Source organism: Cupriavidus sp. 10L45 (genome assembly GCF_056395225.1).
Genome location: NZ_JBFTJC010000013.1, coordinates 1 through 56133 on the forward strand (window position 1 = coordinate 1; position 56133 = coordinate 56133).

52 protein-coding genes and 1 pseudogene (1 of these 53 only partly in view) are annotated in these 56133 nt (G+C 68.1%); 34 read left to right on the top strand and 19 right to left on the bottom strand.

The annotated features are described in order from the left end of the window. Positions 1-199 (top strand): annotated as a pseudogene (locus AC1DFU_RS21645) (hydrolase); the annotation flags it as partial. Here the strand turns inward: AC1DFU_RS21645 and AC1DFU_RS21650 are convergent. Both AC1DFU_RS21650 and AC1DFU_RS21655 read right to left on the bottom strand, forming a co-directional pair. Beyond that, positions 186-998, bottom strand: coding sequence for an IclR family transcriptional regulator (locus AC1DFU_RS21650; protein ID WP_441591633.1), 813 nt, complete (start codon positions 996-998; stop codon positions 186-188). The pseudogene AC1DFU_RS21645 and the gene AC1DFU_RS21650 overlap by 14 nt on opposite strands. Beyond that, complete coding sequence (locus AC1DFU_RS21655; RefSeq protein WP_092291746.1) at positions 995-1810, bottom strand: IclR family transcriptional regulator; 816 nt, start codon at positions 1808-1810, stop codon at positions 995-997. The genes AC1DFU_RS21650 and AC1DFU_RS21655 overlap by 4 nt, the downstream gene beginning before the upstream one ends. 128 nt (positions 1811-1938) lie before the next feature. Between AC1DFU_RS21655 and AC1DFU_RS21660 the strand changes: the two genes are divergently transcribed. From AC1DFU_RS21660 to AC1DFU_RS21685, 6 genes are all read left to right on the top strand, one after another. Continuing rightward, positions 1939-2868 (top strand): LysR family transcriptional regulator, encoded by a 930-nt coding sequence (locus AC1DFU_RS21660; protein ID WP_092291747.1) that lies wholly within the window; start codon positions 1939-1941, stop codon positions 2866-2868. 130 nt (positions 2869-2998) lie between these two features. Then, on the top strand, positions 2999-3958 hold the full coding sequence (locus AC1DFU_RS21665; protein ID WP_092291749.1) for an MBL fold metallo-hydrolase: 960 nt from the start codon (positions 2999-3001) through the stop codon (positions 3956-3958). A gap of 3 nt (positions 3959-3961) precedes the next feature. After that, the gene (locus tag AC1DFU_RS21670; RefSeq protein WP_441591636.1) at positions 3962-5719 is read left to right on the top strand and encodes an FAD-dependent oxidoreductase; all 1758 of its coding nucleotides are present in this window, start codon (positions 3962-3964) and stop codon (positions 5717-5719) included. 35 nt (positions 5720-5754) lie between these two features. Next, positions 5755-5946: a DUF2783 domain-containing protein gene (locus tag AC1DFU_RS21675; RefSeq protein WP_092291752.1), complete on the top strand. Its 192-nt coding sequence runs from the start codon at positions 5755-5757 to the stop codon at positions 5944-5946. 81 nt (positions 5947-6027) lie between these two features. Next, on the top strand, positions 6028-6411 hold the full coding sequence (locus tag AC1DFU_RS21680; RefSeq protein WP_092445234.1) for a hypothetical protein: 384 nt from the start codon (positions 6028-6030) through the stop codon (positions 6409-6411). 229 nt (positions 6412-6640) lie between these two features. Further along, a complete protein-coding gene (locus tag AC1DFU_RS21685; protein WP_092291756.1) occupies positions 6641-7561 on the top strand; it encodes a glutamate/aspartate ABC transporter substrate-binding protein in 921 nt (306 codons plus the stop codon). Positions 7562-7579: 18 nt separating this feature from the next. Here AC1DFU_RS21685 and AC1DFU_RS21690 read toward each other — a convergent pair whose 3' ends face one another. Next, positions 7580-8479 (bottom strand): MurR/RpiR family transcriptional regulator, encoded by a 900-nt coding sequence (locus AC1DFU_RS21690; protein WP_092291757.1) that lies wholly within the window; start codon positions 8477-8479, stop codon positions 7580-7582. 182 nt (positions 8480-8661) lie between these two features. Here AC1DFU_RS21690 and AC1DFU_RS21695 point away from each other — a divergent pair, with 182 nt between their 5' ends. The 3 genes from AC1DFU_RS21695 to AC1DFU_RS21705 are packed head-to-tail and all read left to right on the top strand — an operon-like array spanning position 8662 to position 12107. Further along, positions 8662-9987, top strand: a complete 1326-nt coding sequence (locus tag AC1DFU_RS21695) for an aspartate aminotransferase family protein (RefSeq protein ID WP_092291759.1) — start codon at positions 8662-8664, stop codon at positions 9985-9987. Positions 9988-10002: 15 nt separating this feature from the next. Further along, a complete protein-coding gene (locus tag AC1DFU_RS21700; RefSeq protein WP_218158018.1) occupies positions 10003-10851 on the top strand; it encodes a beta-keto acid cleavage family enzyme in 849 nt (282 codons plus the stop codon). Between the two features lie 59 nt (positions 10852-10910). Further along, positions 10911-12107: a pyridoxal phosphate-dependent aminotransferase gene (locus AC1DFU_RS21705; RefSeq protein WP_441591641.1), complete on the top strand. Its 1197-nt coding sequence runs from the start codon at positions 10911-10913 to the stop codon at positions 12105-12107. Between the two features lie 132 nt (positions 12108-12239). Here AC1DFU_RS21705 and AC1DFU_RS21710 read toward each other — a convergent pair whose 3' ends face one another. From AC1DFU_RS21710 to AC1DFU_RS21730, 5 genes are read right to left on the bottom strand one after another with little or no spacing between them, the layout of a single operon-like run. Then, on the bottom strand, positions 12240-13664 hold the full coding sequence (locus tag AC1DFU_RS21710) for an efflux transporter outer membrane subunit (RefSeq protein WP_441591643.1): 1425 nt from the start codon (positions 13662-13664) through the stop codon (positions 12240-12242). Between the two features lie 9 nt (positions 13665-13673). Further along, entirely contained in the window at positions 13674-14816 is a 1143-nt protein-coding gene (locus tag AC1DFU_RS21715; RefSeq protein ID WP_441591645.1) for an ABC transporter permease, read from the bottom strand. Beyond that, a complete protein-coding gene (locus AC1DFU_RS21720) occupies positions 14813-15799 on the bottom strand; it encodes an ABC transporter ATP-binding protein (RefSeq protein WP_441591647.1) in 987 nt (328 codons plus the stop codon). The genes AC1DFU_RS21715 and AC1DFU_RS21720 overlap by 4 nt, the downstream gene beginning before the upstream one ends. Beyond that, positions 15796-16767, bottom strand: a complete 972-nt coding sequence (locus AC1DFU_RS21725; protein ID WP_441591648.1) for an HlyD family secretion protein — start codon at positions 16765-16767, stop codon at positions 15796-15798. The genes AC1DFU_RS21720 and AC1DFU_RS21725 overlap by 4 nt, the downstream gene beginning before the upstream one ends. A gap of 16 nt (positions 16768-16783) precedes the next feature. Beyond that, the gene (locus tag AC1DFU_RS21730) at positions 16784-17488 is read right to left on the bottom strand and encodes a TetR/AcrR family transcriptional regulator (RefSeq protein WP_441591650.1); all 705 of its coding nucleotides are present in this window, start codon (positions 17486-17488) and stop codon (positions 16784-16786) included. A 200-nt stretch (positions 17489-17688) separates the two neighbouring features. On the opposite strand from AC1DFU_RS21730, the gene AC1DFU_RS21735 reads away from it, so the two are divergent. After that, the gene (locus AC1DFU_RS21735) at positions 17689-19032 is read left to right on the top strand and encodes a carbohydrate porin (RefSeq protein WP_441591652.1); all 1344 of its coding nucleotides are present in this window, start codon (positions 17689-17691) and stop codon (positions 19030-19032) included. Positions 19033-19045: 13 nt separating this feature from the next. On the opposite strand, the gene queF is transcribed toward AC1DFU_RS21735, so the two are convergent. Both queF and ilvA read right to left on the bottom strand, forming a co-directional pair. Next, the gene (gene queF, locus AC1DFU_RS21740) at positions 19046-19879 is read right to left on the bottom strand and encodes an NADPH-dependent 7-cyano-7-deazaguanine reductase QueF (protein WP_441591654.1); all 834 of its coding nucleotides are present in this window, start codon (positions 19877-19879) and stop codon (positions 19046-19048) included. A 10-nt stretch (positions 19880-19889) separates the two neighbouring features. Next, entirely contained in the window at positions 19890-21479 is a 1590-nt protein-coding gene (gene ilvA / locus AC1DFU_RS21745) for a threonine ammonia-lyase, biosynthetic (protein WP_092291775.1), read from the bottom strand. 251 nt (positions 21480-21730) lie between these two features. On the opposite strand from ilvA, the gene otsB reads away from it, so the two are divergent. From otsB to AC1DFU_RS21760, 3 genes are all read left to right on the top strand, one after another. Then, complete coding sequence (gene otsB, locus AC1DFU_RS21750; RefSeq protein ID WP_092291777.1) at positions 21731-22543, top strand: trehalose-phosphatase; 813 nt, start codon at positions 21731-21733, stop codon at positions 22541-22543. 128 nt (positions 22544-22671) lie between these two features. Continuing rightward, positions 22672-24429, top strand: coding sequence for a glycoside hydrolase family 15 protein (locus AC1DFU_RS21755; protein WP_092292137.1), 1758 nt, complete (start codon positions 22672-22674; stop codon positions 24427-24429). Positions 24430-24460: 31 nt separating this feature from the next. Beyond that, a complete protein-coding gene (locus AC1DFU_RS21760; RefSeq protein WP_092291779.1) occupies positions 24461-25855 on the top strand; it encodes an alpha,alpha-trehalose-phosphate synthase (UDP-forming) in 1395 nt (464 codons plus the stop codon). Between the two features lie 119 nt (positions 25856-25974). On the opposite strand, the gene AC1DFU_RS21765 is transcribed toward AC1DFU_RS21760, so the two are convergent. The 5 genes from AC1DFU_RS21765 to AC1DFU_RS21785 are packed head-to-tail and all read right to left on the bottom strand — an operon-like array spanning position 25975 to position 30301. Beyond that, positions 25975-26592, bottom strand: a complete 618-nt coding sequence (locus tag AC1DFU_RS21765; protein WP_092291781.1) for a nucleotidyltransferase family protein — start codon at positions 26590-26592, stop codon at positions 25975-25977. After that, complete coding sequence (locus tag AC1DFU_RS21770) at positions 26589-27644, bottom strand: XdhC family protein (RefSeq protein WP_441591657.1); 1056 nt, start codon at positions 27642-27644, stop codon at positions 26589-26591. Before AC1DFU_RS21770 ends, AC1DFU_RS21765 begins: the two co-directional genes overlap by 4 nt. Continuing rightward, positions 27617-28180 carry an SRPBCC family protein gene (locus AC1DFU_RS21775; RefSeq protein ID WP_441591658.1) on the bottom strand — a complete coding sequence of 188 codons (564 nt, stop codon included), beginning with the start codon at positions 28178-28180 and terminating at the stop codon, positions 27617-27619. Before AC1DFU_RS21775 ends, AC1DFU_RS21770 begins: the two co-directional genes overlap by 28 nt. Beyond that, positions 28171-29400 (bottom strand): vWA domain-containing protein, encoded by a 1230-nt coding sequence (locus tag AC1DFU_RS21780; protein WP_441591660.1) that lies wholly within the window; start codon positions 29398-29400, stop codon positions 28171-28173. The genes AC1DFU_RS21775 and AC1DFU_RS21780 overlap by 10 nt, the downstream gene beginning before the upstream one ends. Before the next feature lie 4 nt (positions 29401-29404). Continuing rightward, positions 29405-30301, bottom strand: a complete 897-nt coding sequence (locus AC1DFU_RS21785) for an AAA family ATPase (protein WP_092291789.1) — start codon at positions 30299-30301, stop codon at positions 29405-29407. 105 nt (positions 30302-30406) lie between these two features. Between AC1DFU_RS21785 and AC1DFU_RS21790 the strand changes: the two genes are divergently transcribed. Both AC1DFU_RS21790 and AC1DFU_RS21795 read left to right on the top strand, forming a co-directional pair. Next, positions 30407-30841, top strand: coding sequence for a T6SS amidase immunity protein Tai4 family protein (locus tag AC1DFU_RS21790; protein ID WP_218158019.1), 435 nt, complete (start codon positions 30407-30409; stop codon positions 30839-30841). Further along, on the top strand, positions 30838-31341 hold the full coding sequence (locus AC1DFU_RS21795) for a type VI secretion system amidase effector protein Tae4 (RefSeq protein ID WP_255370712.1): 504 nt from the start codon (positions 30838-30840) through the stop codon (positions 31339-31341). Before AC1DFU_RS21790 ends, AC1DFU_RS21795 begins: the two co-directional genes overlap by 4 nt. Positions 31342-31400: 59 nt before the next feature. Here the strand turns inward: AC1DFU_RS21795 and AC1DFU_RS21800 are convergent, their stop codons facing one another. The 3 genes from AC1DFU_RS21800 to AC1DFU_RS21810 are packed head-to-tail and all read right to left on the bottom strand — an operon-like array spanning position 31401 to position 35101. Continuing rightward, complete coding sequence (locus AC1DFU_RS21800) at positions 31401-32201, bottom strand: FAD binding domain-containing protein (protein ID WP_441591663.1); 801 nt, start codon at positions 32199-32201, stop codon at positions 31401-31403. 17 nt (positions 32202-32218) lie between these two features. Further along, on the bottom strand, positions 32219-34597 hold the full coding sequence (locus AC1DFU_RS21805) for a xanthine dehydrogenase family protein molybdopterin-binding subunit (RefSeq protein WP_441591664.1): 2379 nt from the start codon (positions 34595-34597) through the stop codon (positions 32219-32221). A 9-nt stretch (positions 34598-34606) separates the two neighbouring features. Continuing rightward, a complete protein-coding gene (locus AC1DFU_RS21810) occupies positions 34607-35101 on the bottom strand; it encodes a (2Fe-2S)-binding protein (protein ID WP_441591666.1) in 495 nt (164 codons plus the stop codon). Positions 35102-35395: 294 nt separating this feature from the next. On the opposite strand from AC1DFU_RS21810, the gene AC1DFU_RS21815 reads away from it, so the two are divergent. The 17 genes from AC1DFU_RS21815 to AC1DFU_RS21895 all read left to right on the top strand — a co-directional run bounded on the left by AC1DFU_RS21815 (position 35396) and on the right by AC1DFU_RS21895 (position 55185). Next, the gene (locus AC1DFU_RS21815; RefSeq protein WP_092291800.1) at positions 35396-35974 is read left to right on the top strand and encodes a YqaA family protein; all 579 of its coding nucleotides are present in this window, start codon (positions 35396-35398) and stop codon (positions 35972-35974) included. Positions 35975-36091: 117 nt separating this feature from the next. Continuing rightward, on the top strand, positions 36092-40072 hold the full coding sequence (locus tag AC1DFU_RS21820) for a DUF3683 domain-containing protein (protein ID WP_092291802.1): 3981 nt from the start codon (positions 36092-36094) through the stop codon (positions 40070-40072). Between the two features lie 27 nt (positions 40073-40099). Continuing rightward, the gene (locus AC1DFU_RS21825; protein ID WP_092291804.1) at positions 40100-40534 is read left to right on the top strand and encodes an HIT family protein; all 435 of its coding nucleotides are present in this window, start codon (positions 40100-40102) and stop codon (positions 40532-40534) included. Between the two features lie 142 nt (positions 40535-40676). Then, positions 40677-42611 carry an ABC transporter ATP-binding protein/permease gene (locus AC1DFU_RS21830; RefSeq protein ID WP_092291806.1) on the top strand — a complete coding sequence of 645 codons (1935 nt, stop codon included), beginning with the start codon at positions 40677-40679 and terminating at the stop codon, positions 42609-42611. Positions 42612-42618: 7 nt separating this feature from the next. After that, on the top strand, positions 42619-43035 hold the full coding sequence (locus AC1DFU_RS21835) for a gamma-butyrobetaine hydroxylase family protein (protein ID WP_092291808.1): 417 nt from the start codon (positions 42619-42621) through the stop codon (positions 43033-43035). A 37-nt stretch (positions 43036-43072) separates the two neighbouring features. After that, positions 43073-43804 (top strand): bifunctional demethylmenaquinone methyltransferase/2-methoxy-6-polyprenyl-1,4-benzoquinol methylase UbiE, encoded by a 732-nt coding sequence (ubiE, locus tag AC1DFU_RS21840; RefSeq protein ID WP_092291810.1) that lies wholly within the window; start codon positions 43073-43075, stop codon positions 43802-43804. 50 nt (positions 43805-43854) lie between these two features. Beyond that, positions 43855-44865, top strand: a complete 1011-nt coding sequence (locus AC1DFU_RS21845; protein ID WP_441591671.1) for a Tim44 domain-containing protein — start codon at positions 43855-43857, stop codon at positions 44863-44865. 108 nt (positions 44866-44973) lie between these two features. Continuing rightward, positions 44974-45639 carry a ubiquinone biosynthesis accessory factor UbiJ gene (locus AC1DFU_RS21850; protein WP_441591673.1) on the top strand — a complete coding sequence of 222 codons (666 nt, stop codon included), beginning with the start codon at positions 44974-44976 and terminating at the stop codon, positions 45637-45639. A gap of 82 nt (positions 45640-45721) precedes the next feature. After that, a complete protein-coding gene (gene ubiB / locus AC1DFU_RS21855) occupies positions 45722-47299 on the top strand; it encodes a ubiquinone biosynthesis regulatory protein kinase UbiB (RefSeq protein WP_477159876.1) in 1578 nt (525 codons plus the stop codon). 16 nt (positions 47300-47315) lie between these two features. Then, positions 47316-47930: a methyltransferase domain-containing protein gene (locus tag AC1DFU_RS21860; RefSeq protein WP_092291819.1), complete on the top strand. Its 615-nt coding sequence runs from the start codon at positions 47316-47318 to the stop codon at positions 47928-47930. A 182-nt stretch (positions 47931-48112) separates the two neighbouring features. Further along, positions 48113-49549, top strand: a complete 1437-nt coding sequence (locus tag AC1DFU_RS21865; RefSeq protein ID WP_092291821.1) for a high affinity choline transporter 1 — start codon at positions 48113-48115, stop codon at positions 49547-49549. A gap of 243 nt (positions 49550-49792) precedes the next feature. Continuing rightward, positions 49793-50149, top strand: coding sequence for an FmdB family zinc ribbon protein (locus AC1DFU_RS21870; protein ID WP_441591677.1), 357 nt, complete (start codon positions 49793-49795; stop codon positions 50147-50149). A 17-nt stretch (positions 50150-50166) separates the two neighbouring features. Continuing rightward, the gene (locus AC1DFU_RS21875) at positions 50167-50883 is read left to right on the top strand and encodes a DUF502 domain-containing protein (protein WP_441591678.1); all 717 of its coding nucleotides are present in this window, start codon (positions 50167-50169) and stop codon (positions 50881-50883) included. A gap of 48 nt (positions 50884-50931) precedes the next feature. After that, positions 50932-52740, top strand: a complete 1809-nt coding sequence (gene aspS / locus AC1DFU_RS21880) for an aspartate--tRNA ligase (protein ID WP_441591680.1) — start codon at positions 50932-50934, stop codon at positions 52738-52740. Between the two features lie 251 nt (positions 52741-52991). Beyond that, positions 52992-53909 carry a hypothetical protein gene (locus AC1DFU_RS21885; protein WP_092291827.1) on the top strand — a complete coding sequence of 306 codons (918 nt, stop codon included), beginning with the start codon at positions 52992-52994 and terminating at the stop codon, positions 53907-53909. A gap of 47 nt (positions 53910-53956) precedes the next feature. Further along, positions 53957-54430 carry a dihydroneopterin triphosphate diphosphatase gene (gene nudB, locus AC1DFU_RS21890; RefSeq protein WP_092291829.1) on the top strand — a complete coding sequence of 158 codons (474 nt, stop codon included), beginning with the start codon at positions 53957-53959 and terminating at the stop codon, positions 54428-54430. Further along, positions 54427-55185, top strand: a complete 759-nt coding sequence (locus AC1DFU_RS21895) for an endonuclease/exonuclease/phosphatase family protein (RefSeq protein WP_177219860.1) — start codon at positions 54427-54429, stop codon at positions 55183-55185. Before nudB ends, AC1DFU_RS21895 begins: the two co-directional genes overlap by 4 nt. Before the next feature lie 10 nt (positions 55186-55195). Here AC1DFU_RS21895 and mobB read toward each other — a convergent pair whose 3' ends face one another. Beyond that, positions 55196-55705 (bottom strand): molybdopterin-guanine dinucleotide biosynthesis protein B, encoded by a 510-nt coding sequence (gene mobB / locus AC1DFU_RS21900; RefSeq protein WP_441591683.1) that lies wholly within the window; start codon positions 55703-55705, stop codon positions 55196-55198. Positions 55706-55798: 93 nt separating this feature from the next. On the opposite strand from mobB, the gene clsB reads away from it, so the two are divergent. Further along, a protein-coding gene (gene clsB / locus AC1DFU_RS21905) for a cardiolipin synthase ClsB (protein ID WP_441591685.1) crosses the window boundary here: on the top strand, positions 55799-56133 show its 5' portion. The gene runs 994 nt beyond the window's last position; 335 of the gene's 1329 nt are visible here — the first part of the coding sequence; it begins with the start codon at positions 55799-55801; its stop codon lies off the right edge, out of view.

A 56133-nucleotide genomic window follows, 5' to 3' on the forward strand; every position in this document is an offset into this window, starting at 1 on the left:
CCAGGTGCTGCTGGAGTGGCAGCGTGACTGGAAGAACAAGGAAACGTACGACGCCGTGACCGGCCTGGCCAAGCAACACTCGGGCGCCTACGGCATGGGCATCGACTACGCCTACACGATGGTCCACAAGGCCGCGCAGCGCACGCAGACGCCGCACGCGTCGATCGCCCCGGTGCATGCGCCGGTCATCGAGCGCTGATCGTCGGACCTGCCACAGGCGCGCCGAACCGCCAGGACAGCCGCTGCGCGGCCTGGCGGACCAGCGCGGCGGTGCCGCTGTCCGTGGCGCTGTCGAAGCTGCCGCTGCTGCCCATGACCGCGATGACGATGGCCAGCACTCCGGTATGGTCGAACACCGGCGCGGCCAGCGTGTCGATGCCGGGCACCGGCTTGCTGACGGCGTTGTCGATCCCTGTCGCTCTCACCGCCTTCAGCCGGTTGGCATAGCCCGCCGGCGTCCCGCCCGGGGTGCCGGCCATGCGGATGGCGTCCTGCGCCAGCGCGCCGGCCAGTACATCGGCCGGCAGATGGGCGGCGAAGGTCCGCCCGATCGCCGTGTTGACCATCGACAACACCGTGCCAACCCGCAGGCTCACATGCTGGGGTCGCGCCGCTTCCTCCAGCCGGATCACGGTGGGCCCCAGCGGGCCAAGCACCGCCATCGCCACAGACAACCCGGTGGCATGGGCCAGGGCGATGATCTCCGGCTCGGCCTCCCGGGTGGGCGACAGCCGCTGCAGCGCCATCAGCCCCAAATCCAGGCTCAACGCCCCGGCCACGAAATCCCCCGATGCATTGCGCGACAGCAGCCCGATCTTCTGCAGGCTGACCAGATGCGGAAACGCCTTGGCCGGCACCATGCCGGCCGCGCGCGCCAGTTCGCCCAGCGGCAGGGGCCGTCCGGCCGCGACCAGTGCCATCAGCAGCTGCCCCGTGTTGTCGAGCGACTGGATGCCGCGTTGCGGCTTGGCGCCGCCGGGGAGCGTGTCGTCGTTCATGCGGGCGCCTTGTCGATGTTGGCGGCGATGGCGGAGGCGATGTCCTCCGCGGCGTCGCGCAGGGCGGCGGCCACCGGGCCGGTCCAGTCCACGTCGATGCCACCCGTGGAGCCGATCACCGTTAGCACCAGCCGTAGCGCGCCATCGCCATCCCGCAACGGCACGGCGAGGCTGCTCACGGCGGGGCTGGGCGAGTCGATGCTGCGCTCCATGCCGCGCGCGCGGATGTCCTCTAGCTGATGCAGGAAGCCGGGCAGGTCGGCGCCCTGCGGATGCTGCCGCGCCCAGATGTCCTGCCAGTGCCCGGGCGGCTGGAACGCGCAGTAGGTGCGGCCGGTGGCGGTGGCGGCGAGCGCCATGACCGTGCCGACGTGCAGGTTCACATGCAGCGGCGTGCCGGCGTGGGCGTAATGGACGATGGTCGGCCCCTGTGGCGTAGGCAGGCTGATCGCCACGCTGAAGCCGATGCGGGCGGCCAGCGCCTGCACGCGCGGCACGGCGGCGCGATAGGCCGGATCGTGGTCGAGGTGAAGCATGCCGAGCCGCAGCGCCAGCGGGCCGGGCTCGTAGTAACCGTCGATATGGTCGCGCTTGATCAGCCCGAGCCGCGTCAGGCTGACCAGATAGGTGTGCGCCTGCGCAGGCGCCAGTTGGGCGGCGGCGGCGAGGTCGGCCAGCGACATCGGCCGGCGCGCGTCGGCCAGCGCGCGCAGCACGCGGCCGCCCACCTCCACGCTCTGGATGCCGCGCTGCGTGCGCTCGGTGCTGTCGGCGCTATCGGTACTGTCGATGCTGTCGATGGGTGGGGCCATGCGGCGTCTGCCCGGGGTCCATGCTGGGGAAGCCCAGATAGTAATGGAATCCCTCCGGGAAACCATCCGCAGATCATGCCGCCCGGCGTACCATGCCTGCTTCATTGACAACCAGAGGTTGGCAACGCATGGACAAGGCCAGGGTGTTGACGCTGTTCCTGGGCGTGGTGCGCGCCAAGAGCTTCGCGCGGGCGGCCGTGGAGGCCGAGGTCACGCCGCAGGCGGTCAGCAAGGCAGTGCGCACGCTCGAGGAATACCTCGGCGTGCGGCTGTTCCATCGCACCACGCGCAAGCTGAGCCTGACCACCGAGGGCGCCCGGCTGTTCGAGCTGGCCGAGCCGGGCATGCGCCAGCTTGACGAGGCGCTCGAGCAGGTGCGCAGCAGCCGCAGCGAGGATGACGGCATGGTCCGCGTGACCGCGCCGCACTCGGTGGGCGCCCGCGTGCTGGTGCCGCTGATCCGGGCCTTCCGGGAGGAATACCCGGGCATCACCTTCGATGTGGTGCTCACTGACCTGTTCACCGATCTGGTCGAGGCGAAGATCGACATCGGCTTCCGCGCCGGCACCAGCCCCGGCCAGAACCTCGTCGCCCGCAAGCTGTGCGACCTGCCGCTGCTGATCTGCGCCGCCCCCGAATACCTGGCTCGCCATGGCACGCCGGACTCGCTCGACGCCCTGCGCAGCCACGCCTGCACCGGCTTCCGCCGGGCGGTCACGGGCCGGCTGCTGCCGTGGGAGCTGATGGTCGATGGCGATCTCGTCTACCTGGAGGTGCCGGCCGTGGCCACCTTCAGCGATGTGGAGACCGAGATCGAGGCGGTGCGCGCCGGCATCGGCATCGGGCAGCTACAGGCCTACATGGTGCAGGACGATCTGGCGGCCGGTCGGCTGGTGTCGATCCTGCCCGCCTACCGCAGCAACAACGTCGGCCTCTATATGTATTACCCGCACCGCACCCACGTGCCCGCGCGGGTGCGCCGGTTCATCGACTTCGTGATGGCGGCCAGCCAGGAGACGCTGCCGGCGCTGGCCGGGGAGGGGGGTAACGGCGGGTAGGGAGTTTCCCGGACGCCGCCACAGCGGCATGCGGTCTGGCGGGTGATTTAGCAAATGACAATTCGATTTGCCATTGACTAAGATTGGTCGGCTTCCTAAGCTTGGCCTATCCCCCCGCATCGAGACCGACATGGCAAAAGCATTCGCATCCCAGGCCGACCTGGAAGCCAAGCAGATCACCTTCACCCAGTTGTCCGAGAACGCCTACGCCTACACGGCCGAGGGCGACCCCAACTCGGGCGTGATCATCGGTGACGACGGCGTGCTGATCGTCGACACCACCGCCACCCCGGCGATGGCGCAGGACCTGATCGCCCGCATCCGCCAGATCACCGACAAGCCGATCAAGTACGTGGTGCTCTCGCACTACCACGCGGTGCGCGTGCTGGGCGCGTCGGCGTACTTCGCCGAAGGGGCGCAGCAGGTCATCGCCAGCCGGGGCACCTACGAGATGATCGTGGAGCGCGGCGAGGCCGACATGAAGTCCGAGATCGAGCGCTTTCCGCGCCTGTTCGCCGGCGTGGAGACCGTGCCGGGCCTGACCTGGCCGACGCTGGTCTTCGACAAGGAAATCACCCTGTTCCTCGGCAAGCTGGAGGTACGCATTGCCCATCTGGGCGCCGGCCACACCAAAGGCGACACCGTGGTCTGGCTGCCGCAGCAGAAGGTGCTGTTCTCGGGCGATCTGGTCGAGTACGACGCGGCCTGTTACTGCGGCGACGCCCAGCTCGCCCAATGGCCGGCCACGCTCGACGCGCTGGCCGCGCTGCAGCCGCAGAAGCTGGTGCCGGGCCGCGGCCCCGCGCTGACCACGCCCGCCGATGTGGCCAAGGGCATCGCCTACACCAAGGACTTCGTCACCACGCTTCTGCAGGCCGGCAAGGAGGCCGTGGCGGACCGTATGGACCTGAAGGCCGCCATGGCGCACACGCGCAAGTCCATGGACCCGAAGTTCGGCCAGGTGTTCATCTACGAGCACTGCCTGCCGTTCGATGTGTCGCGCGCGTTCGACGAAGCCGCCGGCATCACCCATCCGCGCATCTGGACCGCCCAGCGCGACCAGGAGATGTGGGCTGCGCTGCAGGACTGAGCCATGGCCACGGACGCCATCGACCCGGATTACCAGCGCCAGCAGTACGCCTACGCGCCGTGCGCGGAGCAGCGTCCGGGCCATGCCGCCGGCGCGCCGCACCCCGTGGTGGTAGTCGGGGCCGGCCCGGTCGGGCTGGCCACCGCCATCGACCTCGCCCGGCATGGCGTGCCGGTGGTGCTGATCGACGAGGACTGCACGCTCTCCACCGGCTCCCGCGCCATCTGCTTCGCCAAGCGCACGCTGGATATCTTCGACCGCCTCGGCTGCGCCGGGCGCATGGTCGAGAAGGGCGTGCGCTGGCACCTCGGCAAGGTCTTCCTGCGCGACAGCCTGGTCTACGCGTTCGACCTCCTGCCCGAGTCCGGCCACCAGCGCCCGGCCTTCATCAACCTCCAGCAGTATTACGTCGAGGGCTATCTGCTCGATCTGGCGCGCGCGCTGCCCCTGATCGACATCCGCTGGAAAAGCCGCGCGGTGAACCTGGAGTCGCGCGATGACCACGTGGCGCTGACCGTGGAGACGCCCGACGGCGGCTACACGCTGTGCGGCCGCTACGTAGTGGCCGCCGACGGCTCGCGCAGCGGCCTGCGCAAGCTGATGGGGCTGGAGAGCCACGGCCATACCTTCCGGGACCGCTTCCTGATTGCCGATGTGAAGATGGAGGCCGCGTTTCCGCCCGAGCGCTGGTTCTGGTTCGATCCGCCGTTTCATCCGAACCAGTCGGTGCTGCTGCACCGGCAACCGGACAACGTCTGGCGCATCGACTTCCAGCTCGGCTGGGATGCCGACCCGGTGTTGGAGAAAACACCCGAACGGGTGATCCCGCGCGTGCGGGCGCTGCTCGGCCCGGATGCGAAGTTCGAGCTGGAGTGGGTCAGCGTCTACACCTTCTCCTGCGTGCGGATGGACCACTTCCGCCATGGCCGGGTGCTGTTCGCGGGCGATGCGGCGCATGGCGTCTCGCCGTTCGGCGCGCGCGGCGCCAACAGCGGCGTGCAGGATGCCGAGAACCTCGCCTGGAAACTCGCCTATGTGCTGGCGGGCCGCGCGCCGGACAGCCTGCTGGACTCCTACGCCAGCGAGCGCGAGTTCGCCGCCGACGAGAACATCCGCCATTCCACGCGTTCGACTGATTTCATCACCCCCAAGAGCGCCGTCAGCCGCACCTTCCGCGACGCTGTACTCACGCTGGCGCGGGACCATGGGTTTGCCCGGCAACTGGTGAACAGCGGGCGGCTCTCGGTGCCGGCGGTACTGCACGCATCGCCGCTCAATACGGCCGATGGCGACGGCGAGGCCTTCGCCGGGGCGATGGTGCCGGGCGCGGCCTGTGCCGATGCGCCGGTATGCAGCATGAGCGGTGAACCGTGGCTGCTGCCCCGGCTGGGCGACCAGTTCGTGGCGCTGATCTTCGGCGCCCCGGCCGGGCTCGATGCCGCGACCCGCCGCGCGCTGCAAGCCTTGCAGCAGGGCGCGGCGCCGCTGCGGCTGGTCTTCGTGACCGATGCAGCCATCGCCGCCTCCGCCGATCCGTGGCCCGGCGCCACCGTGGTCCGCGACGTGGAAGGGCTGGCCGCCCGCCGCTACGACGCCCGCGCGGGTACCTGCTACCTGATCCGCCCGGACCAGCACGTCTGCGCGCGCTGGCGGACGGTGGATGCGGCGCGCGTCGGCGCTGCGCTGGACCGGGCCATCGGTCAGGCGGGGCAGGGCCGGCCAGCGGTGGCCCCGGCTCCCAAGCCGATGGCGATGGCGTGACTTGCCGCCCGTCGCGACAATCAGGAGACCCGCCGATGCCCCTCAACACCGCGCCGAACCTCGCGCGCCCCGACGATTTCTACGAGGCGCTGATCGACATGCATCGCGACCTCGACGACGCCGCCAGCCAGGCCGCCAACGCCCGGCTGATCCTGCTACTGGCCAACCATATCGGCGATCACCAGACGCTGCTCGAAGCCCTCGCGCTGGCCCGCGAGGCGCCGTAGGGCACCCCCGGTCGCCCTTGGGGCCGTCCGGACGCGTTAGGCGTTACCATGGCAGCACCGACCACAGGGAAGGAGTTCGTCATGCCGAGCCGTTGCCTTGCCGCAGTGAAGTGCCATGCCGTCGTTCTCCTCGCGCTGGGTGCCTGCCTCCCGGCCTATGCCCAGAATCCGCCCCAGCCCGGCGGCACGGCCGCCATCGACAACGTGATTGGCGATGCCGTGAAGGAAGGCGAGTCGCCCTACCGCCCCATGCCGCGCCCGCCCGGCGCCGCCGCGCCCACCCAGCAGACCATCGACGACGCCGAATGCCAGCAACTGATGGCGCAGATGAACGAGACACCCAAGCGCAGCTACAAGTCAGGCGCGCCGGTGGAGAACAGCCAGGGCAACGACGTGCTGTCCGTCGAGCGCGACCGCAGCCGCCGGCAGTTGCAGAAGACGTTCAAGGAGAAGTGCGGGGCGTAGAACTGCTGCGCCGCAGCATTCCCCGGCCATCCCAACGCCGTGCCACCAACGCCCCGACCCGGGGCGTTTTTCTTTCCGGCTGCCCCCCTTGTGGCTCCCTTCTCGCTCCTTTGTTGCACCATCCCCGGGAATAACACATTTGTTTCATGGTAATCCATGATGGAACACTTGTTGCTCAATGCCTAGCATTGCAACACCTGACGCATCCATTCAAACAGGAGTGTTTTCCATGCCCAAGTCGATTTCCGTCCGCCCGGTGCTGCGCCTGATCGCTGCCGCCGCCGTCCTGGCCACCGCAGCCCCGGCCTTCGCGGTCGACGTGGCCGCCAGCCCGACGCTCACCAAGATCAAGTCGTCCGGCACGATCTCGATCGGGCACCGGACCTCGTCGATCCCGTTCTCGTACTACGACGCCAGCCAGAAGGTGATCGGCTTCTCGCAGGACATCTGCGACCGGGTGATCGATAGCGTGAAGAAGGAAGTGGGCGCGGCCAGCCTGCAGGTGCGCATGGTGCCGGTGACCTCGCAGAACCGGATCTCGCTGGTACAGAACGGCACGGTGGACCTGGAGTGCGGCGTCACCACGAACCTCAAGTCCCGCCAGCAGCAGGTGGCGTTCTCGACCACGTTCTTCGTGGCCGGCACGCGGCTGCTGGTGAAGAAGGGCAGCCCGATCCATGACTTTGGCGATTTGTCGGGCAAGGCCGTGGTGACCAATGCCGGCACGACTTCGGAGCGGATCCTGCGCAAGCTCAACGACGAGAAGCAGGCCAATATCACCATCCAGAGCGCCAAGGACTACGGCGAGTCCTTCCTGATCCTGCAGTCGGGCCGGGTGGCCGCGTTCATGATGGATGACGTGCTGCTGTCGGGCGCCCGCACGCTGGCGCAGAACCCCGGCGACTGGACCGTGGTCGGCACGCCGCAGTCGTTCGAGGCCTACGCGTTCATGCTGCGCAAGGACGATCCCGGCTTCAAGCAGGTGGTGGACGGCGCCATCAGCGGCCTGATCAAGAGCGGCGAGATCAACACGCTGTACGCCAAATGGTTCGCCAAGCCGGTGCCGCCCAAGAACATCAGCTTCGACCTGCCGCTCAGCGAGCCGATGAAGAAGGCCTACGCCAGCCCCAACGACGAGGCGTTCGAATAAGTCCGAAAGACGGCCGGCTTAGCCGCGCTGGGCGGGCAGGTAGGCGCCGGTGCGGTGGAGCTGGCCCTCGGTCTGCTCCAGCGCGCGAATCGCACCCTTGCCCTTGCGGGCCAGCAGTTGCTCGACCAAGGCCTCGACCATCGCCACGCCAGCCGTGATCGACGGGAAGAAAGACGGGCTGTCGATGGCGAACAGCAGCGTGCAGTCCGCCTCCAGCGCGATGGGCGCCACCGTGCTGTCGGTCAGCGCCACGACCTTGCAACCGGCCTCCCGCGCGGCCGAGGCCACGCGCAGGCTCTCCTGCGAGTACGGCGCGAAGGCGGTGACCAGCACCACGTCCTTGGCGGTCAGCGCGCGCAGCTCCATCTCCAGCGTGCCGGCGTCGCCGCGCACCAGATGCACCGAACTGCGGAACAGCCGGTAGATATAGTGGAACGTGAACGCGATCGGGAAGCACGAGCGGAAGCCGGCCACGTAGACATTGGGCGCCGCCGCGAGCAGGTCGGCGGCCTGCGGCAGCGTCTCGGCATTGTTGGCCAGCAGGGCGTCCAGGTTGTGATGCTGCACCTCGATCATCTCGGCCAGCATCCGGTTGGAGCCGCTCTCCTTCACCACCTTGCGCGCCCGCTTGGCGTAGGGCTGCGCGCCCTGGTCGCGCATCGCCTCCATGAACAGCTCGCGCAGGCCCTGCCAGCCTTCGAACCCGAGCGACTGCGACAGCCGCACAAGTGTCGCTGGCTGCACCCCGGCGTTGGCGGCCACCTTGCGCATCGAGTGGAGCGCGATGTCGTGCGGATGGTCGAGCAGGTAGCGCGCGCCGCTCTGGAACTGCGCGCTCAGCGTCGGGAAATCGGCGCGGAGCTGGGTCAGCAGGGCATCCAGCGAGAGGGGCGAGGCAGGGGTGGTGTCAGGAGACATGGGCGATGGCGGAACGCGGAATGCAACGATTGTTGCACAGGTCGGCGCCCCGTCCCCACGTCGATTGCTGGATCGAGTGTTTCTTTTTCATCGATCAATGAAACACATGTTGCAAAGAGGGTGCGCTTGTTCCTATACTCGCACCTGATCTCGGCGCCCCGCACAGGACAGCTTCTTCCATCATGACGCACGTATTCCATCGCAATCCCAAGCAAACCATGCCCGTGGCCGTTGGCGGCCAGGGGATCGAGCTGATCGACAGCACCGGCCGCCGTTACCTGGATGCCTCGGGCGGCGCGGCGGTGTCGTGCCTCGGTCACGGCCACCCGCGCGTGGTGGCGGCCATCAAGGCGCAGGTGGATACGCTTGCCTACGCCCACACCTCGTTCTTCACCACGGAAGTCTCCGAGACACTGGCGCGCACGCTGGCCGAGGCCGCGCCGGGGGATCTCGATCACGTCTACTTCGTCTCGGGCGGCTCGGAGGCCGTGGAAGCCGCGCTGAAGCTCGCGCGCCAGTATTTCGTCGAGACCGGCCAGCCGGCGCGCCGCCACTTCATCGCGCGCCGCCAGAGCTACCACGGCAACACGCTCGGCGCGCTGGCGATTGGCGGCAACGCGTGGCGGCGCGAGCCGTTCCTGCCGCTGCTGGTGCCTGCGCACCATGTGTCGCCGTGCTATGCGTACCGCGACCAGGCCGCTGGCGAGACGGACGCCCAGTATGCGCAACGGCTGGCGGACGAACTCGAAGCCAAGATCCTCGAACTGGGGCCGGAGAGCGTGGCCGCCTTCGTCGCCGAAACCGTGGTCGGCGCCACGGCCGGCGCGGTGCCGCCGGTGGGCGACTACCTGAAGCGCATCCGCGCCGTGTGCGACAAGTACGGCGTGCTGCTGATCCTCGACGAGGTGATGTCGGGCATGGGCCGCACCGGCCACCTGTTCGCCTGCGCGGAAGACGGCGTGGTGCCGGACATCGTCACCATCGCCAAGGGCCTCGGCGCCGGCTACCAGCCGATTGGCGCGATGATGTCCACGCGCCGCATCTACGAAGCCATCGTCGGCGGCAGCGGTTTCTTCCAGCACGGCCATACCTATATCGGCCACGCCACGGCCTGCGCGGCGGCGCTCGCCGTGCAGCAGACCATCGCCGAGGACAATCTGCTCGATAACGTGCTGGCGCGTGGCGAGCAGTTGCGCGCGCGGCTGCGCGAGGCGCTGGGCGATCATCCGAATCTGGGCGATGTGCGTGGGCGCGGGCTGTTCGTCGGCGTGGAGTTCGTGGCCGACCGCGCCACCCAGGCCACGCTCGACCCGGCCCGCAAGACCCACGCGGCGCTCAAGCGCACGTGCATGGCGCACGGCGTGCTGGTCTATCCGATGGGCGGCACCGTCGATGGCGTGCACGGTGACCATGTGCTGTTTGCACCGCCTTTCATCTGCACGGCCGCGGACATCGACAATATCGTGGACCGTTTCGCACAGGCCGTGCGCGTGGTCCTGCCCGCTTGAGATTGAGATACCCCCATGACTGAAGACATCCTGCGCCGTCCCTTCGCGCTGGCCGTGGCGCCCAACGGCGCCCGCAAGACCCACGCGGATCACGCGCGGCTGCCCATGACCCCGGACGAGCTGGCGCAATGCGCCCGCGAATGCGTGGAGGCCGGCGCCGCCATGATCCACCTGCACGTGCGTCGCGCCGATGGCACGCACAGCCTGGAGGTGGCCGACTACGCGCCGGCCATCGCGGCGGTGCGGCAGGCCGTGGGCGACGCGCTGGTCCTGCAACTGACCACCGAGGCCGTCGGCATCTACCAGCCGGCCCAGCAGATCGCCACCGTCCGGGCGCTGCGCCCCGAGGCGGCGTCCGTGGCCGTGCGCGAACTGGTGCCGGACCCCGCCGCGCTGCCGGTCGCCGCCGAGTTCTTCGGCTGGATGCACCGCGAGCACGTGGTGGCCCAGTACATCCTCTACGACGCCGCCGACGTGCACCGCTACGCCGCGCTGCGCGAAAGCGGGGCCATCCCGGCCGGGCGCCACTGGGTGCTGTTCGTGCTGGGCCGCTATTCGGCGGGACAGAAGTCGACGCCGGCGGACCTGCTGCCGTTCCTCGCCGCCTGGCGCGAGACCGGCCTGGAAGGCACCGGCGTGGAATGGGCCGTCTGCGCGTTCGGCAAGCAGGAAGCCGACTGCGCGGCCACCGCCGTGATGCTCGGCGGCCACGCGCGCATCGGCTTCGAAAACAACATGGCCCTGCCGGATGGCGCTACGGCGCCGGACAATGCGGCGCTGCTGCGCGCCGTGGCGTCGCCGCTGGGCGGGCTGGGCTATGGGGCGATGACGGCCGCGCAACTGCGCGAGCGGTTCGCAGACTGACGACTTTCGCCGTTTCCGCTACGCTGGCGGCTTCATCGTCCCTCACCCCCGGAGCACCGATGTCCCAGCCGCCTGTTTCCCCTGCCACTGCGCCGCTGGCGCGAGACACCGTGCGCAGCCTGCGCGCGTCGCGCATCCGCGAGGTGGCCAACGCGGGCATCGGCCTGCCCGATGTACTGCCGTTCTGGTTCGGCGAGTCGGATCAGGTCACGCCGGCATTTATCCGGGATGCCGCCAGCCAGGCGCTGGCGTCCGGCGCCACGTTCTACACCCACAACCTCGGCATTCCGCCGCTGCGCGCCGCGCTGGCCGGCTATGTGAGCCGCCTGCATGGCGACACGCCGGTCGGCAACGTGGCCGTGACCAGCGCCGGCGTCAACGCGCTGATGCTGGCCGCCCAACTCGTCACCGGCCCCGGCGACCGCGTGGTGGCCGTGACGCCGCTCTGGCCCAACCTCGTCGAGATCCCGCGCATCCTCGGCGCCACGGTGGAAACGGTGACGCTGGACTACGGCCCGCACGGCTGGGCGCTCGACCTGGACAAGCTGCTCGCCGCGCTGACGCCGGGCACGCGCGCGGTGATGATCAATTCGCCGAACAATCCCACCGGCTGGGTCATGCCGCGCGCCGCCCAGCAGGCCGTGTTCGACCACTGCCAGCGGCACGGCATCTGGATCATCGCCGACGAGGTCTACGAACGGCTCTACTACGGCCCGGAAGGGACCATCGCGCCGTCCTTCCTCGACATCGCCCCGCGCGAGGCTCGCGTGATTGCCGTCAATTCGTTCTCCAAGGCATGGCTGATGACCGGCTGGCGCCTCGGCTGGATGGTGCTGCCGGCGGCGCTGATGGACGACCTCGGCAAGCTGGTGGAATACAACACCTCCTGCGCGCCGTCGTTCGTGCAGGAAGCCGGCGTGGTGGCGGTGACCGAAGGCGAGGCGTTCACGCAGGATCTGGTGCAGCGCCTGCGCGGCGCCCGCGATCACCTCGTCGGTGCGCTGTCGGCGCTGCCCGGCGTGGATGCCCACGCGCCGGAAGGCGCGATGTACGTCTTCTTCAAGCTGGCCGGCACCACGGACAGCCTCGCGCTCTGCAAGCAACTGGTGCGGGAAGCCCACCTCGGGCTGGCCCCCGGCAGCGCGTTCGGGAATGAGGGCGAGGGCTTCGTGCGCTGGTGCTATGCGTGCGACGTGGAGCGGCTGGATGAGGGGGTTCGGCGGTTGAGGGGGTTTTTGGCGGCTGGACTTCGCTGAAGCGCTGGCCCTCTCCCCCGGCCCCTCTCCCAGAGGGAGAGGGGAGCTAACCGAGGGCCTATCAAAGGCTGTCTGGGGTCTCCCCTCGCCCGCTTGCGGGAGAGGGGCCGGGGGAGAGGGCAGGCGTGTCAGTCACTCCCATCCCCCGCCCAGCGCCTGCATCAGCGCCGCGGAGTCTGCCAGCCGGGCGGCGGTGGCCTGGGACAGGTCGAGGGCGGCCTGGCGGGATTGGCGCTCGGCGTCCAGCAGGGTGAACTGGCTGACGCCGCCGAGCCGGTATTGCTCCGTGACGATGGCCAGCGTGCCGCGCGTCTGGCGGGCATTGTCCTCGCGGGCCTGGAGCGTGGCGGCGCCGGCGTCGAGCGCGCGCAGGGTATCGGCCACGTTCTGCAGGCCTTGCAGCACCGCCTGCTGGTAGGCGCCGAGCGACTGCTCGTAGGCCGCCTCCTTGGCCCGCTTGCGGGCGCGCAGCTCGCCGCCATGGAACACGGGCTGGACCACGCCGGCCGCCAGGCTCCACACATTCATGCTGCTGAACAGGTCGCGCGCGCGCATCTCCTGCGTGCCGCCGCTGGCCGTCAGCGTGATCTGCGGATAGAGGTTGGCCGTGGCCACGCCGATATCGGCCGATGCCTGATGCAGCAGCGCCTCCGCCGCGCGGATGTCGGGGCGGCGGCGGGCCAGTTCGGCGGGCAGGCTGACTGGCAGCGTCTCGGGCAGGGTCAGGTCGGCGAGCCCGAATTCGGGCAACTGCGCGCTGGCCGGGGTCTGGCCGAGGTAGACGGCCAACTGGTGGCGCGTGACATCGATCTGCTGGGAGAGGCCCGGAATCAGCGCCTGCGTCTGCGCCAGTTCGGCCTGCTGGCGCTGTACGTCCACGCGCGCCACGCCGCCCACCTTGAGGCGCTCGGTCATGATGCCGAGCTGGCGGCGCTGCGCGTCGGCCATCGCCACGGTATCGGCCAGCTGGGCGCGCAGCCCGGCTTCGCGGATGGCGGCGGTCACCACATTGGCGGCCAGCGAGAGCCGCGCGGCCTCGAGTTCGTAGCGCTGGTAATCGACAGCTGCCTGCAGGCCTTCGAGTTCGCGCCGCTGTCCGCCGAAGAGATCGAGCGCGTAGGAGACCTGCACGCTCGCGTTGTAGAGCGTGAAAGGGCCGGGGCTGGGAAACTGGGTGATGCCGACCGAGGTCAGGTCCACCTGCTGGCGCGTGGCGTTGAGCGAGGCATCGACAGTGGGAAACCGCGTGGCGCCGGTGCGCGCGTTGAGGTTCTCCTGCGCCTCCCGCAGCCGCGCGCGGGCCTGCGTGAGCGTGGGGCTGGCTTCCAGCGCGGCGCGCACGGTGGCGTCGAGCTTGTCGCTGCCGAACAGGGTCCACCATTGCTGGGGCAGGTCCCCCGGCACGAAGGACTGGGACTTGCCCAGCGCCGGCACGGTCGCCACTGGCTGCGGCCCCGGCGTGTAGCGCGCGTCCGGCACGGCATCGGGGGACTTGAAATCGGGGCCGACCGTGCAGCCGGCCAGCGAGAGCAACAGGACAAGCGAGAAGACTCGCATGGCATCCCCTCAGTCGAGCGTGCGCTTGTAGAAGCGCACCGCGATGGTCATGACGATGGCCGTGAACAGCGCCACCGGCCAGACGTTCGGCCACAACTCCAGCCAGCCGCTGCCCTTGAGCAGGATGCTGCGGATCATCCGGTTGAAGTAGGTCATCGGCAGCACGTTGCCGATCCACTGCGCCCACGTCGGCATCCCGGCGAACGGGAACATGAAGCCGGACAGCAGGATGTTGGGCAGGAAGTAGAAGAACGTGAGCTGCACCGCCTGGAGCTGGTTCTTGGCCAGCGAGGACAGCGTGATGCCCACCGTCAGGTTGGCCGCGATGAACAGCAGCGCCGCCAGGTACACGCCCACCACCGAGCCGAGAAAGGGCACCTGGAACACATAACGCGCCGCCAGCAGGATGATGGTGGACTGGATCAGGCCGATGAAGATGTACGGCACGATCTTGCCCGAGATGACCTCCAGCGGCTGCACCGGCGTGGCGAGCAGGTTTTCCATCGTGCCGCGCTCGCGTTCGCGGGTCATCGCCAGGCCGGTCATCATCACCATCGTCATGGTCAGGATCACGCCCATCAGGCCCGGGACGATGTTGTACTGGGTGATGCCCTCGGGGTTGTAGAGGCGCTGCACGTTGACGTCGAAGGCGGGTTTGCCGCCGGCCAGCGGGGCCAGCGCGCCCTTGAGGTCGATGCGCGCCACGCTGACCGGCAGCTGCGCCAGTGCGCCGATCGCCGGGCCGGTGGCCGAGGGGTCGGTGGCGTCGGCCTCGACCAGGATCTCGGGGCGCTCGCCGCGCAGCAGCTTGCGCGAGAAATCGGTGGGGATGCTGACCACGAACTGCACGTCGCCGCGCAGCAGCGCCTCGCGCCCGGCGGCCTCGTCCGGCAGGGTGCGCACCACGCGGAAATAGGTGGTGTTCTCCAGCGCGTGGACGAAGGTGCGCGAGAAGTCGCTATGTTCGGCGACGATCACCGCAGTCGGCATATGGCGCGGGTCGCTGTTGATGGCGAAGCCGAACAGCAGCAGCTGCATGATCGGCAGGCCGACGATCATGCCGAAGGTGATGCGGTCGCGCCGCAGCTGCAGGAATTCCTTCAGCACGATGCTCCACCAGCGCTGGACGGAGAAGCGGGCGTTGGCGCTCACGATTGCCCCTTCGCTGGCTTGGCGGACTTGCCCGGCTGCGCCGCCATGTTGTCCTGGGCACCGCTCATCATGTGGATGAACACGTCCTCCAGGCTGGTTTCGGTCAGGTGGATGCGGTGATGCGCGCCGGCGTAGCGCTTCAGCGTCTGCTCGAGCTGGCCGGCGTCCTTGCCGGTGACGTGCAGCGCCGTGCCGAAGGCCACGGTCTGGTCCACGCCGGGCTGGCCCTGCAGCTGGGCGGAGAGCGCGGCGAGGTCGTCGCCCTCCACGCTCCACGTGGCCAGGTCCTGGCTGGCCACCACCTCCGCCGACGTGCCCTGCGCCAGCAGCCGGCCATAGGCGATATAGGCGAGCTTGTGGCAGCGCTCGGCCTCGTCCATATAGTGCGTGCTGACCAGCACCGAGATGCCGCGCGCGGCGAGCTGGTGGAGCTGCTCCCAGAAGTCGCGCCGGGCCTTGGGATCGACGCCAGCGGTGGGTTCGTCGAGCAGCAGCAGCTGGGGTTCGTGCAGCAGGCACGCCGCCAGCGCCAGCCGCTGCTTCCATCCGCCCGACAGCGAGCCGGCGAGCTGCGCGGCGCGCGATTGCAGGCCGAGGTCTTCCAGCGCGCGGTCCACGGCCTCGCGGCGATTGGGCATGGCGTAGACGCGGGCGACGAAGTCGAGGTTCTCGCGGATCGACAGGTCTTCCCAGTAGGAAAAGCGCTGCGTCATATAGCCGACGTTGCGCTTGATCTCGGCGGCCTGCTTCAGGATGTCGAAGCCCAGGCAGGTGCCCGAGCCCGAGTCCGGCGTCAGCAGCCCGCACATCATGCGGATGGAGGTGGTCTTGCCGCTGCCGTTCGGGCCGAGGAAGCCGAAGATCTCGCCGCGCGCCACCTGCATGGTCAGGTCGTTGACCACGTGCTTGTCGCCGAAGCGCTTGTTCAGCCCCTTGACGTCGATCGCCAGCGCGCCGTTGGCGCGATCCTCGGTGCCGTTCATGACTGCGCCACCTCCACGGGCTGGCCGGGGCGCAGCTTGGGGGCGTCCTCGGGCGTGGGGCGGGCCTCGATCAGGAAGACCAGCTTGCGGCGCGTTTCGTTGCTGTAGATGACGGGCGGCGTGAACTCGGCCTCGTTCGATACATAGGTGATCTTCGCTGCGACAGGCGCCGCGCAGCCGTCGCAGCGGATCTGCACCGACTGGCCGTTCTTCAGCGCGCCCACCGCCGCCTCGGGCACGTAGAAGCGCACCTTGACGTTGCCGGGCGGCAGCATGCGCACCACGGGGCTGCCGGCAGGCACCCATTCGCCGGGGCGGTAGGGCACGTCGTAGACCAGCCCGGCGGCCGTGGCGTTGACCGACTTGCGCGAGAGCTTCCATTCGGCCTGCGCCAGCGCGGCACGCGCGGCCTCTACCTGGGCCTGCTGGGCGGCGAGCTGGTCCTTGCGGCCGGGCAGGCGGGCCACGTCGATGTCCCGTTGCAGTTCGCGCACGCGCGCCGCGTCCGCATCGGCGGTGGCGCGGGTCTCATCCAGCTGCGCGCGGGAGATGCCGCCGATCTCGAACTGCGCCTCGTCGCGCTTGCGCTGGGCCGCACTGCGCGTGGCCTGGGCGCGGGCCTGCGCCAGCTGGGCCTGGTTCACGGCCACTTCCACGGGCCGCTTGCCGATCTGGATATCGGCCAGTTGCGCCTCGGCCACGCGCACCTGCTCGGCGGCCTGCTGGCGCGCGGCGCGTTCGTCGTCGGATTCGAGCACGAACAACGGCGCGCCGTCGGCGACCTGCTGGCCGCGATCGACGGTCAGCTTTTCCAGCCGCCCCGCGAAGGGCGACGCCACGGCGACGAATTCGCCCTCGACATAGCCTTGCCAGGTGACGGGCTTGTCTTTGCTGCAGGCGGCCAGCGCGGCGCAGGCGGCGAGCAGGAGGAGGCACTGCAGGAGGCACTGCGGAAGGCGGGAGGGCATGCGCGGCTCCATGGCGTTAGGTCGACGAGGGGGATGCAGGTGCGGACAGCCCGTGGGCCAGCAGGGCGGTCACGTGGCGCACCAGCGTGTCGGTGTCGATGGCTTCCGCGCCGGGCAGGCGCTGCCAGATATGGGTGGTGGCCAGCGGCAGCAGCGTGAGGCCGATCAGCGAGACCATGACCAGCGCCGGCTCCAGGCCAGGATTGAGCTGGCCGCGCGCCTGCGCCGCCATCAGCGGGCCGGTGATCAGCGTGGCGCGCTGCATGGCCACGCGCTGCACCAGCCGTTCGCGCAACTGGCCCTCGACGCCGACGATCTCGCGGATCCACAGCCCCGGGAACCACGGCGTGGCCGACGCCACCCGGATCAGCCGCCCCGCGAGACCCTGGATCAGCGTGCCGACATCGGGTGGCGACCCCTCGCCGGCGGGCGGGGCGCCGCTGAAGACCTGATCGACCAGCGGCAGCAGCCGTTCCTCGAACACGGCTTCCAGCAGTTGCTCGCGCTCGCGGAAGTAGTAGTGGACCAGCGCCGGGGTCACGCCGGCTTCGGCGGCGATTGCCTTGGTCGATGTGGCGGCTACGCCATGCCGGGCGAACAGGGTTACGGCCGCCTCGATCAGGCGGTCGCGCTGGCCGGCATCGGCGCGGGCGGCGGGGCGCCCCGGGCGCCGGGCGTCAGGGCTGGGTGTGGATGTTGGGGATGGTGGCTTGGTCGGCATGGGCGTGGCACTTCGTATCGGCTGAATATTAATTTTCGAATTAATTAATTCAAGGCGCGTTACAAAGTCGCCGGATGGGGGAACCGTGCCTTTCTTGTTGCGTTGCAGCAATCACGGTAGACACGTCAGAAGCGGTTGGCTATGCTTCGCGCCAGTCTCGGATGGCCGCTGTGGCGCATCCGTCCCAGCCGAATTTCCCGATGCCGCGTTTCCGACTGATGGCCTGCGCCGGCCTTGCCTGGGCGACGCTGGCCACTGCGCCGGCCGCGTTCGCCCAGGACGCCGCCGCCGCCGAGCCCGACACCGAAAGCCCGTTCGCCATCCACGGGCAGACCACCTATATCTGGCAGCGCAAGCCGTCCTTCGGCGCCGCGTACTCGGGCGAGAACAGCCTGACCACCGAGCGCGCCAAGAGCTACTCGTTCACGGGCACGCTCGACCTTGGCCTGCGGCTGTGGCAGGGCGCCGAGTTCCATTTCAACCCGGAAGTGGCGCAGGGCGTGCCGTTCTCGGACCTGCATGGCCTGGGCGGGCTGTCCAACGGGGAGCTGGCCAAGACGGCCAGCACCAGCCCGAAGTTCTATCGCGCGCGCGCCTTTATCCGCCAGACCTGGGGCCTGGGCGGCGGGGACGAAAAACTCGAATCGGATTTCAACCAGTTCGCCCGCACCGTGGACAAGCGCCGCGTGGTGCTGACCGCCGGCAACTTCGGCGTGATCGACGTATTCGACCAGAACCCCTACGGCTCGGACCCCCGCACGCAGTTCATGAACTGGTCGTTCATGACGCACGGCTCGTTCGACTATCCGGCCGATTCGCGCGGCTATAACTGGGGCGCGGCGCTGGAGTACATCGGCGACGGCTGGTCGGCGCGCTTCGGCCATTTCCTGCTGCCGCTGGAGTCGAACGGGCGCGAACTGGACACCCGGCTGTTCGAGCACTACGGCGACGTCCTCGAGCTGGAAAAGCGCTACACGCTGGCCGGCCGCCCGGGGCAGGCGCGGCTGCTGCTGTGGCGGAACAAGGCCAGTATGGGGTCGTTCAACGACGCCATCGCCTACGGGCAGGCCAATGGCGTAACGCCGGACCTCGCCGCCGTGCGGCGCGAGCACACCAAGCTCGGCATCGGCGTGGCGATGGTGCAGGAGGTGACCGATGCGCTGGGGGTGTTCTTCCGCGCCAATATGTCGGACGACAAGACCGAGACCTACGCCTTCACCGAGATCGGCCGGCAGGTGGCCGGCGGCGGCACGCTGAAAGGCAAGGCCTGGGGGCGGCCCAATGACGAGGTGGGCGTGGCGGTGGCGGCGAACATGCTCGGCTCATCGCACCGCAACTACCTGGCGGCAGGCGGCCTGGGCGCGTTCCTGGGCGATGGCGCGCTGCGCTACGGCCCGGAGCAAGTGTTCGAGATTTATTACAGTTTCGCGGTCTGGAAGACCCTGAGCCTGAGCCCGGACTTCCAGTACATCCGCAATCCCGGCTACAACCGGGACCGCGGACCCGCCAAGTTCTACGGCATCCGCGCGCACGCGGAGTTCTGACTGGCGGCCTGCCTTACTGGCGCGCATTGCGCCGGTTGTCCGGCCACGGCGTGTTGAAGTTGGTGCGGAACGGGTTGATGTCCAGCCCGCCGCGCCGCGTGTAGCGCGCGTAGACGGCCAGCTTCACCGGCTTGCACATGCGCAGCACGTCCGCGAAGATCCGCTCCACGCACTGCTCGTGGAACTCGTTGTGGTTGCGGAACGAGATCAGGTACTTGAGCAGCCCTTCCTGGTCGATCGGCGCACCCACGTAGCGGATTTGCACGCTGCCCCAGTCCGGCTGCCCGGTGACCAGGCAGTTCGACTTCAGCAGGTGCGAGACCAGCGATTCCTCCACCGGCGTCTCATCCTGATCGGCCGACAGCAGGGTCGGGTCCGGCTCGTAGATGTCGGTCTCGATGTCCAGCCGGTCCAGCAGCAGCCCATCCAGCTCGCCCATCTTCTGCGTGCCGAGGTCCGCCTCGGTGACCAGTCGCACCTGCACCGTGCCGCCGGTGGCCTCGGAGAGGTCGTGGTGCAGCAGTTGCTGGAGCGCCTCGGCCGAGGCGACCTTGCTCTGGTTGAACGAGTTCAGGTACAGCTTGAACGACTTCGACTCGACGATATTCGGCGTATCGGCCGGAATGATGAAGGTCGCCAGCGCCACCTGCGGCTTGCCCTTCAGGTTCAGCCAGGACACCTCGTAGGCATTCCAGATATCCACGCCGAAGAACGGCAGCGCGCGCCCTTCGGGCAGGCCGATCTCGGTGCGCTTGGGCTGCCGGGGAATCGGGAACAGCAGCGTCGGGTCGTATTCGGTCTTGTAGGCCGAGGGCTTGCCCAGCGGCGAGTGTTCGGGGAGCGTCATGATCGCGATCTCAGGACAGGAACAGCTTGTAGACCGGGTTGTCGGTCTCGTCCCAGTGTACGTAACCCAGCGTGGAAAGGAAGTCGCGGAAGGCGCGCTTCTCGTTCTTCGGCACCTGGATACCCACCAGGATGTTGGAGGCGTCGGCGCCCTGGTTCCGGTAGTGGAACAGGCTGATGTTCCAGTTCGGGCTCATGCTCGACAGGAACTTCATCAGCGCGCCCGGGCGCTCGGGGAATTCGAAGCGGAACAGCAGTTCGTCGTGCGCCAGCGGCGAGCGGCCGCCCACCATGTAGCGGATATGCTGCTTGGCCAGCTCGTTGTTGGAGAGGTCGAGCGTGTCGAAGCCATGGCGGCGGAAGTTGGCGGCGATCTTGTCGCTCTCGGCGCGGTCGGCGATCTGCACGCCCACGAAGATGTGCGCCACGCCCTGGTCGGCGATGCGGTAGTTGAACTCGGTCACGCTGCGCGTGCCTACCTGCTCGCAGAAGCGCTTGAAGCTGCCGCGCTCCTCGGGAATCGTCACGGCGAACACGGCCTCGCGGGCTTCGCCCACCTCGGCGCGCTCGGCCACGAAACGCAGGCGGTCAAAGTTCATGTTGGCGCCGCAGGCAATCGCCACGAGCTGCTCGCCCTTGAGCTTCTCGCGTTCGGCGTAGCGCTTCAGGCCGGCCACGGCCAGCGCGCCGGACGGCTCGAGGATGCTGCGGGTGTCCTGGAACACGTCCTTCAGGCCGGCGCAGATCTCGTCGGTGTCCACCAGGATGATCTCGTCCACCAGTTCGCGCGTGATGCGGAAGGTTTCCTTGCCCACCAGCTTCACGGCGGTGCCGTCCGCGAACAGGCCCACATCCTTCAGTTCGATGCGCTTGCCGGCTTCCACCGAGCGCTTCATCGCGTCCGAGTCGAAGGTCTGCACGCCAATCACCTTGATCTCCGGCCGCACGGCCTTGACGTAGGCCGCCACGCCCGAGATCAGCCCGCCGCCGCCAATCGCCACGAAGATGGCGTGGATCGGGCCCGGGTGCTGGCGCAGGATCTCCATGGCGATGGTGCCCTGGCCGGCGATGACTTCGGGATCGTCGAACGGGTGGATGAAGGTCAGCTTTTGCTTCAGCCCCAGTGCCGCCGCGTGCTGGTAGGCGTCGCTGTAGGACTCGCCGTGCAGCACGATCTTGACCCAGTCGCCGCCGCGTTCGCGCACCGCATCGATCTTCACCTGGGGGGTGGTCGTCGGCATCGCAATAATCGCCTTGCACTGGAGCCGCGCTGCCGACAACGCCACGCCCTGCGCGTGGTTGCCGGCGGAAGCGGCGATCACGCCACGCTTCAGCTCGTCGGGCGTCAGCGACGCCATCTTGTTGTATGCGCCGCGCAGCTTGAACGAGAACACCGGCTGGGTGTCCTCGCGCTTGAACCAGACCGCGTTGCCGGTGCGGGCCGACAGCGCGTGCGCGTAGGTCAGCTCGGTTTCCTGGGCGACGTCGTACACCTTGGCGGTGAGGATCTTGCGCAGGTAGTCGGGCGTGGCGGCGCGGGGGGCCTTGGCGGCGCGGGCTGGCTTGGCGGGTTTTGCAGTCTTGGCGGTCTTGGCGGTCATGATGGGCAGGGCAGGGGCGCGGCAGGGGCGCGGGCAAAAAAAGCCGGAAAATTCGGCGGAAACCGCCAATGATAATGGATGGCGCCCATCCGGGCGGCGCTGGCGTGACGCGGGCGGAACGTGCCCGGCAGCGCCGTGCTGGCGCGTGGTGTGTCGGCGCGGGTGCCGAATGCGCCACAGCCGCGCCGGGCCGCGATGTAGGACAGCATCGGGTGGACGCTCGTCAAACACACGTGTTACGGTTTAACGCGATGCCCCCGCTACCCCTAATCGAACCCCATATCGCGCTGTTCCTGGACTTCGACGGCACGCTGGCCGACCTTGCGCCGCGCCCCGACCTGGTGCAGGTAGAGCCCCAACTGGTTGGCACGCTGCGTGCGTTGCATACCTGCCTGGACGGCGCGCTGGCCATCGTCTCGGGCCGGCCTGTTGCCGAGCTCGACCATTTCCTGCAACCGTTGCGCTTGCCTTCCGCCGGGATCCACGGGGCGGAATTCCGCCATGGCGGCGAACGGGTCGTCACGCCGCCCGCGCCTGGCATCGGCGCCTTGCTGCCGAAGCTGGAAGCGCTGGTGGCCCGGCATCCCGGGCTGCAACTCGAACGAAAATCGGTCGCCGTGGCCATCCACTACCGGCAGGTGCCGGAACTGGAGCCGCTGGTGCGGGCCGCCGTGGCGGACGTGCTGCGCGACGCCGCCGGCCTGGAGGCGCTGCCCGGCAAGATGGTCGTCGAGATCAAGCCGGCTGGCGTGGACAAGGGCGATGCCATCGCGGCCTTCATGCGCTCGCCGCCGTTTGCGGGCCGCATGCCGCTGTTTGCCGGCGATGACGTGACCGACGAGGCCGGATTCGTCGTCGTGCGTGAGTTGGGCGGCGTGGGCCTGCTGGTGGGCCAGCGCGCCACCGCCGCCACGGCGGTGCTGCCCAACCCCGACGCCCTGCGGGCCTGGCTGCACGAATCGGCCCACGCCCTGACGCACTGGATGGCCACCCGGGGCGATGCCCCGGAAGCGGCGCCCAAGGAACCCATCATCACACCGACGCTAAGGGAGGATTCGTTGTGAACCAGCCTGCCACTGATCACACCGATGCCGCCGATGCCGCCAACGTCGGGCGACAGCCCGAGGCGCCGGCAATCAACACCGACTCGGACACCTCGTGCCGCTACGCCGACCCGTCGCTCTCGCTCGGCATGATCGGCAATTGTGGCTTCTCGGCGCTGGTCGACGGCCGGGGCCGCATCGTCTGGTGCTGCATGCCGCGCTTCGACGGGGACCCGGTCTTCAACGCCCTGCTGGACCCGAGCGAGAACGCCGGCCACTGGGCCATCGAGATCGAGGACTTCCTCGAAGCCAAGCAGTGGTATGAGCCGAACACGGCCATCCTGCGCACGCAGCTGATCGACAAGCACGACAACTGCCTCGAAATCACCGATTTCTGCCCGCGCTTCTTCCGCCTTGGCCGCTATTTCCGGCCGCTGACGCTGGTGCGGCGCATCCGCCCGGTGCGCGGCGCGCCGCGCGTGCGCGTGACCGTGGCGCCGCGCTTCAACTGGGGCCGCAACAAGCCGCAGATGACGCGCGGGAGCAGTCATGCGCGCTTTATCGGCGAGGACATGACGCTGCGCATGACCACGGACGCGCCGCTGGCCTACGTGCTCTCGAACACGCCGTTTCTGGTCACGCGCGGCTACAACTTCATCCTCGGCCCGGACGAGACGCTGGCGCAGGGCGTGGAGGAAACTGCGCGGGACTTCGAGCAGGAAACCACCTCCTACTGGCGGCTCTGGACGCGCCGCCTGGCGGTCCCGCGCGAGTGGCAGGAGGCGGTGATCCGCGCCGCCATCACGCTCAAGCTGTCTCTGTACGAGGAAACCGGCGCCATCGTCGCCGCCATGACCACCAGCATGCCGGAGGCGCCCGGCAGTGGCCGCAACTGGGATTACCGCTTCTGCTGGCTGCGCGACGCCTTCTTCGTGGTGCGCGCGCTGAACAGCCTGTCCGAAGTCGGCACGATGGAGGACTACCTGCGCTGGCTCTCCAACGTCGTGATGCAGTCGCAGGACGGCCATATCCAGCCGCTGTACGGCATCGGGCTGGAGCGTGAACTGCCCGAGAGCATTCTCGATCACCTGCCCGGTTATCGCGGCATGGGGCCGGTGCGCGTGGGCAACCAGGCGCAGGAGCACTTCCAGCACGATGTCTACGGCAACGTGGTGCTCGGCGCCGCGCAGGCCTTCCACGACCATCGCCTGCTGCACCGGGGCGGGCCGGCCGAGTATGCGCGGCTGGAGGAAGTCGGCGAGCAGGCCGTGCGCGTGTTCGGCACGCCGGACGCAGGTATGTGGGAGCTGCGCACCCGGGCGCGCGTGCACACCTCGTCGGCGCTGATGAGCTGGGCCGCCTGCGACCGGCTGGCCAAGGTGGGCGAGGCGCTCGGGCAGCCGGCGCGCGCCGCCTACTGGCACGACCACGCCAACCGCATGAAGAAGCAGATCCTGGACGAGTCCTGGAACGAGTCGCGCCAGGCCTTCGCGGAGAGCTTCGGCGGGAAGGAACTCGACGCCAGCGTGCTGCTGATGGCCGAGGTCAACTTCATCGACCCGAAGGACCCGCGCTTCGTCTCCACGGTCAAGGCGCTGGAAGCCTCGCTCTGCGACGGCCCGTACATGCGCCGCTACGAGGCGCCCGACGACTTCGGCAAGCCCGAGACCGCGTTCAATATCTGCACGTTCTGGCGCATCGACGCGCTGGCCCGCATCGGCCGCCGCGACGAGGCGCGCGAGATCTTCGAGGCCATGCTGGCCTCGCGCAACCCGCTGGGGCTGCTCTCGGAAGACACACACCCGGTCACCGGAGAGATGTGGGGCAATTTCCCCCAGACCTATTCGATGGTCGGCCTGATCAACGGCGCCATGCGGCTATCTGCCCCGTGGGATTCGGTGATCTGACGACAGGATTGGCAACAACAAGAAGCGATCTATGGGAAGACTTGTAGCGGTATCGAACCGGGTCGCCGATCCGCGCAACCACGCGGCGGGCGGCCTGGCCGTGGCGCTCTCGGAGGCGCTGAGCAAAACCGGCGGCCTGTGGTTCGGCTGGAGCGGTCGCGCGGTGGAACCCAGCCACGGCGGCACACCGGGCGAGGGCGAGCTGCACATCTCGCAGGCCGGCAACGTGACGCTGGCCACGGTGGACCTGAGCCGGGAAGACTACGACGCCTACTACCTGGGCTACAGCAACGGCGTGCTCTGGCCGGTGTTCCACTACCGGCTCGATCTGGCCGACTTCGACGCGGGCGGCAACCTGAACGCCTACCGGCGCGTGAACCAGCTGTTCGCGCGCAAGCTGGCGCCGCTGCTCAAGCCGGACGACGTGATCTGGATCCACGACTACCACCTGATCCCGCTCGCGGCGGAGCTGCGCGCCATCGGCTGCAGCCAGCGCATCGGCTTCTTCCTCCATATTCCGCTGCCACCGCCGCTGATCCTCGCGGCCATCCCGCAGCACGAGTGGCTGATGCGCGCACTGTTCGCCTACGACCTGCTGGGCTTCCAGAGCCAGGCCGATCTTGACCACTTCTCCCGCTACGTGCAGGGCGAGGCCAGCGCCGAGCCGATGGGCGAGTACCGCTTCCGCGCCTTCCACCGCACGGTGCGCGCGCAGGCGTTCCCGATCGGCATCGACGTGGACGAGTTCATCGACCTGGGCCGCGGCGACGAGGCGCGCGAGACCTACGAGATGATGCGCCACCAGTACGCGCGGCGCCGGCTGCTGCTCGGCATCGACCGGCTCGACTATTCGAAGGGGCTGCCGCAGCGGCTCAAGGCGTTCCAGGTCTTGCTGGCGGAGTACCCCGAGAACCGCTCCAGCGCCACGCTGATCCAGATCGCGGCGCCCTCGCGCGAATCGGTCGATGCCTACGCCGACCTGCGGCGCGACATGGAGGGCATCACCGGGGCGATCAATAGTGAATATGGCGAGCTGGACTGGATGCCGGTGCGCTACATCCACCGCTCCACCTCGCGCCGCCGGCTGCCGGGGCTGTGCCGCGCCAGCAGCGTGGCGCTGGTCACGCCGCTGCGCGACGGGATGAACCTTGTGGCGAAGGAGTACATCGCCGCGCAGGACCCGGAGGATCCGGGCGTGCTGGTGCTGTCCCGCTTTGCCGGCGCGGCGGAGCAGCTCAAGGAAGCGCTGCTGGTGAACCCTTACGACACGCGCGCCACGGCGCAGGCGGTGCAGCAGGCGCTGCACATGCCGCTGGCCGAACGGCGGGCGCGGCACGAGAAGCTGCTTGAGCGCATCCGCCAGCAGGACGTGCACTGGTGGAGCCGGGAGTATCTGCGGACGCTGATGGAGACCGAGGGCGGTTGAACGGTCGGGGCTGCGTCATGGCGCTGGCCCTCTCCCCCGGCCCCTCTCCCGCAAGCGGGCGAGGGGAGCAAACCAACGGTGTTCTCCCCTCTCCCTCTGGGAGAGGGCAGGCGTAGCTACTACCGCGAACGCGGGGCCAGGTCGCCCGGTGTGTCGATGTCCCGGAACGGGCCGTCGTCCTCGGTCAGGATGCGGGTGACCGGCTGGTCGGTCAGCAAGGCGCGTGCGCCTTCGTCGCCGTCCAGCTTCAGCAGGGCATCGCGCCAGGCGGCGCCGAAGCCGACCGGGTGGCCGCGCTTGCCGTCGCGCCACGGCGCGGCGATGGTTTCCGGCGTGGTGATGGTCAGCGCCACGGCGCGGACCAACTCCATTGGCAGCCACGGCATGTCCGCCAGCGCCACCACCCAGCCGCGTGCCTCGGCAGTCGCCGCCACACCGGCGCGCAGCGCCACGCCCATGCCAGCCTCGGCATCGGGCGCTTCCACCACGCGGCAGCCGCCGCGCCGCAGTTCCTCGGCCAGGGCCGCGTTGCCGGGCCGCACCACCGCAATCGAGTTCGGCAGGGCTGCCGCCAGCGTGCGCGCGCTGCGCCACGCCACGGTGCGGCCATCGGGCAGTACCTCCAGCAGCTTGTTGCGCGTGCCGGTGGCATCGAAACGCTTGCCGAAACCAGCGGCGAGCAGGATGCCGACCGGCAGGTCGGTCGGCGTGAGCGGGGCGCGTGCGGGCTTCTTCATGATTGCGTGGCCGTCGCCGTGGCCGTGGCGGGCAGCACAGGACATTCCGCCTCGCCCGCCGCGATCTCGCGTGCGGCCTTGGCACCTTCCACCTGGAGGATGTCCGGCAGCGAAACGTGGTTCTTGGCGGCGATGACCTCGGCCAGGATCGAGATGGCAATCTCGGGCGGCGTGCGGCTGCCGATATAGATGCCGACCGGGCCGTGCAGCCGCGCCAACTGGAGTTCGGTCAGGTCGAACTCCTTGAGGCGCTCGCGGCGCGCATGGTTGTTGCGGCGCGAGCCGAGCGCGCCCACGTAGAAGGCCGGCGTGCGCAGCGCCTCCATCAGCGCCAGGTCGTCGAGCTTGGGATCGTGCGTGAGCGCGATTACYGCGCTGCGCTCGTCGAGCTTCATGTCCATGACGGTGTCGTCGGGCATCGTGCGTACCATCGCCACGCCGGGGATGTCCCACGTCTCGGTGTATTCCTCGCGCGGGTCGCAGACGGTGACATGGAAGCCCAGCCCCACGGCGATCTGGCACAGGTACTTCGATAACTGCCCGGCGCCGATCACCAGCATGCGGTAGCGCGGCCCGTGGATGGTCAGCAGCTTGTTACCGTCGAACGCCAGGCCGTCGGTGGCCTGGGCGGGCCCGAGCGTGGCGGCGCCGGTGTTCAGGTCGAGCGTCCGCGCGACCAGCCGGCCGCTCTCCACGGCGTCCAGCAACTCGGCGATGCCGCTGGCGGCCTTGAGCGGCTCCGCCACCAGTTCGATGGTGCCACCGCAGGGCAGGCCGAAGCGGTGCGCCTCCTCGGCGCTGATGCCGTACTTGATTGCCTCCGGCTGGCTGGCGTGGATGCCCTCGCGCCGCACGCGGTCGATGATGTCGTCCTCGATGCACCCGCCCGAGACCGAACCGACCACAAGGCCGTCATCGCGCACGGCCAGCATCGCGCCTTCGGGGCGGGGCGACGAGCCCCAGGTTCTCACCACCGTCACCAGCAATACCCCGTGGCCTTCCTGTTGCCACCGCACGCTGCTCTTCAGGACTTCGAGATCCACGCTGTCCATGATCGTTTCCGCTTCTCGCTACCTTGTTGCTCATCGCCGCCGTCCGCTTGCGCGGCGTCGGCTTCCTCGTTGACGTCCTGGCCTTCGGCTTCCTTGCCGCCGCTCACCGCCTCGGTGAAGCGCGTGAAGAAGGCCTCGGCCAGCTTGCGCGCGGCGCCATCCACCAGCCGCGAGCCGATCTGCGCGATCTTGCCGCCCACCTGGGCGTGCACCACATAGGTCAGGTCGGTCTCGTCGCCTTGATCCACCAGTGAAACATGGGCGGTGCCCTTGCCGAAGCCGGCCGCGCCGCCTTGCCCGTCGAACTGGATCGTATAGCTTTCCGGCGCCTGGATGTCCGTCAGCGCCATGCGGCCCTTGAAGCGCGCCTTGACCGGCCCCACCGCGGCGGTCATCGCCAGCAGGTAGGCGTTTTCGCCATCGGGCTCGATGCTCTCACATCCCGGAATACATTGCTTGAGGACGTCCGTGTCGTTCAAGGCCCCCCATGCCACGTCGCGGGGCACGGGCAGGCGCTGGGTCTGGGTCATCTCCATGGGGGGCTTCCTTTGGGGGTTGCGATGAAGGGCCGGCGCGCGTCGTCCGCGAGCAGGGATTCGAGCGCGAACAGGCTGTCGAGGTTGTGCGCGGGGCGCAGGGCGTCCACGTGCGGCAGGATGGCCTGCATGCCGCGCGCCTGCGGCGAGAAGCCGGCGTAGCGCAGCAGCGGATTGAGCCAGATGATGCGGTGCGCAAAACGGCGCAGGCGCGCCATCTCGGCGTCGAGCAGGTCGATGTGTTCGAGGTCGATGCCGTCGCTGACCAGCAGCACCGTGGCGCGGCCGGACAGCGTGCGGCGTGCCCACTGGCGGTTGAACTGCGCCAGCGCCGCGCCGATGCGCGTGCCGCCGGCCCAGTCGCGCACCTGGCCGGTGATCAGGTCGACGGCTTCGTCGGGATCGCGCTCGCGCAGCGCCCGCGTGACGTTGGTCAGCCGGGTGCCGAACAGGAAGACGTGCATGCGCTCGCGCGACTGCATCAGCGCGTGGCAGAAGTACAGCACCGCGCGCGAGTACTGGCTCATCGATCCCGAGATGTCGAGCAGCAGCACCACCGGCGGCTTGCGCTCGGCGTGCTTGCGGTATTTCCAGCGCAGCCATTCGCCATGCTGGCGCACGGCCAGCCGCGCGCTGGCGCGCAGGTCGGCGTGGGTGCCGCAGGCCGCCGCGCGCAGCCGGCGCGTGCGCTGGAGCGCCAGGTGGGCACGCCGCGTACGCACGAGGTGCTGGAGCGCGCGCCATTCCTCGGCGGTCAGCGTCTCGAAATCGCGCTGGGCCAGCCGCTCCTGATCGGAAAACGTCAGCGGGGCGGTGAAGCGCTCCTCGCGGGCGGGCTGGCCGGGGGACGGAGGCGGCGGCTGGCGCGCGGCAAGCGCATCGGCGAGCCGGTTGCTGCGCTTGGGCGGCGGCGCGCCGGCATCGACGCGCGGCAGCAGCATCGCGCGCATCTTGCCTTCCCAGTCCGGGTCGCGCCAGAACAGGTCGAAGGCGGCATCGAACAGTGGACGCTGGTCGGGGCCGGACAGCACCAGCGCGGCCAGCGCGGCGCGCACCTCGCCGCGCGCGCCAATGTCGATATGGCGCAGCGCGTCGAGCGCATCCACGGCGTGGGCCGGCGACAGCCCGAAGCCGGCATCGCGCAGCAGCCGCATGAAATGCGTGACGTTGCGCGCGAGCATGGGGAGGGCCGGGGTGGGGTGCGGCATGGGGTGCAGCATGGCGCTAGCGCTCCGGCGGGGCGCCAGCGAGCAGTTCGGCCACCGTGGGGCCATCGGCGCGGGCGAGGTCGTCCTGGTATTTCAGCAGCACGCCCAGCGTGTCGCGTACCGACTGCGGGTCCAGTTCGGTCACGCCCAGCGCGGCCAGCGCGCGGCACCAGTCGATGGCCTCGGCGATGCCGGGCGCCTTGAACAGGTCGATGCCGCGCAACCGATGGACGAAGTCGATCGCCTGATGCTGCAGCGCCGCGGCCGCCTCGGGCGCGCGGGCGGCCACGATCTCCAGCTCGCGCTGGCGGTCCGGGTAGCCCATCCACTGGTAGAGGCAGCGCCGCTTGAGCGCGTCGTGTACCTCGCGCGTGCGGTTGGAAGTGACCACGATCAGCGGCGGCCGCTCGGCCCGCACGACGCCGATCTCCGGAATCGACACCTGGTATTCGGACAGCACTTCGAGCAGGAAGGCTTCGAACGGCTCGTCGGCCCGGTCGATCTCGTCGATCAGCAGCACGCGCGGCACGCCCGGCGCAGCGGGGTCGGGCAGCAAAGCTTCGAGCAGCGGGCGCTTGAGCAGGAAATCGTCGTGATAGAGCGACTGCTGCTCGGGCCGCTCGCCACGCGCCTCCGCCAGCCGCAGCGCCATGATCTGGCGCGGGTAATCCCATTCGTAAAGCGCGCTGGCGGCATCGAGCCCTTCGTAGCACTGCAGCCGCAGCAGCCGCGTCCCGAGCGCCGCCGCCATGGCCTGCGCGAGCGCGGTCTTGCCTACGCCGGGCTCGCCCTCCAGGAACAGCGGGCGCTGCATGCGCAGGGCGAGATAAAGCACGGTCGCCGTCTCGCGGTCGGCGAAGTACTGCTGGCGGTGCAGCAGGGCGGCGGTGTCGTCGATGGAGGCGGGGAGCATGGGTTCAATTTAGTCGATTTACGATTTTCATGGGCAGAAGAAGGCGGTAGAAGCGCCTCTGGTGCGTGATGTCATGCACTGCAACCGCTCTTCCTGGAGACACTCATGCTTCGAATCCGTTGGCTCATGCTGGCTTCGTGCGCGGCCTGGGCCCTAACCGCGAATGCCAAGGCGCCCGACACGCACGCGTCCGACGCGCAGGGTCGAACGTACGGCCAGAATTACAAGGACATGGTGCTGGCGCGCTGCATCGCCAGGGCATACGAGGGCGACGCAGCCGCATCGGCAGACGCCGGCCAGACGGCGGATGAACTGAGCGCATCCCTCTACTACGACATGGCATCAAGTATTGATGCGATCCCGCCCCTCGTCGACCAGTTCCTGGCACGCGACTACCGCAATCCACGGCTGAAGGCCCATTCCATGGGCCAGCAATTTCGTCTGTTGAAGTGCCTGGACCTCTATCACAGCAGGGCGCTTCAGGATCAGGTCAAGCGCCACGTCCCGAGGCCGAACCAGACCCACCGACAGGAGCCATGATGACGAGACCTTCCTTTCATGCGGCATGGGCTGCGGCCAATCGCATCTACGATCCCTCCAATTCCTCTGTGCGCGTGGCGAACGTCATTGGCGGTATGGTGAAGCGCAACATCCTGCACCCGGATCCGAAGCAACGTTGGGAGAACACCTGCGCCGTGCGCATCAGTTATGTCCTAAACCAAACTGGCGCACGAATCCCATTTGTCAAGAAGGAAACCGTCTCCGGCGCCGATGGCAGCTGGTACTTCTATCGCATCGAGAGGGTGCTCGACTACCTCAAGGTGCGATGGGGCCGGCCGGAAGTGGTTGCGCATCCGCCTTCCCACGGCGGCGCGTTGGCCGGACAACAAGGGTTACTGGTGTTCGAAATATCGGGCTGGACGGACGCCAAGGGACACGCCACCTTATGGGACGGCACCCACTGCTACGACAAGTGTTACTTCAACAGCGCCGCCGCGACCTATCGGACCGACCGCGCCAACTTCTGGCGCCTGCCATAGCCGGATAGGGCAGGCTGTTGGCTCCCCATCCCGGATGGATGGGGGGCCACAGCCTAGCATCACCCCTTCAACGCCTGCTCCACCGCCCTTGCTGTCAGCACCGGAATCAGATGCGCGCGGTATGCCGCTGACGCGTGCAGGTCCGTGTTGAGCCGGGCGGCGTCCACCTTTACCGCGCGGGCGGCGGCGGGGGTGAAGCTGGCGGTCAGGGCCTGTTCCAGGTCGGGGGCGCGGTAAACGCTGTCTGCCGCGCCGGTGATGGCCACGCGCACCAGTTTGCCGGTGCGCGCCACCATCACGCCGACCAGCGCGAAGCGCGAGGCCGGGTTGCGGAACTTGATGTAGGCGGCCTGGTCCGGGGTGGGGAAGCGGACCGCCGTGATCAGCTCGTCGGGGGCGAGCGCCGTTTCATAGAGCCCCTTGAAGAAGCTGTCGGCGGCGATGTTGCGCCGGTCGGTGACCACGGTGGCGTTGAGGCCGAGCACGGCGGCGGGGTAGTCGGCGCCGGGGTCGTCGTTGGCCAGCGAGCCGCCGATGGTGCCCATCGCCCGTACCTGACGGTCGCCGATGCCATTGGCCATGGCCGCCAGCGCCGGGATGCGGCGCATGACTTCCGCATGGGCGGCCACGTCGGCATGGCGCGCGGCGGCGCCGATCACCAACTCGTCGCCCTCCACGCGGATGTCCGCCATGCCCGGGATGCGCGACACGTCCACCAGCATGCTGGGTGCCGCCAGCCGCAGCTTCATCGCCGCGAGCAGGCTCTGGCCGCCGCCCAGGAACTTGGCGTCGGCGTCGGCCTGGAGCTTGGCCACGGCGGCCTTGGCATCCGTGGCGCGTTCGAACTGGAATGCGTACATGATGTCTTTCTCCCGATTCAGGCCGATGTGGATTGTGCGGACTGGATGGCCTGCCACACGCGGTGCGGCGTGGCTGGCATCTGCACGTCACGCACGCCGAGCGGTGCCAGCGCATCGACCAGCGCGTTGATGAACGCCGGTGGCGAGCCGATGGCGCCGGCCTCCCCGCAGCCCTTCACGCCGAGCGGGTTGTGCGTGCATGGCGTGCCCTTGGCGGTCTCCACGGTGAAGTCGGGCAGGTCGGCCGCGCGCGGCATGGCGTAGTCCATGTAGGAGCCGGTCAGCAACTGGCCGCTGTCGGCGTCGTACACGCACTGCTCCAGCATGGCCTGGCCCAGGCCCTGGCCGATGCCGCCATGCACCTGGCCTTCCACGATCATCGGATTGATGATGTTGCCGAAGTCATCCACGGCGGTGAACTTGACCACCTGCGACTCGCCGGTGTCGGGGTCCACCTCCACCTCGCAGACGTAGGCGCCGGACGGGTAGGTGAAGTTGGTCGGATCGTAGAACGCGTTCTCGTTCAGGCCCGGTTCGAGCTTGTCGAGCGGGTAGTTGTGCGGCACGTAGGCGGTCAGCGCCACCTCGCCGAAGGTCTTGGTGCGATCGGTGCCGGCCACGCGGAACACGCCGTCCTGGAACTCGATGTCGGCGTCGGATGCCTCCAGCAGATGCGCGGCGATCTTCTTGGCTTTCGTCTCGATCTTGTCCAGCGCCTTCATGATGGCCGAGCCGCCCACGGCCAGCGAGCGCGAGCCGTAGGTGCCCATGCCGAACGGCACCCGGCCGGTATCGCCATGGACGATCTCCACCGCCTCCAGCCCGATGCCGAGCCGGTCCGCCACGATCTGCGCGAAGGTGGTCTCGTGGCCCTGTCCATGGCTGTGGGAGCCGGTGAACACGGTGACCGTGCCGGTGGGATGGACGCGGATCTCGCCCACTTCGAACAGGCCCGCCCGCGCGCCGAGTGCCCCGGCGATGTTCGATGGCGCCAGCCCGCACGCCTCGATGTAGCAGGAGTAGCCCAGCCCGCGCAGCTTGCCGCGCTGCTTGGCGGCCTCGCGCCGGGCCGGGAAGCCGGCCACGTCGGCCAGTTCCTCGGCACGCGCCAGGCAGGGCTCGTAGTCGCCCGTGTCGTAGGTCAGGCCCACCGGCGTGGCGTAGGGGAAGTCGTGGATGAAGTTCTTGCGCCGCAGCGTGGCGGGGTCGATGTTCATCTCGCGCGCGGCGGTTTCCACCAGCCGCTCGACCACGTAGGTGGCCTCCGGGCGGCCGGCGCCCCGGTAGGCATCGACCGGCGAGGTGTTGGTGAACACCGCCTTGACCTCGGCGTAGATCGCCGGCGTGGCGTACTGGCCGGCCAGCAGCGTGGCGTAGAGGATGGTCGGCACGCTGCTGGCGAAGGTGGACAGGTAGGCGCCCATGTTCGCCACCGTGTGCACGCGCATGGCCAGGAACTTGCCGTCGGCGTCGAGCGCCAGCTCGGCCTTGGTCACGTGGTCGCGGCCGTGCGCGTCAGTCAGGAAGGACTCGGACCGCTCGGCGGTCCACTTCACCGGCCGGCCGATCTTCTTCGACGCCCAGGTCAGCGCCACGTCCTCGGGATAGAGGAAGATCTTCGAGCCGAAGCCGCCGCCCACGTCCGGCGCGATGATGCGCAGGCGGGACTCCGGCAGCCCGAGCACGAAGGCGCCCATCAGCAGGCGCTCCACGTGCGGGTTCTGGTTCGAGACGTAGACCGTGTAGCTGTCGTCCTGGCGCGTGTAGCTGGCGTTGACCGCGCGCGGCTCGATCGCGTTCGGGATCAGCCGGTTGTTGACGATATCGAGCGTGGTCACGTGCGCGGCCTTGCCGAAGGCGGCGTCCGTGGCGGCCTTGTCGCCATGGCCCCAGGTGTAGCAGGTGTTGGCCGGCACGTCGTCGTGGACCAGCGTGGCGGCTGCGGCGGCGTCCGCCGGGCTGACCACGGCGGGCAACTCCTCGTAGTCGACATCGACCATCTCGGCGGCGTCACGCGCCTGCTGGAGCGTTTCGGCGATGACCAGCGCCACCTGGTCGCCCACGTGGCGGGCCTTGCCGTGCGCCAGCGCGGGGTGGGGTGGCTCTTTCATCGGCGTGCCGTCGATGCTGTGGATCAGCCAGCCGCAGGGCAGGCCGCCCACCTTGTCGGCGGCCATCTCCTCGCCGGTCAGCACGGCAATCACGCCGGGCGAGGCCAGGGCCTCGGTCTTGTCGATGGAGCGGATGCGCGCGTGCGCGTGCGGCGAGCGGACGAAACAGGCGTAGCTCTGGCGCGGCAGGGTCACGTCGTCGGTGTACTGGCCGTTGCCGGTCAGGAAGCGGTAGTCCTCCTTGCGGCGGACCGGCGCGCCGATCAACTTCTCGGGTGCGTTCATGGTCGGCTCCTATTCCGCACTGGCGACGGCCTGGCCGCTGCGCATGCTCGATTGGCCCTGCTGCACGGCGCGGACGATGTTCTGGTAGCCGGTGCAGCGGCACATATTCCCTTCCAGCTGCTCGCGGATGGACTGCGCATCGGCGTTGGGACGCTCGCGCAGCAGCGCGGTGGCGGCCATCACCATGCCGGGCGTGCAGAAGCCGCATTGCAGGCCGTGGCACTCGCGGAACGCTTCCTGCATCGGATGGAGTTGTCCGTCCGGCGCCAGGCCCTCGATGGTGGTGACCTTGGCGCCGTCCGCCTGGAGCGCCAGCACGTTGCACGACTTCACCGCCCGGCCGTCGAGGTGGACGGTGCAGGCGCCGCACTGGGCGGTGTCGCAGCCGACATGCGTGCCGGTGAGGCGCAGGGTTTCGCGCAGGAACTGGACCAGAAGGGTGTGGGGTTCTACCTGCGCGTCAATGGGCTTGCCATTGACCGTCAGGCGGATCGGAATCGCCATGCTTGTCTCCAATATGGGGTGGACGCGCATGGCCTGCCGCAAGAATCCCGAACGACTGCGCGGGACGGGCCACGACGCGGTACTGCCGCTTGGTTGTTACGGCTATTTCGTGATATTGGTGCTGCCGGGCCTGGGGCCCGGCCTTGCCGGAGATGCCTGGCGTGGCGAATTCCGCGACGCGGCCGTGAACGATCGGCCAGAACCGGCTCTAACAGTTAATCACAAAACCCCCGGTGCTGCCATGCGGGTTCCCCACCATGGGGCGGCCCGGCGCACATCGATCTGCCCCGGACCATGCAAGCGTTCATCGACTGGCTGTTTGGAACCGTCGCCCTGCCCAGCGTGGGCCTGCCGGCCATCTTTGTGGTCAGCCTGGTCTCGGCCACGCTGCTGCCGCTGGGCTCGGAGCCGGCCGTGTTCGGCTATATCAAGCTCAACCCGGACATGTTCTGGCCGGCCATCCTCGTGGCCACGGTTGGGAATACGGTCGGCGGGGCCATCGACTGGTGGCTCGGCTACGCCGCCAAGCTGGCGCTGGTGCGCTACCGCCAGCGGCGCCAGCATATCCAACACGAGCGGGAGCACGCCGAGCATCGCGGCCATCCGGTGAAGAAACACAAGCCCAAGCTGGACGCCAAATACTTCCGCTGGATGCGCCGGCTGGGCCCGCCCACGTTGCTGCTGTCCTGGCTGCCCGCTATAGGTGATCCGTTGTGCACTTTGGCGGGGTGGTTGCGCCTGTCGTTCTGGCCCAGCCTCGGCTATATGGCGATCGGCAAGTTCTTCCGCTACCTTGTGATGACGGCCAGCCTGATGTGGATTCCAGACTCGTTCTGGCACGGCGTGGGGGAAGCGATTCGTCAATGGTTCTGACAGAACCGTCTCTTATGCCTTGTTGCGGTGCAGCGAAGCGGGCCGTTGCAGTACAATCGCGCTTCAATGAACGACAATCGCGCACTGTCCCCGTGCGCAGCAGGAAGCGGTCCCGCCATGAACGCCCCACTCGTGCTCGATGCCAAGCTCGCCGCACAGGACGCCCCCGCGCGCCTGCGCGAGATTCCCTATAACTACACGTCCTTTTCGGACCGCGAGATCGTTATCCGCCTGCTGGGCGAGGAAGCCTGGCGCATTCTGGATGAACTGCGTGGTGAGCGCCGCACTGGCCGCTCCGCGCGAATGCTGTACGAAGTGCTCGGCGACATCTGGGTCGTACGGCGCAACCCGTACCTCCAGGACGACCTGCTCGAGAACCCCAAGCGCCGCCAGATGCTGGTCAGCGCGCTGCATCACCGCCTGAGCGAGATCGAGAAGCGCCGCGCCGCCGACCGTGCCGAGCACGCCGAGCCGGCCGCCGAGGATCGCTCGCACCGGGTGGAGCAGCTGGTGGCCTTCGCCAAGCAGGCCATCGAGTCGTTCAAGCAGGAATTCGCCGACGCCTACGACCTGCGCAAGCGCGCGCAGCGCGTGCTGGGCAAGGTCACGCAGAAAGACAACATCAAGTTCGACGGGCTGTCGCGCGTCTCGCACGTGACCGACGCCACCGACTGGCGCGTGGAATACCCGTTCGTCGTGCTGACTCCGGACAGCGAGGAAGAGATCGCCGGGCTGGTGAAGGGCTGCTTCGAACTCGGCCTGACCATCATCCCGCGTGGGGGCGGCACCGGCTACACCGGCGGCGCCGTGCCGCTGACGCCGTTCTCGGCCGTCATCAACACCGAGAAGCTCGAGGAGCTTGGCCTGGTCGAGCAGACCGACCTGCCCGGCGTGGACCACAAGGTGGCGACGATCTTCTCCGGCGCCGGCGTGGTCACGCGCCGCGTGGCGGACGCGGCCGACAAGGCCGGCCTCGTCTTCGCGGTGGACCCGACCTCGATCGATGCCTCGTGCATCGGCGGCAATGTGGCGATGAACGCCGGCGGCAAGAAGGCCGTGCTGTGGGGTACCGCGCTCGACAACCTGGCCTGGTGGCGCATGGTCGATCCCGAGGGCAACTGGCTCGAGATCACGCGCCTGGACCACAACCTCGGCAAGATTCACGACGTGCCCGTGGCCACCTTCGAACTGAAGTGGTCGGACGGCAACCGCGCGCCGGGCGACAAGGTGCTGCGCACCGAGACGCTGGCCATCGAGGGCCGCAAGTTCCGCAAGGAAGGGCTGGGCAAGGACGTTACGGACAAGTTCCTGGCCGGCCTGCCCGGCGTGCAGAAGGAAGGCTGCGACGGCATCATCACCAGCGCGCGCTGGATCCTGCACCGCATGCCCAAGCACGTGCGCACGGTCTGCCTGGAGTTCTTCGGCCAGCCGCGCGACGCGATTCCGAGCATCGTCGAGATCAAGGATTACCTGGACGGCGAGTCCAAGCGCGAAGGTGGCGCCATCCTGGCCGGCCTGGAGCACCTGGACGAGCGCTACCTGCGCGCCGTGGGCTACGCCACCAAGAGCCGCCGCAACGCCTTCCCGAAGATGGTGCTGATCGGTGACATCGTCGGCGACGACGAGGACGCCGTGGCGCGCGCCACCTCGGAAGTGATCCGCATGGCCAACGGCAAGAGCGGCGAAGGCTTCGTCGCGGTGAGCCCGGAGGCCCGCAAGAAGTTCTGGCTCGACCGCTCGCGCACGGCCGCCATCGCCCGCCACACCAACGCCTTCAAGATCAACGAGGACGTGGTGATTCCGCTGCCGCGGATGGGCGAGTACACCGACGGCATCGAGCGCATCAACATCGAACTGTCGATCAAGAACAAGCTCAAGCTGGCCGACGAGCTGGAAGCGTTCTTCGCGCGCGGCAACCTGCCACTGGGCCGCAGCGACGACGCGAACGAGATTCCGAGCGCCGAACTGCTGGAAGACCGGGTTGCACACGCGCTGACGCTGCTGCGCGAGGTGCGCGCGCGCTGGCGCTACCTGCAGGACCACCTGGACGTGCCGCTGGCCACCGCGCGTGCCGCGCTGATCGGTCACGGCCTGGGCCTGCTCGGCCCGGCGTTCGAGGAGCGCCTGCACCAGCAGCCGGACGCGAACGTGTTCCACCTGCTGCAGGACCGCACCATCCGCGTGAGCTGGAAGAGCGAGGTCCGCGCCGAGCTGCGCAAGATCTTCAACGGCGGCGAATTCAAGCCGATCCTGGACGAGGCGCAGAAGATCCACAAGCAGGTGCTGCGCGGCCGCGTGTTCGTGGCGCTGCACATGCACGCCGGCGACGGCAACGTCCACACCAACCTCCCGGTGAACTCGGACGACTACGCCATGCTGCAGGACGCCCACCGCGCGGTGGCCCGCATCATGGCGCTGGCGCGCTCGCTGGACGGCGTGATCTCGGGCGAGCACGGCATCGGCATCACCAAGCTGGAGTTCCTGACCGAGGACGAGATCGGCGAGTTCCGCGCCTACAAGCAGCGCGTGGACCCGCAGGGCCGCTTCAACAAGGGCAAGCTGCTGCCGGGCGCCGACCTGCGCAACGCGTACACGCCGTCGTTCGGCCTGATGGGGCACGAGTCCATCATCATGCAGCAGAGCGACATCGGCGCGATTGCCGAAAGCGTGAAGGACTGCCTGCGCTGCGGCAAGTGCAAGCCGGTGTGCGCCACCCACGTGCCGCGCGCCAACCTGCTGTACAGCCCGCGCAACAAGATCCTGGCGACCTCGCTGCTGATCGAAGCCTTCCTGTACGAGGAACAGACGCGCCGGGGCGTGTCCATCAAGCACTGGGACGAGTTCTCGGACGTGGCCGACCACTGCACGGTCTGCCACAAGTGCGTGACGCCGTGCCCGGTGAAGATCGACTTCGGCGATGTGTCGATGAACATGCGCAACCTGCTGCGCAAGATGGGCCAGAAGAAGTTCAACCCGGGTACCGCGGCGTCGATGTTCTTCCTGAACGCGACCAACCCGCAGACCATCAACCTGACCCGCTCGGCAATGATCGGGCTCGGCTACAAGGCCCAGCGGCTCGGCAACGAGGTGCTGAAGAAGTTCGCCCGCAAGCAGACCCAGCACCCGCCGGCCACGGTCGGCAAGCCGCCGGTGCAGCAGCAGGTGATCCACTTCATCAACAAGAAGATGCCGGGCAACCTGCCCAAGAAGACGGCCCGCGCGCTGCTGGACATCGAGGACAACGAGATCGTGCCGATCATCCGCGACCCGAAGCTGACCACGGCCGAGAGCGAGGCGGTGTTCTACTTCCCGGGCTGCGGCTCGGAACGGCTGTTCTCGCAGGTGGGGCTGGCCACGCAGGCCATGCTGTGGCACGTGGGCGTGCAGACCGTGCTGCCGCCGGGCTACCTGTGCTGCGGCTATCCGCAGCGCGGCAACGGCCAGTACGACAAGGCCGAGAAGATGGTCAGCGACAACCGCGTGCTGTTCCACCGCGTGGCCAACACGCTGAACTACCTCGACATCAAGACCGTGGTGGTCAGCTGCGGCACGTGTTACGACCAGCTCGCCGGGTATGAATTCGACAAGATCTTCCCGGGGTGCCGCATCATCGACATCCACGAGTACCTGCTTGAGAAGGGCGTGAAGCTGGAAGGCGTGACCGGTACGCGCTACATGTACCACGACCCCTGCCACACCCCGATCAAGACGATGGACCCGACCAAGCTGGTCAATGACCTGATGGGCGGGAACGGCGGCAGCGGTGCGGGCAAGATCGAGAAGAACGAGCGTTGCTGTGGCGAATCCGGCACTTTGGCCGTGACGCGCCCGGACATCTCCACGCAGGTCCGCTTCCGCAAGGAAGAGGAAATGCGCAAGGGCGCCGACAAGCTGCGCACGGACGGCTTCACCGGCGACGTGAAGATCCTGACCAGCTGCCCGTCGTGCCTGCAGGGGCTGTCGCGCTACAACGAGGACGCCTCGGTGACGGCCGACTACATCGTGATCGAGATGGCCAAGCACCTGCTGGGCGAGAACTGGCTGCCCGAGTACGTGGCCCGCGCCAACGCCGGCGGCATCGAGCGCGTGCTGGTGTAAGGCAGCCAGCGGACTCCGGCGGATACCATGACGCGACTCCCCAACTGCCCCCTGTGCGAAGCCGATGGCGGCGAACTGGTCTGGATGGGGGATCGCGCGCGCGTGATCCTCGTCGAGCATGACCGGCATCCCGGCTTCTGCCGCATCGTCTGGAACGACCACGCCGCCGAGCTGACCGATCTGGACGATGCCGACCAGGCCTGGCTGATGCGGCTGGTGGCCCGGGTGGAGCGCACCGTGCGCGAGGTGATGACGCCGGACAAGGTCAACCTGGCCGCGTTCGGCAACATGGTGCCGCACCTGCACTGGCATATCATTCCGCGCTACCGCTGGGACACGCATTTCCCGGAGGCGATCTGGGCGGCGCCCCAGCGCGCGGCGGAGCCGGCGCGCATCGGCGAGTTGGCCCTGCGGCTGCCGACGCTGCGCACCGCGCTGGCCGTGATGCCGTCCGCTGACTGATTGTCTGACTGCGATAACAACCGAGCATGGCTGACTGACCGGAGGGCGGCACGGAACCCGCCACGCGGCGGCGACGTCTGACCTCCGTCGAACAACAACACGCCCGCTGGCCGGAACGGCGGCGGGCCACACCTGCGCCACCATGTCCTCCACTCCGTCGTCCGTCACCGTGCCCGGCCCGGCCGTCCCGGCCGAGGCTCTCAAGATCCAGAGCCGGCTGCGCCTGGCGGCCACCTGGGACCTGATCAAGCCCTACTGGAAATCCGAAGACCGCAAGGCGGGGCTGGGGCTGCTGCTCCTGGTCGTCGCGCTCAATCTCGGCATCGTCTATATCAACGTGCTGCTGACCGAGTGGAACCGGGTGTTCTACAACGCCCTGGAACAGCGCGACTTCGTCTCGTTCAAGGAACTGCTGCTGCGATTCTCGTGGATCGCGGCCTGTTTCATCGTGCTGGCGATCTCGCGCCAGTACTACCAGATGATGTTGCAGATGCGCTGGCGGACGTGGATGACCGGCGTCTTCATGCAGCGCTGGCTCGGCCATCAGGCGTACTACCGCATCGAACAGACCCATTCGACCGACAACCCCGACCAGCGTCTGGCCGACGACCTGCGCCAGTTCACCGACGGGGCGCTGACGCTCTCCATGGGGCTGCTGAACTCGGTGGTCACGCTGGTGTCGTTCATCGGCATCCTCTGGGTGGTGTCGGGGCCGATCAGCTTCGTGCTGGGCGGCACCGAACTGACGATTCCCGGCTACATGGTCTGGTTCGCCGCCGGCTACGCGGTGATCGGCTCGCTGATTGCCCACTTCGTGGGCCGGCCGCTGATCGGCCTGTCCTTCCAGCAGGAGCAGTACGAAGCTAACTTCCGTTTCATGCTGGTGCGCCTGCGCGAGAATAGCGAGCCGGTGGCGCTGTACCGCGGCGAACCGACCGAGCAGGCCGGCCTGCGGGCCCGCTTCGAACGGATCCGGGCGAACTGGAACCAGCTGATGCGCTACACGCGGCGGCTGACCTTCGTGAACTCGGGCTACGGCCAGTTCGCGATCATCTTCCCGCTGCTGGTGGCCGCGCCGCGCTATTTCTCCGGCAAGCTCACGCTGGGCGGGCTGATGCAGATCAATTCCGCCTTCGGGCAGGTGCAGGGCGCGCTGTCCTGGTTCGTGGACAGCTACGCCACGCTGGTCGGCTGGAAGGCCGCCGCCAACCGTCTGATCGACTTCCAGGACGCCATCCGCGTGGCCGAGCGCCAGGACCTGACGCACGAGGGCCCGGGCGACATCGAGGTGGTGGTGGCAGAGGGCCAGGACGGCATCGACCTGACCGGCCTCGCGCTGGCGCTGCCGGTGCGCGGCGGCAAGAGCCCGGACGAGGAGGGCGTGGATCCGCAACATCCGGCCCACCCGCGCCAGCGGCCGCTGGTGGCGCCGTTCTCGCTGTCCATCGGGCAGGGCGAGCGGTGGCTGGTCAGCGGGCCGTCCGGCTGCGGCAAGAGCGTGCTGTTCCGCGCGCTGGCCGGGATCTGGCCTTACGGCCACGGCCGCATCGCGGTGCCGGGCAAGCGCATGCTGTTCCTGCCGCAGCGCAGCTACCTGCCGATCGGCACGCTGGCCGATGCGCTGGCCTACCCGGACGCCGGCACGGCGCACTCGTGCGAGACGCTGCAACAGGTGCTGCGCCAGGCCCGGCTGGCCATGCTGGCGAACCAGCTCGATGTGTTCGACAACTGGTCGCTGCGCCTGTCGCCGGGCGAGCAGCAACGGCTGGCCTTCGCCCGCGCGCTGCTCCAGAAGCCCGATTTCCTGTTCCTGGACGAGGCCACGGCGGCGCTCGACGAGGAAACCGAGGCTGCCATGTACCAGCTGATGGTCGATAGCCTGCCGGACGCCACCATCGTCAGCATCGCCCACCGCAGCACCGTGGCCGCCTTCCATGACCGGCGGCTGCGCTACCTCCCCGTGGCGCCGACCGGCGCGCGCGACGAAAGCGGTGCCGGACCCCAGGATGGGCAAGGCATGGGGGGTGGAGTAAGCTATCGGGTCGTACAAGACACATCGGACGCGCTCCCCGCGTGACCCTACTATGGCTGGCCTAGAGAAAGACACCCCCCATCCCACCGCGCTGACCGTGCATACACAGTCGCGCGTGCTGGAAATCGGCTTCGACAATGGCCGCGCGTGGCGCCTGCCGTTCGAGCTGCTGCGCGTCTATTCGCCGTCCGCCGAGGTCCAGGGCCATGGCCCGGGCCAGGAAACGCTCCAGACCGGCAAGCGCGAGGTGGGCATCGCGGCGGTGGAGCCCGTGGGCAACTACGCGATCCTGATCCGCTTCGACGACGGCCACGACACCGGCATCTACTCGTGGGAGCTGCTGTATCGCCTGGGCGACCAGCAGGAAGCGCTGTGGAACGACTACCTGAAGCGGCTCGAAGCCGCCGGCGTCGACCGCGATGCGCCGATGGTGGCCGGCGGCGGCCATGCCTGCGGCCACCACCACTGATCCCCGTCTATATATATCCGCACCTGGAGTACCAGACATGAGCGAGACCCACTTCGGGTTCGAGAAAGTCGACGAAACGGATAAGGCCGGCAAGGTAGCTGGCGTGTTCCATTCGGTCGCGAGCAAGTACGACGTGATGAACGACCTGATGTCCGGCGGCATGCACCGGCTTTGGAAGATGTTCACCATCGCCCAGGCCAATGTGCGCCCGGGCCAGAAGGTGCTCGACATCGCCGGCGGCACGGGCGACCTGGCCAAGGCTTTCGCGAAGCGGGCCGGCCCGACCGGCGAGGTCTGGCTGACAGACATCAACGAATCCATGCTGCGCGTGGGCCGCGACCGCCTGCTCGACAAGGGCGTGGTGACCCCGGTGGCGCTGTGCGACGCCGAGCGGATTCCCTTTCCGGACAACTACTTCGACCTCGTCACGGTGGCGTTCGGGCTGCGTAACATGACCCACAAGGACCGCGCGCTGGCCGAGATGCGCCGCGTGGTGAAGCCGGGCGGCAAGGTCATGGTCCTGGAATTCTCCAAAGTCTGGAAGCCGCTGGAAAAGGCCTACGATGTTTACTCGTTCAAGGTATTGCCGTGGCTGGGCGAGCGGGTGGCTGGGGATGCCCCGAGCTATCGCTATCTCGCAGAATCGATCAGAATGCATCCAGACCAGGGTTCACTTGTACGCTTGATGGAACATGCGGGGCTCGAGAAGGTCGAATACTACAATCTGACGGGCGGAGTGGTGGCGCTCCACGTCGGGCGTAAGTACTAATTCGCCATGTTCGGCCTTGGATGGCCGAAACTGACAGGGGATCGCAGAAAATGTCTTCTTTTCGTGGAAAATTCCTCGCCGCGTCGCTGATCGCGACGCTGGCGCTGGGGGTCGCGCTGGACGCCAATGCCAAGCGGCTGGGCGGCTCGCGCAGTGTTGGCAAGCAGTCGTCCTCCGTGACGCAGCAACGTCAGCAGGCGCCGGCCCAGCAATCGCCGACGCAGCAACCGGCCCAACAGCCCAACCAGGCGGCACCGGCCACGGCTGGCGCGGCCGGCGGTGCGGCGGCTGCTGCACCCAAGCGTAACTGGGGCGGCATGCTCGGCGGCCTGGCGGCTGGTCTGGGTCTTGGCTACCTGCTCTCGCACTTCGGTCTGGGCGGTGCGGCTGCCAGCTTCCTGTCGAATCTGATCCTGATCGGCGGTATCGCGCTGCTGGCCTTCTGGCTGATCCGCAAGTTCCGCGGAGGCGCAGCGCGCCGCCAGCAACCGGCCTACGCCGGCATGGGCAATCAGGGCAACCAGGGTGGTTTCGGTGGCAACGACCTGTCGCGCACTGCCGAGCCGACCTTCCGTCAGGCCGAGCAACCCGCGCAACCTGCCGCCTACGGCGGCGCGGCGGCCAACCCGGTGATGGGTGGCGCTGCCGCCGGCGCCGTGGCTGCTGCACCGCAGCAACCGTGGGGCGTGCCGGCCGACTTCGACACCGAAGCCTTCCTGCGCAATGCCAAGGTTCACTATGTGCGCCTGCAGGCCGCGTGGGACGCCGGCAATCTCGACGACATCCGCGAGTTCACCACGCCGGAAATGTTCGCCGAGATCAAGATGGATCTGGCCGAGCGCGGCGCCGAGGTCAACAAGACCGACGTCGTGACGCTGGATGCCCAACTGCTGGGCATCGAGGACACCCCGACGCAGCACGTTGCCAGCGTGCGTTTCGCCGGCATGATCCGCGAGCGCGCGGGCGAGCCGGCCCAGCCGTTCGCCGAGGTCTGGAACCTGGCCAAGGCCACCGCCGGCAACGGTGGCTGGCTGCTGGCCGGCATTCAGCAGGAGTCCTGAGCGTAATCTCCCCGCCGCTTCCACGGATGCGGCGGGCGAGTAGCTTAGAATGGAGGCCCACGCGTGCGTGGGCCTTTTTTGTTGCCCGACTACCGCAAACCGCTCGCCATGAACGCCTTGCCTTCCCCGCTGGCCGCGCCGATCGTTGCCGCCCTCAATCACCTGATCGAACAGGAGCCGTGGGCCTGCGCGCTGCTGTCGCCCTTTGCCGGCCGCGTGATCCGCTTCGATGCCGCCGCCTTTGCGCTAGCGCTGAAGGTGACCGAACACGGCTGCATCGAGCAGGCCACGGTGGCCGAGGCGCCGGCCGTGACCTTGCTGGTGCCGTTGCAGCAATGGCCGCTGGTGGTGGCCGACGTGGCCGAGGGCGGGCAGGCCGCCGCGATGCGCCATGTGCGGATCGAAGGCGACGCGGAACTGGCCAACGCCGTGGCCACGCTGGCCCGCAGCCTGCGCTGGGACGCCGCCGAAGACTTGTCGCGCGCGCTGCGCGGCGTGATGGGCGGCCCGGTCAGTGACAGCGTGGCGCAGCGCGTGGTCGATGGCGCACGCCAGGTCCACGACAACGCCACCCGCGTGGGCCGCGCCCTGCTCGACAATGTGACGGAATACCTACTCGACGAACAACCGACCCTCGTACGCCACGCGGCGCTGGACGGCTTTGCCGATGACGTGGCGCGGCTGCGCGACGACCTCGAACGGCTGGAAAAGCGGCTGGAACGGCTGGAACGCCAGCCGGCCGCGCCGGGCAAGCTGCCGTCCGCCCACCGTTGATGGCCCGGCCGTCGTCCTCCCTCCCTTTTGCCTGCGCCGCCGCCTGCGCGCGCGGCGTGCCTCCGCACCGTAAAGAACCCGCATGACCCGCCTTCTGCGTCTCTGCAAGATCGTCTTTGTCATCCTGTATTACGGGCTCGATGAACTCGTGCTGTCCGGCTTCAAGAGCCGGCGCATCAAGCTGCTGGTGAAGGTCATCACCATCGGCCGCAAGCTCGAGCAGCCGCGCGGCGTGCGCCTGCGGATGGCGCTGACCACGCTCGGGCCGATCTTCGTCAAGTTCGGCCAGGTGTTGTCCACCCGCYGCGACCTGATGCCGCCCGACATCGCCGACGAACTGGCGATGCTCCAGGACCAGGTGCCGCCGTTCGACCCGGTGTTGGCCGTCAAGATCATCGAGAAGTCGCTCGGCCGGCCGCTTTCGGACTTGTTCGAGAATTTCGAGCACACGCCGGTGGCCAGCGCGTCCATCGCGCAGGTGCACTTCGCCACGCTGCGCGGCGGCCCGAACCATGGGCGTGAGGTGGCGGTGAAGGTGCTGCGGCCCGGCATGCTGCCCGTGATCGACAGCGACCTGGCCCTGATGCGCGACATGGCGACCTGGCTCGAGCGCGTCTGGGTGGATGGCCGCCGGCTCAAGCCGCGCGAGGTGGTGGCCGAGTTCGACAAGTACCTGCACGACGAACTCGACCTGATGATCGAGGCCGCCAACGCCAGCCAGTTGCGCCGCAACTTCATCGAGAGCGGGCTGCTGCTGGTGCCGGAAGTGTTCTGGGACTGGTGCACCAGCAACGTGTTCGTGATGGAGCGGATGCACGGCATCCCGATCTCGCGCACGGAGTCGCTGAAGGCGGCTGGCGTGGACATGCACCAGCTGGCCGAGGAGGGCGTGGAGATCTTCTTCACGCAGGTGTTCCGCGACGGCTTCTTCCACGCCGACATGCACCCCGGCAACATCCTCGTCTCGGTGCAGCCGGAGACGTTCGGGCGCTATATCGCGCTGGACTTCGGCATCGTCGGCGCGCTGTCCGAGTTCGACAAGAACTACCTCGCGCAGAACTTCATCGCATTTTTCCGACGCGACTACCACCGTGTGGCGCTGCTGCACGTGGAATCGGGCTGGGTGCCGGCCGAGACGCGCGTGGAGGAGCTGGAGTCCGCCGTGCGCGCCTGCTGCGAGCCGTACTTCGACAAACCGCTGCGCGAGATCTCGCTCGGCATGGTGCTGATGCGGCTGTTCCAGACCTCGCGGCGGTTCAACGTCGAGATCCAGCCGCAGCTGGTGCTGCTGCAGAAGACGCTGCTCAATATCGAGGGGCTGGGCCGGCAGCTCGACCCGGAACTCGACCTCTGGAAGACCGCCAAGCCGTTCCTCGAAAAGTGGATGTACGAGCAGGTGGGCTGGCAGGGCGCCTGGGAGCGGGTAAAGGTGGAGGCGCCGCAGTGGGCCAAGATGCTGCCTGACTTCCCGCGCCTGGCGCACCAGTTCCTGGAACGCCGCGCGCTGCAGAACAATGGCGAGCAGGAGCGGTTGCTGGCGCAGCTCGTGGTGGAGCAGCGGCGCACCAACCGTCGGCTGTCCACGGCGCTGATGCTGATCGGCGGCTTCCTGGCCGGCATCGTGCTGGTGCAGGCGCTGGCCTGGGCGGGCTACTGGTAAGCCTCGGACGCACGCCATGCCGAATCCCCCGAAACGCGAATTCGAGAGCCGCAACGCCGCCGACGCGGCGTTCTGGGACGAGCGCTTTGCGCGGCAATTCACGCCTTGGGACGCTCAGGGCGTGCCGGCCGAGTTCGAGGCGTTCGCTGCCGGATTGACGCCGTGCCCGACCCTGGTGCCGGGCTGTGGCAACGGCTGGGAGGCCGGCTGGCTCCACGCGCGCGGCTGGCCGGTGACGGCGATCGACTTCTCCGCCGAGGCGGTGGCGTCGGCGCGGCGGGCGCTCGGCGCCGCCGCCGTGGTGGTGCGGGAGGCCGATTTCTTCGCCTTCACGCCCGAGCCGCCCTGCCAACTGATCTACGAGCGCGCCTTCCTGTGCGCGCTGCCGCCGGCGCTGCGCCAGCCCTATGCCGACCGCGTGGCGGCACTGCTGCCACCGGGCGGATTGTTGGCCGGGTACTTCTATATAGGTGAGACGCGCGGCGGGCCCCCGTTCACCATGCCCCGCACCGAGCTGGACGGGCTGCTGGCGCCGGCCTTCGATCTGGTGGAGGACCGTCCGTCCGCCGCGCCGCTGCCGGTCTTCGCGGCCGGCCAGGAGCGCTGGCAGGTCTGGCGCCGGCGCGCCTGAAGCGAACCTGATCCGATCCAGATTCGACCCTGAGCCGTTTCCAAGTCGTCCATGCGCCGCTTCCCGCACCGGCGTGGGGAATTCGCCGCGCCCGGGGATTTTTTTTCGACCCGTCGGGTCTGCATCGCTATAATCCGCCGGCATTTCTCCGCAACTTCGGAAATCTGGGATAGGGCAGCGGCATGCTGATCTGGTTCGTCATCATCTATTGGGTTATCTCGGTCGGCATTGGGCTGTGGGCGGCGCTGCGCGTCAAGGGCACCGCCGACTTCGCCGTGGCCGGCCGCAGCCTGCCGTTCTACATCGTCACCGCCACGGTGTTCGCCACCTGGTTCGGCTCCGAAACCGTGCTCGGCATCCCGGCCGTGTTCCTCAAGGAGGGGCTCTCCGGCGTGGTGTCCGACCCGTTCGGCTCCTCGCTCTGCCTGATCCTGGTGGGCCTGTTCTTCGCCCGGCCGCTGTACCGGATGAACCTGCTGACCATCGGCGACTACTATCACAACCGCTACGGGCGCGTGGCCGAAGTGCTGACCACGCTATGTATCGTGGCGTCCTACCTCGGCTGGGTGGCGGCGCAGATCAAGGCGCTGGGGCTGGTGTTCTATACGGTGTCCGACGGCGCGCTGTCGCAGGACGCCGGCATGATGATCGGCGCGGCCAGCGTGCTGGTCTACACGCTGTTCGGCGGCATGTGGTCGGTGGCGGTGACCGATTTCATCCAGATGATCATCATCGTGATCGGCATGCTCTATATCGGCTACGAGGTCAGCGGGCAGGCCGGCGGCGTGGCGGCGGTGGTGTCGCACGCGGCGGCGGCCGGGAAGTTCGAGTTCTGGCCGTCGCTGGACCTGATCCAGATCATTGGCTTCGCGGCGGCGCTGTTCACGATGATGCTGGGCTCGATTCCGCAGCAGGACGTGTTCCAGCGCGTGACCTCGTCGCGTACCGAGAAGATTGCCGGGCGCGCCTCGGTGCTGGGCGGCGTGCTGTACTTCTTCTTCGCCTTCATCCCGATGTTCCTGGCCTATTCGGCCACGATGATCGATCCCGGCATGGTCGAGAAGTACATCAACTCGGATTCGCAGCTGATCCTGCCGCAGCTGATCCTGACCCATGCGCCGATGTTCGCGCAGGTGATGTTCTTCGGTGCGCTGCTGTCGGCCATCAAGAGCTGCGCGTCGGCCACGCTGCTGGCGCCGTCCGTGACGTTCGCTGAGAACATCATGCGGCCGTACTTCCGCCATCTGACCGACAAGCAGTTCCTGCGCGTGATGCAGGCCGTGGTGCTGGTCTTCACGACGCTGGTGACGCTGTTCGCGCTGAATTCGCACCTGTCGATCTTCCACATGGTGGAAAACGCATACAAGGTGACGCTGGTGTCGTCCTTCGTGCCGCTGGCGTTCGGGCTGTTCTGGAAGCCGGCCACGCGACAGGGCGGGCTGGCCGCCATCCTGATGGGGCTGGCATCCTGGCTGACCTGCGAGGTGGCCTTCGCCGACGCCGCCGTGCCGCCGCAGATGGTGGGGCTGATGTTCTCGATCAGCGGCATGGTGTTCGGCTCGCTGCTGCCGCAATGGATCAGCGAGCGACCGGGCGTCAAGGAAGTGCATATTGCGTAACTTCCAAGCCTGAAACTGGGTCCGGCACCCCGGCGGCGCCGGTAAAACGGGCCCCAGGCGCCTCATGGGCGACCTGAGGCGCCCGGAATGGCCTCTTTTCCCGGCGGTGGACGGGCCGCCGACAGTTTATAATCCGAGGCTTTGCATCGCCGTGCGGGTGTTTTTCCGCGAATTGCCATTGCAAATGGCCTCCGGCGCTGCCACCTGTTGTTCCCAATCCAGATTTCCGCGAAAAGAACCATCATGCCGATCTATGCCTACCGTTGCGACGCCTGCGGCCACGGGCGCGATGTGCTGCAGAAAATGAGCGATGCCCCGCTCACGGACTGCCCATCCTGCGGCGCTGCCGGGTCCTTCAAGAAACAACTGACCGCCGCCGGCTTCCAGCTCAAGGGCTCGGGCTGGTACGTCACGGACTTCCGTGGCGGCAACAGCGGCAACAAGGGCGCCAGCGCGCCAGCGGCTACGGGCGGTGCGGCGGCATCGGCCCCGGCGGCCTCGGGCGGTGACGCGTCTGGTTCGTCGGCTTCGTCGTCGTCCACGTCCACGTCCACGTCTTCGACGCCTTCCGCCCCGGCGGGCGGCAGCGCCAGCGCCTGACCCTCATGGCCAAAACCGTGGTTGCCAAGAAAACCTCCACCCTCAAGACCTGGTTCCTGACCGGGCTGCTCGTGCTGGTGCCGCTCGGCATCACGCTGTGGGTGCTCAATTTGATCATCGGCACGATGGACCAGAGCATGGCCCTGCTGCCGGTGGCGTGGCAGCCCGAGAACCTGTTCGGGCGCCGCATTCCAGGTCTTGGCGCCATCCTGACGCTGCTGTTCATCCTGCTGGTGGGCGTGCTCGCGCACAACTTCATCGGCCAACGGCTGGTGCGCTGGTGGGAAATGCTGCTCGGCCGCATTCCCGTGGTGGGCCCCATCTACACCAGCGTGAAGCAGGTCTCGGACACGCTGCTGTCGTCGTCCGGCAACGCGTTCCGCAAGGCGCTGCTGGTGCAGTATCCGCGCGAGGGGTCGTGGACCATCGCGTTTCTGACCGGCCGGCCCGGCGGAGACGTGCAGAATCACCTCCAGGGCGAATACGTCAGCGTCTACGTGCCGACCACGCCGAATCCGACCTCGGGCTTCTTCCTGATGATGCCCAAGGCCGACACCATCGAACTCGACATGACCGTCGACGCCGCGCTCAAGTACATCGTCTCGATGGGCGTCGTGGCGCCGACGGAGCTGCCCCGCAAGTCCGGCACGTCGGGCCGTCCGGCGGATGCGGCCGAGGCCGCGGACACCGCTGAAGAGGCGGTTGCGGTCGCCGACTCGAACCCTACTCATTGAATTGCGCGCGGGCCGCCTCGCGGCCGCGCATTACCGGGAATTTCTCCTATGTCCTCCATGCGTACTCACTACTGCGGTCTGGTGACCGAACAACTGATCGGCCAGGAAGTGGCCCTGACCGGCTGGGTACAGCGCCGGCGTGACCACGGCGGCGTGATCTTCGTCGATCTGCGAGACCGCGAGGGCCTGGTGCAGGTGGTTTGCGATCCGGATCGCCCGGAGATGTTCAAGGCCGCCGAAGAGATCCGCAACGAGTTCTGCATCCGCATCACTGGCAAGGTGCGTCCGCGCCCGGCCGGCACGGAGAACGCCAACCTGACCTCGGGCAAGATCGAGGTGCTGTGCCATGAGCTGAGCGTGCTGAACCCGTCGGTCACGCCCCCGTTCCAGCTGGACGACGACAACCTGTCGGAAACCACCCGCCTGACGCACCGCGTGCTGGACCTGCGCCGCCCGCAGATGCAGTACAACCTGCGCCTGCGCTACAAGGTGGCCATGGAAGTGCGCAAGTACCTGGACGCCCAGGGCTTCATCGACATCGAAACGCCGATGCTGGGCAAGAGCACGCCGGAAGGCGCGCGCGACTACCTGGTGCCGTCGCGCACGAACCCGGGCCATTTCTTCGCGCTGCCGCAATCGCCACAGATCTTCAAGCAGATGCTGATGGTCTCGGGCTTCGACCGCTACTACCAGATCACCAAGTGCTTCCGCGACGAGGACCTGCGCGCTGACCGCCAGCCCGAATTCACGCAGATCGACTGCGAGACGTCGTTCCTGACCGAGCAGGAGATCCGCGACCTGTTCGAGGACATGATGCGCACCGTGTTCAAGAACGCCATCAACGTGGACCTGGACGCCGCGTTCCCGGTGATGGAGTACCGCGAGGCCATGGCCCGCTTCGGCTCGGACAAGCCGGACCTGCGCGTGAAGCTCGAATTCACCGAGCTGACCGACGTGATGAAGGACGTCGACTTCAAGGTGTTCTCGGGCCCGGCCAACAGCGACAACGGTCGCGTGGTGGGTCTGCGCGTGCCGGGCGGCGGTTCGATCTCGCGTGGCGAAATCGACGCCTACACCCAGTTCGTCGGCATCTACGGCGCCAAGGGCCTGGCCTGGATCAAGGTCAACGAAGTGGCCAAGGGCCGCGACGGCCTGCAATCGCCGATCGTCAAGAACCTGCATGACGCCGCGATTGCCGAGATCCTGAAGCGCACCGGCGCCCAGGACGGCGACATCATCTTCTTCGGCGCCGACAAGGCCAAGGTCGTGAACGACGCCATCGGCGGCCTGCGCCTTAAGATCGGCCATTCCGAATTCGGCAAGTCCAGCGGCCTGTTCGAGGACGTGTGGAAGCCGCTGTGGGTGATCGACTTCCCGATGTTCGAGTACGACGAGGAAGACGCGCGCTGGGTGGCCATGCACCACCCGTTCACGAGCCCGAAGGACGAGCACCTGCAGTACCTGGAAACCGATCCGGGCAAGTGCATCGCCAAGGCGTACGACATGGTGCTGAACGGCTGGGAAATGGGCGGCGGTTCGGTCCGTATCTACCGCGAGGACGTGCAGAGCAAGGTGTTCCGCGCGCTGAAGATCGGCGAGGAAGAGGCACGGGCCAAGTTCGGCTACCTGCTGGATGCGCTGCAATACGGCGCGCCGCCGCACGGCGGACTGGCATTCGGCCTCGACCGTATCGTGACGATGATGGCCGGCGCCGATTCGATCCGCGACGTGATCGCCTTCCCGAAGACCCAGCGTGCACAGGATCTGCTGACGCAGGCCCCGTCGGCGGTGGACGAGAAGCAGCTGCGGGAACTGCATATTCGGCTGCGGGCGCAGGAGGCCAAGACTACGGGTTGAGTTTTTTGACCGGGGTGTTGATGAGGGGTGCCAGCCTTGGGGTGGTGCCCCTTTTGTTTTTAGGGTGGTGGTTGTGGGCAACAGCCACCATCGCAACAACAGAAACAACCGCGGCCGAACGAACCCATTAGCACCAAATCCCCCAACAATCTCGTTTCCATTTGTTACGAATAGGAACGAAGCCTCCCGCAACAATGTCTCCCTAGGTTGAAAAACCCATAATCAACCGCGCCGTCTGGGAGGACGAATCTGTGAACCTCGATATCGAACAAATCCGCCAGTTCCTGCAGGCGCATGCGGAGACCATCCTGACGTGGCTGGTGGCCGGCCTGGTGATGATGTTGCTGGCGAAATTCGAGCTGCGCCGCGCGGTGCGCAAGTCGGCGCAGGCGATGTCCGAGTCAGTGGCGACCACGGTGGCCGCGTGCGTGCCCGACATCGCCCATGCGGCGCAAACGGCGCATCCCGTGGCTGTGGATCCCGATGGCGCCGAGCCTGTCACTGCCCAGCGCGCAGATGCGCTGCGTCGCCTGTCGCTCGATACCGTGGCGACCGTCATGGCTCGTGGGCGATGGCTTGAGGATGTCGGCAACCTGCGTCTGGCCGAGGACGCGCTACTGACCGGCCGGCGTGCCGGTGGCGCGGACCCGCTGCTGGTCGTCGCCCCGCAACCGGTCGTGCAGGCCTACCTGACCGCTCAGCGTACGTTCGAGGATGAAGCCGCCCGGCTCCAGACCCATCGCCGCGAGGCGCTGACGCTTCAGGAGGCGCTCCAGGCGCTGGTGGCGGAAGCCGCCCATGTCGAACAGGAAACCGCCAGCATCGTGATGCGCTTCGAGCAGGTCAACGCCCAGGCCGCGCAAGGCGTGGAAGCGGGCGATTACCAGCGCTTCCTGATCCAGAAGTACAACCAGCTGGGTCAGCGCGAGAAGGACATTGGGCAGGAACGTGCCGAGCTGGCCGCGCAACTGCGCGAGAGCACCGATGCGTTGGCCGAGCATGCCCACGTGGCCTCGCAGCGCTACACGCAGGCGCTGGCGCCGCTGATGCAGCAACTGCGTTCTGCGTGGGGCCATGGCGATTCGCCGGACGTCTTCGAGACCTGGCTGCGCCACGCCAAGCCGGAAGACGGGATGCCGGCACCTGCCGCCGATCGCTCGGCGGCCTGAGCGGAGGGGTTTGCGCTATCCTTGGGTTTGTCCTTCCAACGCGCCCCATGCCCTACAAGATTCCCGAATCGGTGCTGGTTGTCATCTACACGCCAGACCTGCAAGTCCTGCTGATCGAGCGCGCCGACCGGCCCGGCTTCTGGCAGTCGGTCACCGGCAGCCTGGACGCCGAGGACGAACCGCTGCCAGTGACCGCCGCCCGCGAGGTGGCCGAGGAAACCGGCATCATCGCCAGCGCGCATAGCCTGACCGACTGGCAACACACCATCACGTACGACATCTACCCCCAGTGGCGCCACCGCTACGCGCCCGGGGTGGCACGCAACACCGAGCACTGGTTCGGGCTGTGCGTGCCCGCACCTCTTAATGTGACGCTAGCGCCGCGTGAACACCTGCGCTACGCGTGGCTGCCCTGGCAGGAAGCCGCCGAGCGCTGCTTTTCCAGCAGCAATGCGGAAGCGGTGCGCCAGCTGGCCTGGCGGGCGGCGGCGGGGCTCGACGTCACCTCGGGAGCGGCATGATGAAGCTGCGCGTGGTCACGTACAACATCCACAAGGGCGTGAAGGGGTTCAGCGGGAAGCCGCGCATCCAGAATGTACGCACCGGCCTGCAGACCATGAACGCGGACATCGTCTTCCTGCAGGAAGTCCAGGACCGCAACGACCGGCTGGTCGCCGCCGAGTTGTTCGACCCTGACCACACCCAGCTCAACTATCTGGCCACCGACGCCTATCCGCATTCGGTCTACGGCCGCAACGCGGTCTACGATCACGGCCATCACGGCAACGCGATCCTGTCCCGGCATCCGATCCTGATGTCGGAAAATCTCGATATCTCCGATCACCGCTTCGAGCAGCGCGGCCTGTTGCACGCGGTGGCGGACATCAACGGCGTGGAGGCGCACCTGATCTGCGTGCATTTCGGCTTGTTCGCGCGCAGCCGGGCGCGGCAGGCGAGCGCGCTGGTGGAGCGTGTGCGCGCCGTGGTGCCGGCCGATGCGCCGCTGGTCATCGCCGGCGATTTCAACGACTGGAACCATCGGCTGGACGCCCAGATCTGCAACACGCTCAACGCGGTGGAGTCGGCGCACGCCAAGAGCGGGCGTATCCACACGTTTCCGAGCCATATGCCGTGGTGGCAGCTGGATCGGATCTACGTACGGGGATTCGAGATCGAGCGCACCCAGGCGCTGACCGGCCGCGAATGGGCCGAGCGTTCGGACCATGTGCCGCTGGTGGCGGAGCTGGCCCGCCGGGTGGCGATTCCCGAGGCGTAGTGCCCCGGGGTTACAGGCTGAGGGCGGTGCGGATCCAGTGGTAGATGGCGTCTGGATCGGCGAGGTCGAGTACCGGCAGCGCCGTTTGCGTGGCAACTTCGGCCGGCGCGTCGGTCGCCACGGCGACCACGCCGGGTACGTCGCGCCAGAGCGGCGGCTTGCCGTGGGCGGGCCGATAGACCTCGAGCTTGGGGAAATCGCTCCATTTATAGCCTTCGACCAGCACCAGGTCGGTCTCGGGCGGCAGCACGGCCAGGGCCTCGCTGATTTCGGGCGATGGCTTCGACTCCGGATAGTGGCGCATCAGCGTCAGGTGCCGCGCGCCGACCAGCACGACGTTCTCGCAGCCGCCGGCGCGCATGCGCCAGGAGTCCTTGCCGGGGGTGTCGGGGTCAAAGCCGTGGTGGGTGTGCTTGATGCCGGCGACCCGCAGGCCGTCGGCCACGAAGCGGGGAATCAGCTGGTCCAGCAGCGTGGTCTTGCCGCTGCCCGACGCACCGGCGATGCCGAATACCTTCACAATACTTTCCGTTTTCCGCCACACAATGGCCCGACAATAGCAGAGTTGGCCCGGGCGATGTGCAGGAGCCGCCCGTTATCCGATAATCAAGCCATGTCACGGATCTACGACCGGGTCGACCGCCCCGCACCCGCCTCGACGCCCCAGTCCCCGGCACCGCCCATCCCCCAGGCGGCGCCCGCGGACGTCCACCTCCGCGCGCCCCTGCTGCGCTGGGGCCGCCGGCGCGGCAGCCCGGTGCCCGGCAACGCGGTGGACCTGCTGCGCAATGGCGAAACCTTCTTCCCCGCCCTGATCGCCGCCATCGGCACGGCCACGCGCCACGTCGTGCTGGAGACCTACATCTATGCCGATGATGCGGTCGGTCAACGCGTGACCGAGGCGCTGGTCGCTGCGGCGCAGCGTGGCGTGGATGTGCGGCTCGTGGT

What these genes read in the sequence shown, in the direction of transcription:
- AC1DFU_RS21650 (WP_441591633.1), bottom strand. Translation starts at nt 998, where the DNA reads ATGAACGACGACACGCTCCCCGGCGGCGCCAAGCCGCAACGCGGCATC.
- AC1DFU_RS21655 (WP_092291746.1), bottom strand. Translation starts at nt 1,810, where the DNA reads ATGGCCCCACCCATCGACAGCATCGACAGTACCGATAGCGCCGACAGC.
- AC1DFU_RS21660 (WP_092291747.1), top strand. Translation starts at nt 1,939, where the DNA reads ATGGACAAGGCCAGGGTGTTGACGCTGTTCCTGGGCGTGGTGCGCGCC.
- AC1DFU_RS21665 (WP_092291749.1), top strand. Translation starts at nt 2,999, where the DNA reads ATGGCAAAAGCATTCGCATCCCAGGCCGACCTGGAAGCCAAGCAGATC.
- AC1DFU_RS21670 (WP_441591636.1), top strand. Translation starts at nt 3,962, where the DNA reads ATGGCCACGGACGCCATCGACCCGGATTACCAGCGCCAGCAGTACGCC.
- AC1DFU_RS21675 (WP_092291752.1), top strand. Translation starts at nt 5,755, where the DNA reads ATGCCCCTCAACACCGCGCCGAACCTCGCGCGCCCCGACGATTTCTAC.
- AC1DFU_RS21680 (WP_092445234.1), top strand. Translation starts at nt 6,028, where the DNA reads ATGCCGAGCCGTTGCCTTGCCGCAGTGAAGTGCCATGCCGTCGTTCTC.
- AC1DFU_RS21685 (WP_092291756.1), top strand. Translation starts at nt 6,641, where the DNA reads ATGCCCAAGTCGATTTCCGTCCGCCCGGTGCTGCGCCTGATCGCTGCC.
- AC1DFU_RS21690 (WP_092291757.1), bottom strand. Translation starts at nt 8,479, where the DNA reads ATGTCTCCTGACACCACCCCTGCCTCGCCCCTCTCGCTGGATGCCCTG.
- AC1DFU_RS21695 (WP_092291759.1), top strand. Translation starts at nt 8,662, where the DNA reads ATGACGCACGTATTCCATCGCAATCCCAAGCAAACCATGCCCGTGGCC.
- AC1DFU_RS21700 (WP_218158018.1), top strand. Translation starts at nt 10,003, where the DNA reads ATGACTGAAGACATCCTGCGCCGTCCCTTCGCGCTGGCCGTGGCGCCC.
- AC1DFU_RS21705 (WP_441591641.1), top strand. Translation starts at nt 10,911, where the DNA reads ATGTCCCAGCCGCCTGTTTCCCCTGCCACTGCGCCGCTGGCGCGAGAC.
- AC1DFU_RS21710 (WP_441591643.1), bottom strand. Translation starts at nt 13,664, where the DNA reads ATGCGAGTCTTCTCGCTTGTCCTGTTGCTCTCGCTGGCCGGCTGCACG.
- AC1DFU_RS21720 (WP_441591647.1), bottom strand. Translation starts at nt 15,799, where the DNA reads ATGAACGGCACCGAGGATCGCGCCAACGGCGCGCTGGCGATCGACGTC.
- AC1DFU_RS21725 (WP_441591648.1), bottom strand. Translation starts at nt 16,767, where the DNA reads ATGCCCTCCCGCCTTCCGCAGTGCCTCCTGCAGTGCCTCCTCCTGCTC.
- AC1DFU_RS21730 (WP_441591650.1), bottom strand. Translation starts at nt 17,488, where the DNA reads ATGCCGACCAAGCCACCATCCCCAACATCCACACCCAGCCCTGACGCC.
- AC1DFU_RS21735 (WP_441591652.1), top strand. Translation starts at nt 17,689, where the DNA reads ATGCCGCGTTTCCGACTGATGGCCTGCGCCGGCCTTGCCTGGGCGACG.
- queF (WP_441591654.1), bottom strand. Translation starts at nt 19,879, where the DNA reads ATGACGCTCCCCGAACACTCGCCGCTGGGCAAGCCCTCGGCCTACAAG.
- ilvA (WP_092291775.1), bottom strand. Translation starts at nt 21,479, where the DNA reads ATGACCGCCAAGACCGCCAAGACTGCAAAACCCGCCAAGCCAGCCCGC.
- otsB (WP_092291777.1), top strand. Translation starts at nt 21,731, where the DNA reads ATGCCCCCGCTACCCCTAATCGAACCCCATATCGCGCTGTTCCTGGAC.
- AC1DFU_RS21755 (WP_092292137.1), top strand. Translation starts at nt 22,672, where the DNA reads ATGATCGGCAATTGTGGCTTCTCGGCGCTGGTCGACGGCCGGGGCCGC.
- AC1DFU_RS21760 (WP_092291779.1), top strand. Translation starts at nt 24,461, where the DNA reads ATGGGAAGACTTGTAGCGGTATCGAACCGGGTCGCCGATCCGCGCAAC.
- AC1DFU_RS21765 (WP_092291781.1), bottom strand. Translation starts at nt 26,592, where the DNA reads ATGAAGAAGCCCGCACGCGCCCCGCTCACGCCGACCGACCTGCCGGTC.
- AC1DFU_RS21775 (WP_441591658.1), bottom strand. Translation starts at nt 28,180, where the DNA reads ATGGAGATGACCCAGACCCAGCGCCTGCCCGTGCCCCGCGACGTGGCA.
- AC1DFU_RS21780 (WP_441591660.1), bottom strand. Translation starts at nt 29,400, where the DNA reads ATGCTGCACCCCATGCCGCACCCCACCCCGGCCCTCCCCATGCTCGCG.
- AC1DFU_RS21785 (WP_092291789.1), bottom strand. Translation starts at nt 30,301, where the DNA reads ATGCTCCCCGCCTCCATCGACGACACCGCCGCCCTGCTGCACCGCCAG.
- AC1DFU_RS21790 (WP_218158019.1), top strand. Translation starts at nt 30,407, where the DNA reads ATGCTTCGAATCCGTTGGCTCATGCTGGCTTCGTGCGCGGCCTGGGCC.
- AC1DFU_RS21795 (WP_255370712.1), top strand. Translation starts at nt 30,838, where the DNA reads ATGATGACGAGACCTTCCTTTCATGCGGCATGGGCTGCGGCCAATCGC.
- AC1DFU_RS21800 (WP_441591663.1), bottom strand. Translation starts at nt 32,201, where the DNA reads ATGTACGCATTCCAGTTCGAACGCGCCACGGATGCCAAGGCCGCCGTG.
- AC1DFU_RS21805 (WP_441591664.1), bottom strand. Translation starts at nt 34,597, where the DNA reads ATGAACGCACCCGAGAAGTTGATCGGCGCGCCGGTCCGCCGCAAGGAG.
- AC1DFU_RS21810 (WP_441591666.1), bottom strand. Translation starts at nt 35,101, where the DNA reads ATGGCGATTCCGATCCGCCTGACGGTCAATGGCAAGCCCATTGACGCG.
- AC1DFU_RS21815 (WP_092291800.1), top strand. Translation starts at nt 35,396, where the DNA reads ATGCAAGCGTTCATCGACTGGCTGTTTGGAACCGTCGCCCTGCCCAGC.
- AC1DFU_RS21820 (WP_092291802.1), top strand. Translation starts at nt 36,092, where the DNA reads ATGAACGCCCCACTCGTGCTCGATGCCAAGCTCGCCGCACAGGACGCC.
- AC1DFU_RS21825 (WP_092291804.1), top strand. Translation starts at nt 40,100, where the DNA reads ATGACGCGACTCCCCAACTGCCCCCTGTGCGAAGCCGATGGCGGCGAA.
- AC1DFU_RS21830 (WP_092291806.1), top strand. Translation starts at nt 40,677, where the DNA reads ATGTCCTCCACTCCGTCGTCCGTCACCGTGCCCGGCCCGGCCGTCCCG.
- AC1DFU_RS21835 (WP_092291808.1), top strand. Translation starts at nt 42,619, where the DNA reads ATGGCTGGCCTAGAGAAAGACACCCCCCATCCCACCGCGCTGACCGTG.
- ubiE (WP_092291810.1), top strand. Translation starts at nt 43,073, where the DNA reads ATGAGCGAGACCCACTTCGGGTTCGAGAAAGTCGACGAAACGGATAAG.
- AC1DFU_RS21845 (WP_441591671.1), top strand. Translation starts at nt 43,855, where the DNA reads ATGTCTTCTTTTCGTGGAAAATTCCTCGCCGCGTCGCTGATCGCGACG.
- AC1DFU_RS21850 (WP_441591673.1), top strand. Translation starts at nt 44,974, where the DNA reads ATGAACGCCTTGCCTTCCCCGCTGGCCGCGCCGATCGTTGCCGCCCTC.
- AC1DFU_RS21860 (WP_092291819.1), top strand. Translation starts at nt 47,316, where the DNA reads ATGCCGAATCCCCCGAAACGCGAATTCGAGAGCCGCAACGCCGCCGAC.
- AC1DFU_RS21865 (WP_092291821.1), top strand. Translation starts at nt 48,113, where the DNA reads ATGCTGATCTGGTTCGTCATCATCTATTGGGTTATCTCGGTCGGCATT.
- AC1DFU_RS21870 (WP_441591677.1), top strand. Translation starts at nt 49,793, where the DNA reads ATGCCGATCTATGCCTACCGTTGCGACGCCTGCGGCCACGGGCGCGAT.
- aspS (WP_441591680.1), top strand. Translation starts at nt 50,932, where the DNA reads ATGTCCTCCATGCGTACTCACTACTGCGGTCTGGTGACCGAACAACTG.
- nudB (WP_092291829.1), top strand. Translation starts at nt 53,957, where the DNA reads ATGCCCTACAAGATTCCCGAATCGGTGCTGGTTGTCATCTACACGCCA.
- AC1DFU_RS21895 (WP_177219860.1), top strand. Translation starts at nt 54,427, where the DNA reads ATGATGAAGCTGCGCGTGGTCACGTACAACATCCACAAGGGCGTGAAG.